Raw genomic sequence first — 57,671 nt, forward strand, 5'->3', positions numbered from 1 at the left:
GGGGGGGGGTGGGGGGGGGGGGGGGGGGGGGGGGGGGTGGGGGGGGGGGGGGGGGGGGGGGGGGGGGGGGGGGGGGCGCCCCCGCCCCCCCCCCCCACAAGCCCGCTCCCACAGAGGAAATGTGTTTGCGGACTATCGACCGAGATACACCTCGATCACCCGCTCATTCTCCTGCACCTGCGCCAACGACCCTTCGGCCAGCACGCTGCCCTGGTGCAGCACCGTCACGTGGTCGGCGATGCTGCCGACGAAGCCCATGTCATGTTCCACCACCATCAACGAATGCTTGCCCGCCAGGGACTTGAACAGCTCGGCGGTGAAGTCGGTCTCGGCGTCGGTCATGCCGGCCACGGGTTCGTCCAGCAGCAACAGTTGCGGGTCCTGGACCAGCAGCATGCCGATTTCCAGGAATTGCTTCTGCCCGTGGGACAGCAACCCGGCCGGACGATGCACCGACGGGGCGAGTCGAACGGTCTCCAGCACTTCGCCGATACGGTCGTGCTGCTCGCCGCTGAGCCTTGCCCGCAGGCTGGCCCACACCGACTTGTCGGTCTTGAGGGCCAGCTCCAGGTTCTCGAACACGCTCAGGGCTTCGAACACCGTGGGCTTCTGGAACTTGCGGCCGATGCCGGCCTGGGCGATCTGCACTTCGCTCATGCCGGTCAAGTCCAGGGTTTCGCCGAACCAGGCCTTGCCGTGGCTGGGCCGGGTCTTGCCGGTGATCACGTCCATCAGCGTGGTCTTGCCCGCGCCGTTGGGGCCGATGACACAGCGCAGCTCGCCGACGCCGATGTACAGGTTCAGGTCGTTCAAGGCCTTGAAACCATCGAAACTGACGCTGATGTCCTCCAGGGTCAGGATCGTCCCGTGGCGGGTGTCCAGGCCCTTGCCCGCGGCCTGGCCGAGGCCGAGGGCGTCGCGGCTGCTGCCTGGGTCCCGGCTGGCATCCAGGATCGGTTCGAGCATGAATTCGGCCGTGGGTGTGATTCTCATGATTCGCCCCTTTTCTTCAGCAGCCCGATCACGCCCTTGGGCAGATACAAGGTCACGAGGATGAACAGCGCGCCAAGGAAGAACAGCCAGTACTCGGGAAACGCCACGGTGAACCAGCTCTTCATGCCATTGACCACGCCAGCGCCCAGCAGCGGCCCGATCAGCGTGCCGCGCCCGCCGAGGGCGACCCAAACGGCGGCTTCGATGGAATTGGTCGGCGACATTTCGCTGGGGTTGATGATGCCCACCTGCGGCACGTACAGCGCCCCGGCCAGGCCGCACAGCACCGCGCTCAGCACCCAGACGAACAGCTTGAACCCCCGGGGATCGTAGCCACAGAACATCAGGCGGTTTTCCGCGTCCCGCAGGGCGGTCAGCACCCGGCCGAACTTGCTGCGGGCCAGGCGCCAGCCGATGAACAGGCTCGCGACCAACAGCATTACGGTGGCGAGGAACAGCACCGCGCGGGTGCCGGGCTCAGTGATGCCGAAACCCAGGATCGTGCGGAAGTTGGTGAAGCCGTTGTTGCCGCCAAAGCCGGTTTCGTTGCGGAAAAACAGCAGCATCCCGGCGAACGTCAGGGCCTGGGTCATGATGGAGAAGTACACACCCTTGATCCGCGAGCGAAAGGCGAAGAAGCCGAACACCAGCGCCAGCAACCCCGGCGCCAGCACCACCAGGCACAGGGCCCAGAGGAAGCGGTCGGTGCCGGCCCAGTACCAGGGCAGTTCGCTCCATGACAGGAACGTCATGAAGGCCGGCAAGCCGTCGCCGGCGGCCTGGCGCATCAGGTACATACCCATGGCGTAGCCGCCCAGGGCGAAGAACAGTCCGTGGCCCAGCGAGAGCAGCCCGGCATACCCCCAGACCAGGTCCAGCGCCAGGGCGACGATGGCGTAGCAGAGAATCTTGCCCACCAGCGTCAGGGTATAGGCCGAGACATGCAGCGGGTTGTCCGCCGCCAACAGCGACAGCAGCGGCAGGCTCAGCAGCACCGCCAGGATCAGCGCGCCGACGACGAGGGTGACTTTGGGGCCGGCCTTTTGCGTGGCCGTGAGCATCAGGGGCTGGTTCATCAGTCGATTACCCGTCCTTTGAGCGCGAAGAGGCCTTGCGGACGCTTCTGGATGAACAGAATGATCAACGCCAGGATGAGGATCTTGCCGAGCACGGCGCCGATCTGCGGTTCGAGGATCTTGTTGGCGATGCCCAGGCCGAACGCGGCGAACACGCTACCGGCCAACTGGCCGACACCGCCAAGCACCACCACCAGGAACGAGTCGATGATGTAGCCCTGGCCCAGGTCCGGGCCGACGTTGCCGATCTGGCTCAGGGCGACGCCACCGAGCCCGGCGATGCCCGAGCCGAGGCCGAAGGCGAGCATGTCCACGCGACCGGTGGGCACGCCGCAGCAGGCGGCCATGTTGCGGTTCTGGGTCACCGCGCGCACGTTCAGGCCCAGGCGCGTCTTGTTCAGCAGCAACCAGGTCAGCACCACCACGAACAGCGCGAAGGCGATGATCACGATGCGGTTGTACGGCAGCACCAGGTTCGGCAACACCTGGATCCCGCCCGAGAGCCAGGCCGGGTTGGCGACTTCGACGTTCTGCGCGCCGAACACCAGGCGCACCAGTTGAATCAGCATCAGGCTGATGCCCCAGGTGGCGAGCAGGGTTTCCAGTGGGCGCCCGTAGAGGTGGCGGATCACCGTGCGCTCCAGGGCCATGCCGATGGCGGCAGTGATGAAGAACGCCACCGGCAGGGCGACCAGCGGGTAGAACTCGATGGCGTTCGGGGCGAAGCGCTGGAGCAGCAACTGCACCATGTAGGTGGAATAGGCGCCCAACATGAGCATCTCGCCGTGGGCCATGTTGATCACCCCCAGCAGCCCGAAGGTGATCGCCAGGCCGAGGGCGGCGAGCAGCAGGATCGAGCCCAGCGACATGCCGCTGAACGCCTGGCCCAGCAACTCGCCCACCAGCAGCTTGCGCTTGACCTGGGCCAGGCTGGTTTCGGCGGCGGTGCGCACAGCGGCATCGGTCTCGACACCCGGTTCCAGCAACCCTTCGAGGCGCGTACGGGCCAGGGGGTCGCCGGTTTCCCCCAGCAACCGCACCGCGGCCAGGCGCACGCCCGGGTTGGCGTCCACCAGTTGCAGGTTCGCCAGGGCCAGGCTCAGGGCGGCGTGTACCGCTTCGTCCTGCTCGCCGGCCAATTGCCGGTCGAGGAACGCCAACTGCGCCGGGCGGGCACTTTTTTGCAGTTGCTGGGCGGCGCCCAGGCGTAGGCGGGCATCGGCGGCAAGCAACTGATGGCTGGCGAGGGCGGTTTCGATCAGCCCGCGCAAGCGATTGTTCAGGCGCAGGGTCTTGGGCTGGCCGTCGAGGGTCAACTGGCCTTGCTGCAAGGCGGCGATCAACTCGACACGCCCGGGCTCGGGCTGCGCGGCCCAATCCTCCAGGAGCCTGGCCTGCTGGGTCGGGTTGGCGGCGACGAAGTCTTCGGCGTCGCCGGCATGGGCGGCCATCGGCAGGAACAAGGCGATGGCGAGGATGAGGCGGTAAAGGGCAGTGGGCATAGAGAGTCGCCTTGCGCGGACAATGTGGGAGCGAGCTTGCTCGCGATGGCGGTGGGTCAGTCACATCAGTGTCGAATGTAAGGCCGCTATCGCGAGCAAGCTCGCTCCCACAGGGATTTGTGCCGGACCCGAGCGCCGTGCTCGGAACCGACACCCATGGCTCAGTTACCCTTCACCGCATAGTCGGGCTTCTTGTCGTTGCCGGCGATGAACGGGCTCCACGGTTGGGCGCGGATCGGGCCTTCGGTCTGCCAGACCACGTTGAACTGACCGTCGGCCTGGATCTCGCCGATCATCACTGGCTTGTGCAAGTGGTGGTTGGTCTTGTCCATGGTCAGGGTGTAGCCCGACGGTGCGGCGAAGGTCTGGCCGGCCAGGGCTTCGCGCACCTTGTCGACGTCGGTGGACTTGGCTTTTTCCACCGCTTGGGCCCACATGTGGATGCCGACGTAGGTGGCTTCCATCGGGTCGTTGGTCACCGCCTTGTCGGCACCCGGCAGGTTCTTGGCCTTGGCGTAGGCTTTCCAGGCGTCGACGAATTTTTTGTTCGCCGGGTTATCCACTGACTCGAAGTAGTTCCACGCCGCCAGGTTGCCCACCAGTGGCTTGGTGTCGATGCCGCGCAGTTCTTCCTCGCCTACCGAGAAGGCCACGACCGGGACGTCGGTGGCTTTCAGGCCCTGGTTAGCCAATTCCTTGTAGAAGGGGACGTTGGAGTCGCCGTTGACCGTGGAGATGACTGCGGTCTTGCCGCCCGCCGAGAACTTCTTGATGTTGGCGACGATGGTCTGGTAATCGCTGTGGCCGAACGGGGTGTAGACCTCTTCGATGTCCTTGTCGGCAACGCCTTTGGCGTGCAGGAATGCGCGCAGGATCTTGTTGGTGGTGCGCGGATAGACGTAGTCGGTGCCCAGCAGGAAGTAGCGCTTGGCGCTGCCGCCTTCCTCGCTCATCAGGTATTCCACCGCCGGGATCGCCTGTTGGTTCGGCGCGGCACCGGTGTAGAACACGTTCGGCGACATCTCTTCGCCTTCGTATTGCACCGGGTAGAACAGCAGGCCGTTGAGTTCTTCGAACACCGGCAACACCGATTTGCGCGACACCGACGTCCAGCAGCCGAACACCACGGCGACTTTGTCCTGGGTCAGCAACTGCCGGCCCTTTTCGGCGAACAGCGGCCAGTTCGACGCCGGGTCCACGACCACCGCTTCGAGCTTCTTGCCATTGACCCCACCCTTGGCATTGATCTCGTCGATGGTCATCAGCGCCATGTCCTTGAGAGATGTCTCGGAGATCGCCATGGTGCCGGACAGCGAATGCAGGATGCCGACCTTGATGGTCTCGGCGGCCTGGACGGTCCAGGCCATGCCCATCGCGGCAATGCTTGCCGAGAGTGTAAAAGCCTTGATCAAGCTACGACGCTTCATTGTGCGATCTCCGTGGACTTATGAGTTTTTTTCGAGGGCAGATGCAAACGCTGGAGGTGCTTTTGCAAGGGGTGTGCCCGGTCGGGGGAAGGCTTTGAAATGCGGGGTTGGTGTGGGGTGCGAGGAAGCGGACGCACCATGAGTGAACGCATTGCGGGGGCTGGTGCGAAGAGGTGCGCCACATTGGGGCGAGAGGGGCGCAATACTCCTGTGGGAGCGAGCTTGCTCGCGATAGCAGATCAGTCAGATTAGAAAGTGGCTGATCCACCGCCATCGCGAGCAAGCTCGCTCCCACAGGTTATTGTGCAAATCAGGCGTCATCGACGGCGCATCAGCCCGATGAAAAACAACCCGCCGATAGCGGCGGTGGCGACCCCGATCGGCAAGTCTTCCGGTGCGATCAACGTCCGCGCCGCCACATCCACCCACACCAGGAACAGGCTGCCCAGCAGCACGCAGGCGGGCAGCAGGCGGCGATGCTCGGCGCCCACCAGGCGCCGGGCGATGTGCGGGACCATCAGCCCGACAAAGCCAATCGAGCCGCTGATGGACACCAGCACGCCAGTCATCAGCGAGGCGATCAGGAAGATCCATAGCCGCACCCTCGCGGCGTTCAGGCCCAGGGTCACGGCGGTCTGTTCGCCGGCCATCAAGGCGTTCAGCGGGCGGGCCATGCCCAGCAGCAGGACCAGCCCGAGCAATACGCTGGCGGCCGGCACGGCGAGCAGTGCCCAACGCGCCAGGCCCAGGCCGCCGAGCATCCAGAACATCACCGCGGAACTGGCGCGGTGGTCACCCAGGAACAGCAACAGGTTGGCCGCCGCCATCATCACGAAGGACACCGCCACGCCGCACAGCAACAGGCGATCGCTTTCCAGGCGCCCCTGCCGGCTGGCGATCGCCAGCACCAGCAGCATGCTCAGCAGCGCGCCGAGGAACGCGGCAAGGGGCAAGGTCAGCAGGCCGATCAGTTCACCGACATGCAGCACCACGATGACCGCCCCCAGGGTCGCGCCGGAGGTGACCCCCAGCAAGTGCGGATCGGCCAGCGGGTTGCGCGTGACCGCTTGCAGCACCGCGCCGATCAGCGCCAGCCCCGCGCCCACCAGCGCCCCGAGCAGCAGGCGCGGCACGCGGATCAGCCAGACGATGTGCTCCTGGCCAGCCGTCCAGTGCACGCTGCCCACGCCGAAGGCCTTGTTCAAGAGGATGTCCCAGACCACCGCCACGGGCACCCGCGCCGGGCCGAAACCCAGGGACACCACGCACGACACCAGCAGCAGTGCGGCAAGGAGCGTCAGCAGCGCGCCATAGCGACCGGTGTTCATCGGGCTTGGAAGCCCTGGGCCAGGGTCTGCACCGCCAGCACGTTATCGATCCCCGGCGTGGCCTGGACGTAGGGGATCACGATGAAGCGCCGCTGCTTGATGGCCTCCACCGATTGCAACGCCGGATGGTTCAGCAGGAATTGTTCCTTTTGCTCGGCACTGACTTCGCCGTAGTCGACGATCACGATGACCTCGGGGTTGCGCTCGACCACGTTCTCCCAGTTCACCCGGGTCCAGCTGGTTTCCAGGTCATCGAGGATGTTGCGCCCGCCGGCCGCGTCGATCAGCGCCTGGGGCATGCCCAGGCGCCCGGAGGTCATGGCCCGGTCTTCGCCGCTGTCGTACAGGAACACCCGGGGTTGCCGGGCGGGCAGGTGCTGGCGCACTTGCGCCACTTGGGCCTGCATCGTGGCGATCAGGGCGTTGGCGCGGTCCTGCACGTCGAAAATCTTGCCGAGATTGCGCAGGTCGTTATAGGTGTCGTCCAGCGACGCGGCGGGGCGCTTCATCACGAACGCGCAGGATTCGGTCAGTTCGTACACGTTGATGCCCAGCGGTTGCAGGGTCTGCGGCGTCAGGTCGCCGCCCACGCGCATGCCATAGTCCCAGCCGGCGAAAAAGAAATCGACGTTGGCACCGAGCAGGGTTTCCACCGACGGGTACTTGGCCGCCAGTTCCGGCAGGCCGTCGAGGATCTTCGCCATCTCGGGCGTCACCGATTTCCAGCCGCTGATGCCACTGTAGCCGGCCATGCGCGGCTTGAGCCCCAGGGCGAGCATCATCTGGGTCATGTTGATGTCATGGCTGACCGCATGGCGAGGGGCTTGGTTGAACACCACCTGGCGGTTGCAGCTCTGGAGGGTCAGCGGGTATCGGGTGGCTTCGGCCAGGGCCTGGGTGGCGCCCAGCAACAACGGGAGCAATAGCAGAAGACGCAGGGTCATGATGGGGTTATCCAAGTGATTCGTGGGTAGCCGGACAAGGGATGTTCGTCCACCAGGGCGTCGATGCCGAACACCTCGCGCAACAGCTCGACCGTCAGGACCTGCGCTGGCGTGCCGCTGGCGACCACGCGCCCGTGGTCGATCACGTACAACCGGTCGCAGAACGCGGCGGCCAGGTTCAAGTCGTGGAGGCTGGCGAGGGTGCCGATGCCCAGGCCCTTGATCAGTTGCAGCAATTGCAATTGGTAACGCGGGTCCAGGTGGTTGGTCGGCTCATCGAGGATCAGCAATTGCGGTTGCTGGGCCAAGGCGCGGGCCAGGATCACCCGCTGCTTTTCACCGCCCGACAACGTGGCGAACCCGTGGTCTTCAAAGCCTTCGAGCCCGGCCGCCGCCAGCGCGGCGAGGACCAGGCGCCGATCTTCCTGGCTGTCGCCATCGAACAGGCCCTGGTGGGGCATGCGGCCCATGGCGACCACTTCTTCCACGGTCAGGCCGAAGGCGTCGGGAAACTCTTGCAGGACCACGGCGATGCGCTGGGCGCACCAGCGCGCGGACTGTTTCCAGACATTGTGATGGGCCAGCGCCACCTCACCGCTTTCCGGCCGGCTGAAGCGGTAGGCGCAGCGCAGCAGGCTGGTCTTGCCGCTGCCGTTGGGCCCGATCAACCCGACGAACTCCCCGGCGGCCACCTGCAACGTGACGTCACGCAGTTGGAACTGGTGATGACAATGGCCGTGGCCCAGGGGCGTCCAGGCGAGGTGGGAGAGGGTCAGCGAGGTCATGGAGCTACTCAAATCATGGGTGGCGCACGCGTCACCTGTGGGAGCGAGCTTGCTCGCGATAGCGGCGGTTCAGCTTGCATCATTGTTGAAGTGCTGCCGCCATCGCGAGCAAGCTCGCTCCCACAGGGAGAGGGTGTTCAGTGTTTGAAAGGCGGGCGCGATTGTAGAGGTTTCGCGCCGCCTTCCGTTAACGCGGCGTCTTCAACGTGAAGATGAAGCCACTTCAGCCCGGCGATTGATGCGCACGACGAACCGATCCAGCAGCCACACCACCACCAGGGAGGCGCCCACCAGCGGAAACACCACCGCCAGGGCCAGCATGATGAAGACCCCGGTCTTCCACGTCGGCAGGTCGTGGCGCAGCGGCGGTACACCGAACTTGCCCTGGGGCCGGCGCTTCCACCAGATCACCACGCCGCTCACGGCGCTGAGCAGGATCATCAGGCAGATCAGCAGCACGATGATCTGGTTCACCGGGCCGAACATCTTGCCCTCGTGCAGCATCACGCCGGTCTCGGTGGCGCGGGCGACCACGCTGTAGTCGGCCCAGCGCACATCGGCCAGGACCTTGCCGGTGTACTGGTCGACGTGCAGCGTCGCGTCGTTGCGCGGGTCATCGGCGAACACGGCGATGGTGAACACGCCGGTCGACGTGGTCGGCAAGGTGATGCTGTAGCCAGGCTCCACCTTGCGGTCGGTGGCGATGTCCTGCACCGCTTGCAGGCTGACGGCCGGTGCGGCAGGGCCCTCGTGGGCGCCGCCGTGGTTCATGTGTTCGGCGTGGTCGCCGGACATGGGCATCGGCGTGTTTTCCATGGCCCAGGGCACGGTCTGGCGGTGGGCGTTGTTGAGGCTGCCGGCCTCGACGTCGGACTTGGGCACGTCGTTCCACATCGCCGCCGGGAAGCGGTTCCACAGGTCGGCGTACTGCTTGCCCCAGAAACCGGTCCAGGTCATGCCGCTGAGCAGCATCACCAACAGCAGCGCCGCGCCCCAGAAGCCGGTGACCACGTGCAGGTCGCGCCAGAACAACCGGCCGCGAGCGCTCCAGCGGGGCCACAGCACCCCCGCCGACGACTGCCCCCGCGGCCACCACAGGAACAGCCCCGAGACCACCAGCACCACGCCCCAGCCGGCGGCCATCTCCACCAGGCGGTCGCCGACGGTGCCGATCAGCAGCTCGCCGTGGATGGCCCGTGCCATGGCTTGCAGGTTGTTCTTGGCATCCTGTTCGCCGAGGACATCGCCGTGGTACGGGTCGATGAACACGTTCAGTTCGCGACCCTTGTCGATCACCACGAATTGCGCGCTGCGCTCGGCGCCGGGCGGGGGCAGGTACTGCTTGACCTGGCCCTCGGGGTAGGCCTGGCGGACCTGCTTGAGCAAGTCATCCGCCGCCAGGGTGTGGTGCCCGGCGGGCACGTTCAGCAGGCTGCCGTACATCAGTGGATCGAGTTGCGGCTTGAACAGGTAGATGATCCCGGTCAGGGCGAGCATCACCATGAACGGCGCGACGAACAGCCCGGCATAGAAATGCCAGCGCCAGGCCAGGTTGTAGAAATTCGGTTTCGGTTGGCTCATTGCAAAGCGCTCCGCAGGGCAAATGGGTTGTTATGTTTTTCGGTTGCCGGGCAACCGATCGCGGGCAAGCCTTGCTCCCACAGTATTTGTCATTGCTGTGGGACAAGTTGTGCTCCCCAGCATTGAAATATCTGTGGGGCAGTTGTGCTCCCCAGCATTGAAATATCTGTGGGGCAAGCTGTGCTCCCCAGCATTGGAATATCTGTGGGGCAAGCTGTGCTCCCCAGCATCGGAATATCTGTGGGGCAAGCTGTGCTCCCTCAGCATTGGAATATCGGTGGGGCAAGCTGTGCTCCCCAGCATCGGAATATCTGTGGGGCAAGTTGTGCTCCCCAGCATCGGAATATCTGTGGGGCAAGCTGTGCTCCCCAGCATTGAAATATCTGTGGGGCAAGTTGTGCTCCCCAGCATTGAAATATCTGTGGGGCAAGCTGTGCTCCCCAGCATCGGAATATCTGTGGGACAAGTTGTGCTCCCCAGCATCGGAATGTCTGTGGGGCAAGCTGTGCTCCCCAGCATCGGAATATCTGTGGGGCAAGTTGTGCTCCCTCAGCAATGGAATACCTGTGGGAGCAAGGCTTGCCCGCGATGCTTTTAGAAACTCATATCCACCTTGGTCCAGAGTGTGCGCCCCGGTTCGTTGATGGCTTGCGGGTCGCTGGCCGGGTAGCCGAACCCGGCGTTGCCGGCCAGGTTCAGGTGCTCGGCATAGGCTTTGCCGAACAGGTTGTCGACGCCGCTGCTGACCTTCCAGTGTTGATTGATGCGATAGGCCCCGTTGAGGGAGAAGACCCCGAACCCCGAGCTGGTGCCGTAGTCCTTGCCCACCACGTTGCCCCTGTTCTCGTCGACCCGGTGCTGCGCCGCCACCACGCGCCACAGCGCACCGGCGCTCCAGCGGTCGGCGCTGTAGGTCAGGCCCAGGCGAGCGTCCAGCGGCGGCATCTGCGCCAGGGCGCTGCCATCGCTGCTGTTCTTGCCCCAGGCGTAGGCCAGGGTCGCATCGGCCTTCCAGCGCTCGGTCAGCTGATAGGCCGCACCCAGTTCGCCGCCCATGATCCGCGCGTCGATATTCTCGGCCCGGGAGGTGCTGCCCATCATGCCGGGCGTGTAGTCGAACAGGATGTAGTCACGCACCTGTCCGATGTAGCCCGAGGCCCAGGCTTCGAGGGTCTCGGTCTTGTACTGCAGGCCGAAATCGAACTGGGTGGTTTTCTCCGGCTTGATCGCGTCGAAGGCATTCAGCGAACCGCTGGGGCCGGTGTTCGCCGAGAACAGCTCCCAGTAGTCCGGGAAGCGTTGCGCGTGGCCCAGGCCTGCGTAGACCGTCGCGGGACTGTCGTCCAGGTCGTGTTCGTAGCGGACGAAACCGCTGGGCAGGGTGTCGGCGCGGGTGTCGTCGGCGGTGGGGTTGGGCCGGGTCATCATGCCGGAGCCGATGCTTTGCCGGTAATCCTTGGCCGACGCGCGGTCGAGGCGGGCGCCGGTGATCACTCGGTCGCGGTCGGCGGCGTACCAGGTCAGTTCGCTGAACACGCCGTAATTGTGGAAGTCGGCGTCCTTGGTGTAGGGCAGGTCCTTGTAGGTGTCGATTCCCATGCTGCTGCGTTGGCGGTGTTCGTTGGTCTGGGCGTCGAGGCCGCTGATCAGTTGCACGTCGGCCCAGCGCCAGGTGGCCTTGATGCGTGCCCCGAGGGTGCGCCGGTCGACATTCGATGCCATGGGCCCGGCCATCATCCCGGTGCCGGACGGTGTGCGCAGCGTGTAGTTGTCCATCACATGGTCGGCGTAGTTGTAGTAGACCTGGGCCTCGACCTTGTCCAGCACCTCGCCGATGTTCGACCGCTCGAAGCGCAACCCGAGGCTCTCGCGCTTGAACTGCGCGCCGTCCATGCCTCGCCCGGCGTAGCGGGCTTCACCGTCGCCCTTGCCGGCGGTCAGCTCCAGCAGGGTGTCGGCGTCGGGCGTCCAGCCCAGGGTGACGTCGCCGTTCCACTTGTCGTAGCGCGACGGCACCGTGTCGTTGTTGCCATCGCGGTAGTCATCGGAGTGAGCGGTGTTGCCGATCACCCGGACGTAGCCCAGCGCCCCGCCCGCCGCGGCGTCCACCACTTTGTCGAAGCGACCGTTGGAAGCGGCCAGCACGCTGGCATTGACCCGGCTGCCCAATTCGCCGAACTGTTCCGGCTCGCGGTCGAACAGGATGGTCCCGGCCGACGAGCCGGGGCCCCAGAGCACCGTCTGCGGGCCCTTGATCACGGTGAGCTTGTCGTAGGTTTCCGGCGAGATGTAGGACGTCGGCGCGTCCATCCGGCCTGGGCAAGCACCCAATAGCATGCTGCCGTTGGTGAGGATGTTCAGCCGTGAGCCGAACATGCCCCGCAACACCGGGTCGCCGTTGGTGCCGCCGTTGCGCACCAGGGCGAAGCCGGGAATGGTCTTGAGGTAGTCACCGCCGTCGCTGGCCGGCACCGGTTGGCGTGGGGCCTTGGGATCGGTGACGACGGTCAGGGGCGAGCTGGGCGCGATGGCGGTGATGACCGTCGGGCTCAGTTCCTCGACGTGGCCTTCATGATGATCGTGCTCATCGGCCAGCGCATGGGAGGTCAGTAGCAAGCCGCATACGGCGGCAACGGTGGAGCGAAAACGAACCCGTGGCTCATTCGGGGGGCAATTGGCCTGGGCAGCGCCCAAAGCGATGCCGGCAGAAAACCTGGACATGATGATTCCATCGAACAGACGTAGACGACACGGTCGGGTGGCCTGTGGCTCTTGTGCGACCGGGTTGGAGGTGTGTCGGGCTTACGCTGCGAGGGGTGGCGCACGGGTGCGGGCACCCGGGAAGAAAGACGGCCGGGCATGACCCAGGCGTGGGGAAGGGCTGGTAAAGGCAGGGGCGGGTGGTGCGTCGAACAGCGCCAGGCCGTGACCGCCAGGCAACGCCGGGCAGTTGGACAGCAGGTTGCAATAGCCGCACTTTTCCCACAGCGCGTGATGCTCGCTTTGCGGCGGGCAGTGTTCGGCGGCTGGCGCTCCATGCCCGGCGTGCGCTTGCGCGGGCATGTCCATGCCCATGTCCATCTTCACGGACATGCTCATGGGCATGCGTTGATCCATCGGCATCGACTGGGAAATCAGCGGACCGATAAAGATCATCAGCATGGCGAACAGGCTGATCCAGCTGCCGCGTGCCAGGCTCAAGGACTGGCGGCGGGGCAGGGGTGGCCTGGCGCGAAACGCTCTCACGGGCGGCTTGGCCTACTGGGCGTGCTGGTGGGGCTTGTCGCCGTCGGGGGCTTTTTTCTGCACCGCCACGTCGACGGTGACGTCACCGGCGTTTTCGAAATGCAGCGTCATGGGGAAGCGCTTGCCGTCGCTCAGCAGGCTGCGGTCCTTCAGCTCCAGCAGCATCACGTGGTACGCCATCGGCGCGAAGGTGACCGTCGCCCCGGGTGCGATATCGACCGTGGGCACAGGCTGCATCTTCATCAGGTCGTCCTGCTTCACATGCTCATGGAGCTCGGCCTTGCCGGCGATGGGCGAGTCGACGCTGAGTAGTTTGTCCGCCGTGCTGCCGCCGTTATGGAGCACAAAGTAAGCCGCCACGGTCGGCGCATTGGGCGGCAATTCCTGGGACCAGGGATGGGCGATCTCGATGTCACCCACTGTGTACTGGTGAGCTTGGGCGAAGCCAACGGGCAGCAACAGGGCAGCCAGCAGGATAAGTCTGTTCAACATGGCAATTCTCCGGACGATTCAGGGCGCGGTTGGAAGCGAAAGGAATCAGGCCAGAGGCGAGGCGCGGGGATTGAGGCTGGGCCATTGCTGGCGCGGCGTGGGGCTGTCGAGCTTGGACGGGGTGATGCCGAGGGTCGTGAGCCGCGCATCCAGATACACCTGCGGGACATGCCCGGCAAGGGCCACCAGCGACGCCGAGCCTGCGCAGCACCAGCAATGCTGCATGGTCGAGTGATTATCCTGTTTCGGCGTGCCCTGCTCGAACTTGCCCAGGGACACCGCGACCATTTTCGTGCCGCTGGATGAGCAGAAACTGCCCCACAGCATTTGCTCGGCCGGTGAATTGCCCGTCGCACCGGCGCTGTTGGAAAGCGGCATGGCGAGCATGTTGAACAGCACTGCGAAGCAGGCGATCCAGGCAAATGCAAGCCGTTGTCGGGACATGGGGCAATCCGCTCGGTTGGGCGATCAGGTGGCGGTATTTAGCCTGATCGGGGGTGAGAAGTAAAAAAGCCATGTGCGGTGTAGGGTCGCAGGGTGCGTGTTAACTGTAGCAATGATCGTCTTGCAGCGGCCCCCAGCGTGAATCAATGCGCCGGCACAGCATGTACCTGCATGTCCACTCCAAGCGTAGTGCGAATAACCGAAAAGATTGCCGCCAGGTTATCCATGCTTGGATTGCCCTTTGCCGAAAGCATCCGATGCAGGCTCTTACTAGGCTTGGATGTTTCCTTTGCCAGCTCTTCGAACCCCACGGTGGCATTGACGAGGTCACGAAGAATCATCCTCGCCATCTCCGGCTCTCCATTCAAAAATAGAGTAGCGGCCTCATCCAACAGAGCCTGGGCGAATTCAGGGTCCTGCTGGGCGCGTTCTGCAATCGTATGTTTATAGCTGCGTGTGAGAGCCATGCGCTACCTCATGTTCCTTTCTGCTTTCTTCCGGGCCTGAAATTCAGCCATCAGCATTTTTGCTTGTTTGATGTCTTTTTTCTGAGTGGACTTGTCACCGCCACCAAACAAGATGATCAATCGTTTGCCCTCTTGGGTCAGATACACCCGATAACCAGGACCCCAATTGATACGGTACTCCCCTAAGCCGTCGAACCATTTGATATTAGAGGTATTACCCATCTCCAGGCGCATCAGTGCATTGGAGACCTTCAGCGCCGCCTGGACGTCCAAACTGGAAAACCAGCGCTTGAAGGGGACTGTATCGTTGTCTTGGAGATATTCTTCGAGTGTGATCACGTGCGGCCCTGAAGGTAACAAATAGGTTACTGTTCATGCAAGGCAGCGAATCTTGTCTCAAGAGGTCGCGGATGCCAACGCCTCAAGTGTTTCTTCAAACGTCCAAAACTCCCGATCCACCTCCGGCAGCACCGGCCGCTTCAACACCAACACTGGCACCCCACGTTCCCGCGCCACTTCCAGCTTCGGCTCAGTAGCCGTACTGCCGCTGTTCTTGCTCACCAGCACATCGATCCGCCGCCGTTCGAACAGTTCGCGCTCGCCGTCGATGTGGAACGGGCCGCGGGCGCCGATGACTTCGCAGCGGTCGTTGCCGGGGTAAACGTCCAGGGCGCGCAGGGTCCAGAATTGTGTCGGGGGGATTTCGTGCAGGTGTTGCAGCGGTTCGCGGCCGAGGGTGAACAGGGGGCGGTGGAAGGGTTGCAGGGCCTGGGTCAGTTCGGCCCAGTCGGCCACTTCGCGCCAGTCGTCGCCGGGCCGGGGTTGCCAGGCCGGGCGGCGCAGGGCCCAGCAGGCAATGCCGCAGGCGCGTGCCGCGTGGACGGCGTTGTGGCTGATCTGCGCGGCGTAGGGGTGGGTGGCGTCCAGCAGCAGGTCGACACCCTGCTCGCGAATGAATTGCGCCAGGCCGTGTGCGCCGCCGTAGCCGCCGACGCGTACCTGGCACGCCAGGTCGGTGGGGACGCGGCCCACGCCCGCCAGGCTGTAGATGTGCTGGCGGTCGAGCGTGCGGGCAATGGCCAGGGCTTCGGTGACGCCGCCCAGCAGCAGGATGCGTTTCATGCGAAGGCTCCGGCGTGGCCAACGATGGCGCCTTGGCGGTCGATGGCGAAGACTTCCACTTGGACCTGGGCCGGCACCACGCTTCGGGCGAAGGCCAGGGCGTGTGCGCACACCGCGTCGCCCAGGGCGATGCCGGCAGCGCTGGCCATGGCCAAGGCCTGCTGGCTGGTGTTGGCGGCGCGGATACCTTGTTGCAGGGCTTCGTCGGCACCGATCGCCGCCGCCCAATCGGCCAGTTGCGGCAGGTCGATGCTCGAATGACGGCTGTGCAGGTCCATGTGGCCGGCAGCGAGCTTGCTGATTTTGCCAAAGCCGCCACAGAGGCTGAGCTTGTCCACCGGGACCTTGCGCAGATGCTTGAGCACCGCGCCGACGAAATCGCCCATTTCGATCAGGGCGATTTCCGGCAGGCCGTAGACCCGGCGCATGGTGTCTTCGCTGGCGTTGCCGGTGCACGCGGCGATGTGCAGGTAACCGTTGGTCTTCGCCACGTCGATGCCCTGGTGGATCGAGGCGATGTAGGCTGCGCAGGAAAACGGCCGGACGATGCCGCTGGTGCCGAGGATCGACAGGCCGCCGAGGATCCCCAGCCGAGGGTTCATGGTTTTCAGGGCCAGGGCTTCACCGCCCTCGACATTGACCGTCACGTCGAAGCCACCGCAGTAGCCGGTCTCTTCGGCCAGCCGCGCCAAGTGGTCGCCGATCATCTTGCGCGGCACCGGGTTGATCGCCGGCTCGCCGACCGCCAGCACCAGCCCCGGTCGCGTCACGGTGCCGACGCCTTCGCCGGCGATGAAGCGCACGCCGGGTTGCGCCGTCAACCGCACCTGGGAAAACAACAGGGCGCCATGGGTCACGTCCGGGTCGTCGCCGGCGTCCTTGATGGTCCCGGCCTCGGCGCCCTGTGGGGTCAGGCGGCAGAACGCCAGGCGCAAGGTCACCTGCTTGCCCTTGGGCAGCACGATCTCTACGGCGTCGGCCTGTACGCCGCACAACAGCAGCCGCGCCGCCGCCAGGCTGGTGGCGGTGGCGCAGCTGCCGGTGGTCAGGCCGCTGCGCAGGGGCGCGGGGTGTTCGGCGGTTTCGTCACGCATCGAGAGGTTTCGTCAGGTCCAGCAAGGTAATCGGCAACGCCTGGCGCCAGGTGTCGAACTCGCCCAGTGGCTGCGCCTGGGCGATGTGCAGCCGGGTCAATTCGCCGCCGTGACGGTCGCGCCAGGCCATGAGGGTCATCTCGCTTTGCAGGGTCACGGCATTCGCCACGAGCCGGCCGCCGGGCTTGAGGCGGGCCCAGCAGGTGTCGAGCACGCCTTCACGGGTGACGCCGCCACCGATGAACACCGCGTCCGGGGGTTCCAGTCCTTCGAGGGCCTGGGGGGCTCGGCCACGGATCAGTTGCAGGCCGGGCACGCCGAGGTTGTCGCGGTTGCGCTCGATCAGCCCTTGGCGGCCTTCGTCGGCTTCAATGGCCAGGGCCCGGCAACTGGGGTGGGCGCGCATCCATTCGATGCCGATGGAGCCGCTGCCGGCGCCGACATCCCAGAGCAACTCGCCCGGCGTGGGAGCCAGTCGCGCCAGCGTCACCGCACGCACGTCGCGCTTGGTCAACTGGCCGTCGTGTTCGAAAGCGCTGTCCGGCAACCCGGCCAGGCGCGACAGGCGCAACGCCGAAGGTTCGGCCCGGCATTCGATGGCGATCAGGTTGAGGTCGGCAACCTGCGGATCGGACCACTGCCCGGCGCTGGCGTCGAGGCGTCGTTCCGCTTCGCCGCCCAGGTGTTCCAGCACGCTCATGCGGCTGGCGCCGAACCCGCGCTCGCGCAGCAGGGCCGCCACGGCGCCCGGGCTGTGGCGATCATTGCTCAACAGCAGCAGCCTGACGCCGCTGGACAGGTGCGCATTGAGCGCCGCCAGGGGCCGCGCCACCAGTGACAGGGTGACCACCTCCTGCAACGGCCAGCCCATGCGTGCCGCCGCCAGCGAACAGGAGGAGGGCGCCGGGATGACCCGCATCTGCTCAATCGGTATCTGTTTAACCAGGCTGGCGCCGACGCCGTAGAACATCGGATCGCCGCTGGCGAGCACGCACACCGGCTCGCCCCGTCGCGCCAGCAGCGGGTCCAGGGAAAAAGGGCTGGACCACGACGTCCGTTCGCCGCGAATGCACACCGGCAGCAGCGCCAACTGGCGAGGGCTGCCCAGAATGTGCGAGGCCCGCAGCAGCGCATGGCGGGCGGTTCGGCCCAGGCCCTTGAAGCCGTCTTCACCGATGCCCACTACGGTCAGCCAGGGGGTCATCTCTGTTCCTCGAATGGTTGGGGGATTGGCGGGCCGCCATCATACCGCGCCCCGGCGGATCAGGCGCCTGGCGCAACTTCATTGTGGCCGCTAGATCGCCTTCGCGAGCAAGCCCGCTCCCACAACTTGGACTGGTTTGCCCACAGCGTGTGTATCCGCAGCAACCCCTGTGGGAGCGGGCTTGCTCGCGAAGGCGACGGTACAGACGGCATCATCGGATCAGGCCGCTCGTACTTTTTTAGCCCTCTGGCCTCAATCCGACCGGCAAGCTTTTCATGCCCCCCGGCAAAGCAGGCATAATGGCGCTCCTTCGCCCCCGTGGCGTGTCTTATCGACCGGTTTCGCCCTTGAACGAACAGCCATCCTCCAGCGTCATCCGCCCCTCGGGTTGCCCGGGGTTGCTGCGCGTCGTCCAGGCGCTGGACGGCGGGATCTGCCGGATCAAGCTCGACGGTGGCGCCATTCGGGCGGACCAGGCCGAGGCCGTCGCGTCGGCGGCCGAGCGTTTCGCCGGCGGGGTGATCGAGGCGACCAACCGGGCCAACCTGCAGATTCGCGGGATCGCTGCCGAACACCACGCCCTGGTCGAGTCACTGCTCGCCGCCGGCCTGGGCCCCCGAAAACCGGCCGGCGACGACGTGCGCAACCTGATGCTCAGCCCCACGGCGGGTATCGATCGACAAATGCTGCTCGATACCCGCCCGCTGGCCGCCGAGATTCTCGTCACCCTGCAAACCCATGAACGCTTCCCCGAATTGTCCGCCAAGTTCGCCGTGCAACTGGACGGCGGCGAGGCGCTGGCGATGCTCGATCACCACCACGACCTGTGGTTGTCGGCCTGGCTGCGCGACGGCGAGCCGTGGCTGGTTTTCGGGCTGGCGGGCTCGCCCCGGGAGGTACCGGCCGGTGCCGTGCCGCTGGCCGAGGGGCATGGGCTGGTGGTGGCGGTGCTGGAACTGTTCCTCGACCTGGCGCGTCCGGACCAGACCCGCATGCGCCACCTGCTGGCCGAACTCCCTCACGACGAGTTCATCCAGCGACTGGCCGACCGGGTCCCCTTGCAGCCGTGCGGCGCCTGGCAGCGAGGGGCGTCCCGCGATGGCGTGCACCTCGGCATTCATCCCCAACACGACGCGCGCTGCTATGTCGGCGCTGCGGCTCCCCTCGGCCGGCTCGACGCCGACCGGTTGCGGGGTGCGGCGCAATTGGCCCGGGAATGGGGGGACGGCACGCTGCGTTTCACGCCCTGGCAAAGCCTGCTGCTGCCTAACGTACGTCGCCAGGACGCCGACGAAGTGCTGGCGCGCCTCGACCGGCTGGGCCTGTTGTGTTCGGCCGACCAGCCCCTGGCGCACCTGATCGCCTGCACCGGTTCCAGTGGCTGCGGCAAGGCGCTGGCCGACACCAAGGCCGATGCCCGCGAGTTGGCCGGGCGGCTGCCTGGCCCTGGCCCGGGCTTGAAGGTTCATCTGTCCGGGTGCCCGCGTTCTTGCGCGGCGGCCCACATCGCGCCCGTCACCTTGCTGGCGGTCGCCCCCGGTCGCTACGACCTGTATCTTCGCGACGCCACGCTGCCGGGTTTCGGCGCGTTGCAGGCGCACCATCTGACTATTGAAGCGGTCGGCCACTGGCTCGCCGCTCGCCCCCGGAGCTCCCTTGATGCTTGATTACATCCGCGACGGTCAGGAGATCTATCGCAACTCCTTCGCGATCATCCGCGCCGAGGCCAACCTGGCGCGCATTCCGGCCGACCTGGAGAAACTCGCGGTGCGGGTGATCCACGCCTGCGGCATGGTCGAAGCCATCGACGGCCTGCAGTTTTCCAGCGGTGCCGGCACCGCCGGGCGCCAGGCGCTGGCTGCCGGCGCGCCGATCCTCTGCGATGCGCGGATGGTCAGCGAAGGCGTGACCCGGGCACGGCTGCCGGCCAACAATCCGGTGATCTGCACCCTGCGCGACGAGCGCGTGCCGGCGTTGGCCCTCGAGCTGGGCAACACCCGCTCGGCCGCCGCCCTGGAACTGTGGCGACCCCACCTGGAGGGCAGCGTGGTGGTCATCGGCAATGCGCCGACCGCGTTGTTCTACCTGCTGGAAATGCTCGACGCCGGTGCCCCGAAGCCGGCGCTGATCCTCGGCTTCCCGGTCGGCTTCGTCGGTGCTGCCGAGTCCAAGGCGATGCTGGCGGCCGACAGTCGCGGCGTCCCGTTCGTGATCATGCAGGGCCGGCTGGGCGGCAGCGCCATGGCCGCGGCCGCCGTCAATGCCCTCGCCACGGAGGTGGAATGATGCAGCAACCTGGACGTCTGATCGGCCTCGGCGTGGGGCCCGGTGACCCGGAACTGATTACCGTCAAGGCCCTGCGCCTGTTGCGCGAATCCCCGGTGGTGGCGTACTTCGTCGCCAAGGGCAAGAAAGGCAACGCCTTCGGCATCATCGAAGCCCATCTGCAAGACGCGCAAACCCTGCTGCCGCTGGTCTACCCGGTGACCACCGAGGCGCTGCCGGCACCGCTGTCCTACGAACAGGTCATCGCCGACTTCTACGACACCGCCGCCGAACAGTTGGCCGTGCACCTGGATGCCGGCCGCGACGTGGCGGTGATCTGCGAGGGCGATCCGTTTTTCTATGGCTCCTACATGTACCTGCACGATCGCCTGGCCGAGCGCTACGACGCCGAGGTCATCCCCGGCGTGTGCTCGATGCTGGGCGGTGCCTCGGTGCTGGGCGCGCCGCTGGTGTATCGCAACCAGAGCCTGTCGGTGCTCTCCGGCGTGCTGCCTTTGGAAGAACTCAAGCGTCGCCTGGCCGATGCCGACGCGGCAGTGATCATGAAGCTGGGGCGCAACTTCCCCAAGGTCCGCCAGGTGCTCCAGGAACTGGGGCTCGATGGACGGGCGCTCTACGTCGAGCGGGCGACCATGGCCAACCAGAAGATCGTGCCGCTGGATGAGGTCGAGCCGATGTCCTCGCCGTACTTTTCGTTGATCATCGTGCCGGGCGAACGGTGGCAGGGTTGATGACCTCCAGCGCACCGGCCATCGTCATCCTCGGTCCTGGCAGCCTCGCCACGGCCCGGCGTCTCCAGCAACGCTATCCGGACGCGCTGATCCACGGCCTGGCTGGACGGGTCGAGGGCGCGGATCGCCCCTACATCGAGTTCGGCGCGACCCTGCGCGAACTCTATCGCCAGGGCACGCCGATCATCGCCCTGTGCGCCGCCGGCATCGTCATTCGCACCCTCGCGCCGCTGCTGCTGGAAAAGGGTGAGGAACCGCCCGTGCTGGCGGTGGCCGAGGATGGCAGCGCCGTGGTGCCGCTGTTGGGCGGCCTGGGCGGCGTCAATGTCATGGCCCGGGAGATGGCCCAGGCGCTGGGCGTGGCAGCGGCGATCACCACCAGTGGCGAACTGCGTTTCGGCACCTGCCTGCTCAACCCGCCGACCGGCTACCGCCTCGGCGACCTGGAGCAGGGCAAGCGCTTCGTGTCCGACCTGCTGGCCGGCGAATCGGTACGTATCGACGGTGCGGCACCCTGGCTGGAACCGGCCCAGTTGCCCCAGGACCCACGGGCGCGGTTGGCGATTCGTGTCGACAGCGCGGCGGGTGTGCCGGCGGCGGACGAGCTGCGCATCTATCCGCGCACCGTCGTGGTCGCGCTGGCGGCGGGCGCTTCACCGGCCATTGACGAAACCCTGGCCGAAGCCGGCCTGGCCGTGCAGTCGCTGGCCTGCCTGCTGGCGGTGGACAGCGACATGGCGCGCAGCGAGTTGCATGACGCCGCGGCGGCCTTGAACGTGCCGCTGCGGTTCGCGCCGGCCGCAGGCGAAACCGGCCCCTGGCTGGAAGCGGCCCTCGGCCAGCCGGCAACGGTCCGGGTGTTGGGCCAGCGGGCCGTCGCGGTGGCCGATCAGCCCGTCGACCCGCAGCGCATCGGTCGCCCACGCGGGCGCCTGGCGGTGATTGGCCTGGGCCCGGGCGCTGCCGAGTTGATGGTGCCGGCCGTGCGCGCCGAGCTCGATCGCGCCACCGATGTGCTGGGCTATGAAACCTACGTGCGCATGGCCGGCCCCTTCCGGGCCGACCAGGTGCAGCATTGCACCGACAACCGCGAAGAAATGCAGCGGGCGCGTCATGCCTTCGAACTGGCGGCCCAAGGGCGCTCGGTGGTCGTGGTGTCCTCCGGCGACCCGGGCGTGTTCGCCATGGCCGCCGCCGTCCTCGAAGCCTTGCATGAGGCCACGGATGCCCACTGGCACGCGGTCGACCTGCAGATCCTCCCCGGCGTCTCGGCTTCGCTGGCGACGGCGGCCCAGGCGGGCGCACCGTTGGGCCATGACTTCTGCGTGATGTCGCTGTCGGACAACCTCAAGCCGTGGTCGATCATCGAGAAACGCCTGGACCTGGCTGCCGAGGCGGACCTGGCGCTGGCGTTCTACAACCCGATTTCCCGATCCCGGCCCTGGCAACTGGGGCGGGCGCTGGAGATCGTGGCCCGGCACCGCACCGCGCAGACGCCCGTGGTGCTGGGGCGGGATATCGGCCGGCCGGGCCAGACCCTGCGGGTCACCACACTGGGGCAGTTGACCCCGGATCAGGTGGACATGCGCACCATGGTGTTGGTCGGCTCCTCCACCACCTGCGTGTTCCCGCGCAGCGGAGGCGGCGAGTGGGTGTACACGCCACGCTGGTATGGCGACAAGCCCGGCGCGTGATCCCGCTCCGCGGCGGCTTCATGGGGCGGTTCTCTTCAACGTGAACCGCCGCATGCGGTGCTCTTCCAGTTTTTTCTTCATCAAGGCGCGCTTGGCCTCGAATTCGCGCCGGTCCAGTTGCATGAAGGCCCGTTGCTGGACGATCGTGGCCGAGCGTTTCTCCCATCGCCAGAACAGGAACCGGTTGCGCCTGGTTTCCACCTTCAGTTCGAGTTTGTAGAGGGCGATGTTCAGCCGGCCCTGCGCATCGTAGCGCGTCGGGATGATCTGGAAGGTTTCTCCCTGGCGGGTTTCGCCATCGAAGGACGACAGCGCCAGGGGGTCGGACTCCAGGTGGTCCAGGGTGTCGATCATTGCATTGGCCTGGCGCACGTCCTTCATCGCGCTCGCGCTTTGCACCAGGAAGTCCGCCACGGAACCCGCGACGACATGGGCCGTGCGGGTGTTGATGGCCTCGTCATACAGCGACCACCCGAGGAACCACAGGGTGCGCACATATTCTTCGAACCAGTTTTTCGAATCGAGATAGCGGTGGTGGACCAGGTCCGCCGATTTCGTCGCGATGTTGTGGCTATCGGCAAGGTCACTGTGTTCTTGCAGTTGCAAGGCGCCGATATAAGAAAACAAGTTAGGGCCGGTGACCAGGCCTGACGGTGTTTGATGATTCATGAACGCTGCTCCTGGGTGGGTGTAAGTTGCAGTTGGGGCAACTTGCTTATAACTCGATGAGTGAGTTGTCGGAGCGGTCTTGCTGTTTTTTATTTGCGAACAAATGTGAAGCGTAAAGAAGTGGTTGATATATACATACGCTGTAATCAGCCAGGGTTTGATGTTCTTTTAATGATTGAACTAGATTGGCGCTGGATCGCAGGAGCGGTCTTTCATTCAAATAAGGATAGTCTAATGAATACATTGGAAAGTGAACTCGACATTGCCCGCAGTATTGAACTGATCCGGGGCCGCTTGAACCGGCGCAAACCCCTGGCCGCTGTCGCCCGACGGATGCGCCGCAGCGTCGGCGTGCAGCAGGACGACAACCCGACCAAGGCGCTGGACGCGCTGATGCTTGGCGATGCGCTGCTGGGCTATGGCCAGAACATGTCCCTCAACAACATGGCGATCATGGAAAACCTGATGACCATGGCAATCATGGAAGCCAACTATGAAGTGCCCGCCGGCAAGAACACCCTGGCCTGGTATGACGCCTTTATCCAGTGTTTGCGCGACCTCGGCTGCTTCATCGCCGATGACGGCTACACCCGCTACTCCGAGCGCTCGACCCGGGTGGACATCGACTATGTGATCAGCGATATCGTCAAGGGCATCATCGATGGCGTGAAGGCCAGCGTGCCGGCCGTCTCGGTGCTGGGTGCCGTGGTGGACACCACCCTCGAGGGCCTGAAGAAGGAGAGCAACACCCTGGCCTTGTACAACGGCCAGGTGAAGACGGCCGGTGGCGCGCGCCTGTCGGTCATTCCTTGCGAACAATTGGCCAACGGTATCCTGATTGCCTCGTCGACATCGATCCGCCAGGAAGGTACTTCCAGTAATGGCGGTGTGCTTTTTGTCAATTGGCAATCCGCGGCGCGGGATATTTTCCGCGGCAAATCATTCGTGACATTCAATCCGGCGCGCTATGAAGAGTTCCGGGTCGAAATCGAAGAGTACTTGGGCGAACATCGCCGGCAAGTCTTGCGCCAGCGTTTCAGTCGACGCCGGTTGGCTTGATCATTCTCGCATTTCATAAATAACAGCATGGCGTCGGCCTGAATAAGCGCCTGCCTGAGTGCAGGCGCTTATTCAATGGTGTTCGATCATGGATGGACGATACAGGGAAATATTTGATTTATGAGTGGCGTCAACGATTCAGCGGCCGGGGACTCTGTCAGTTTCTTGAATCTCTTCAAGTTCAAAGACCTTGAACAGGCCTTGGCCGCCTATAAGGGCACCGACCCCTACGAAGCGGTGCTGCGTTATTACACCGGTTGCATCGCCGCGCCGGACAGCCCGCAAATGCTCGAGCCCCTGGGGCTGCTCAAGCAGGCGCTGGGGGCGCTGGGCGGCGGTGGTCGCCGGCGCCGGTCATCGGTGGAGCCCGCGCCGGCCGGTCCGGATGAAACCGCGGACGGCCTGACGCACATCTACCGGCGGGTGGAAGGGTTCGAGGCGCGCCTGCACAACAGTCTCGAACAGTTGAAGCAGCCGGCCACCGAGGTGCCCAAGGGCCTTCACTTTGCCTGGCTGGGCGGCGGCATCGGTGCCATCCAGCGTGACTACATCAACCTCTGGCGGCAGGTGATGGCCCCCGAAGGGCACCCGCTCAAGCTTTGGTACGACAGCGACGCGTTGCTGGCCCATGAAACCAACCGGATCATCGTCGAAGCGGCCAAGGCCGACGCCATGCTCAAGGGCGGGCACGCCAGCGTCGATGCCGTTGAGTTGGGTGATCGCTATGAGGAACGCGTCATCGTCCTGAAGCAGCAGATGTTCGCCCACATCACCCGGGCCGTGGAAAAGGGCGCACAGGCCGATGACGCGCGCATCGATCTGCTGGTCCGTGCCTATGGCCAGGATGAAGCCCGATTGCGGGCCTTGAGGCGCGACAATCAGTCGAGCATCACGGCCCTGGGCGAGGGCGGCGTGACCTTGCGTGACCTGGCCAACGGCGGCGCGCCGCTGCACCTGGAGGCGCTCTACCGACGCGAGATCAGCCTGCGCGGCAATTTCGCGGCGGCGTCCGATATCGTGCGGGTCGAGGCGTTGTTCGCCGAAGGTGGCCGCTACGCCGACGTCGATAGCCTGCCGCCGCTGCTGGACCGGCTCGGCGAGGTGGACATCCGGGCGTTCAAGACCGATGCGCGCCTGGGGGTGCTGCAACTGTTGCTGGATCGCAATCCTGACTGGATGCCGGGTCGCCAGGCCATGCGCGATCGATACGCCTCCTACGACAACGAGATCCCGGTGGAGCATCGCGAGGCGCTGGAACGATTCGCCGCCAGCCGACCGGCTATCCACCAGGTGTTCCGCGTTCCGTTGGAACGCCTGGCCCCCCCGCACGGGCTGCGGGCGGTCGGCCAGGGCCACACCCTGAGCAACGCTTTCCTGCTGGCCCATCCCGGCTCGGCCATGCTCCAGGCGTTGATCGAGCGATTCCGGCTCAACTATGGAATCGTCGAGGCCACGGCCCGCCTGGCCGATGAGCAGAACACCGGGCTGACCGATGCCGAGGGCCTGATCGCCCACGCGCTGAAGGCCGCGACCCAGGTATTCGGGCCGCTGCATGAACTGACGGCCGAGGATGAGTTGGGCGTGTCGCTGCTGGCCTCGGCGGCCGCCACTTACTACAGCGACGGCCTCCGCCCCCAGAGCGAGGTGACGATCTACCTTACCGGGCCCGCTGCCATGCGTGCGGGCATGGCCGACTACGAGCGGGCCCACTTCACGCCGCGAACCGCCCTGGCATGGCGCCAAAACATGACCATCGACGCCGTCGACACGGTCAACCTGGCCACCGAGGAGGAACTGGACCATTCCTGGAAAGAGAACCAAAGCGACACCCGGCAGTGGCTGGCCGATGAACAACGGCGCTGGCAGGAGGGACAATTCAAGGCCCGTTATCAGGGCGACATCCAACAGTTGTTGCGCTACCGGACCCTGGACTTCGACGGTGGCTGGCCACTGGTGGAGGGGCGTCATGTGCTGTCCACCGAGCTGCTGCAACACCTGGCCGACGAGCTGGGGGAGCCGTTCCTGAAGCGAATGAACGAAGGCCATGACGGTGCGGTGACCTTCGACAAGGTCATTGCCCTGGGCTACGACGAGCGCCAGTCGATCCGGGCCCAGGACGCGGGCGTGTTGCCCCCCGCCTCGTTGAGTGATGCACGGACCCGGTCACTGTCCATCGATGAACTCCTGGGGCGGCTCGCCAAGGGCACATTCGAGTTCGGCCAGTTGAGCCCGCTGCAACGCTTGCAGCTCGGCGCGCTGGTGGGGGCCAAGGCCCTGGATAATCGCAGTTTCGACGCGGTGCTGCCGGCACTGGAAAACCTGGCCAACAGCCTGGTCGAACGGGGTACCGCCGGTCGCTATGCGGCCATCGAGCGCCTGCTGTACCAGCATCGAGCGCCGGCATTCCTGGCCGGGCTGGCTCAACCGGTGGATCCGCCGGGGCATGGCGAAACGGCCCTGGGCTTGAAGAAAAACGCCCTGGAGCAACCCTTGACGTTGCGCCAATGGGGCCGTCTCGTCGCGCGGATCCAGCAGGTGGCGAAGCTGGAATATCGCGATCGGATTGCCGAGCGCCTGGGCAACGTCCTCGATGTTTTCGACAGCGCCGCCATCAAGCTTGTCCCCCAGGACCTGTTGCTCCAGGGCACCGGCGACCGCGTCGGTGGGCGTTGTTATCCACTGGCCCTGGCCATGGCCGCCGCCCTGGCGCAAGGCGAGTCGGCGGCGTACACCCTGCGCGGCCGGTTCTACCTCGGTGTGCTCGAACCCGAGGGCAGCGATTCGGTGGCCTTCTTCAACAGCCTGGAGTCCCTGCGCGACGTACAGCTTGGCGACGTCGGCAGCGCCTTGGCGCGTTCGAGCGTGGACGAGGTGGTGAGGCTCCTCAAGGCCCGCACCACCACCAGCACGCTGATGCTCAACTCCGATAACCACGCGATGCTGGTGGCCAGGACCTTTGACGGCGAGCAAAGCACGTATCACTTCTACGACCCCAATTTTGGCGTGTTCGAGTTCGAGCATCCGGCGCGGTTCGGGCAGGCGTTGAACCGGTTCTTCGTCCAGCAGGGCATGGCCGGCCAATACGCGGCCTACGGCGACGCGGCGCTGCCGACCTTCGACTTGATCGAGCTGGACGGCGCGCGGCTGTCGACGCTGGGATTGCCGGGGGCGGTCCGGGTCGCCGACCTGTTGCGCCCGGGCGGCTTGCCGGAACAATCGAAGCGCCCGCTCAGGCAACGGTTGGCGTCGGCCCGTGGCCAATCGCTGATGAGCAACCCGCGCCTGGGCAATTGCCTGCTGGCGCTGGACGGCCACGGCTGGGCGCAGCAGATGGCGCAAGCGACCTCCGAGCTCAGGCAGGCGAACCGATTGGCGCCCGCGCTGGTGCCGCTGTTCGACACCCTGGAGGCGACGCCGGGGGGCGCTTACCGGATGACTTTCATCGACCCGTCGAACACCGAGCGCGTGGTGTCGGTCAGCACCCACGACCCTCGCCTGCTGCGGATCAAGCGTTACCTCTCGGCGTGTTTTTCGAACCTGGCCAATCGGCCTGCCGTGCCGGGCGATCCCACCGAAGTGGGTGGCGTCCACACCTTGAATGCCGGCTTCGCCGTGCAGGCGCTGATGAACGCGCTGAGGACCCGGGAAGGGCCCGACCGGCCGCTGTCCCTCGCGGTGCGCCTGCATGCCTATGTCAACTATGCGCAGTTGGTGCACGGCAACGTGGTCGACATTGCCGGCCTGGTGGGCCTGGCCCGGCGAGCGCTGGCCGACGATCGATTGATCGCCGACACGGTGGCGCCGGTGGTCGAGGCCGCCGTGGGGGGCAGTCTCAGTGAGGCGACCGGCGGTTTGCTGCAATTGGCCAATGTCGGCTTCGACATCTACCAGTTGGCCACCGCCCGGGATGACGTGGCCCGTGCCCAGTTCGGCACGCAACTGGCGTTCGATTCCGCCGGGCTGGTGTTGTCGGTGGGCGCGTATGCCGCCGGTGCCACCGCCGGTGCGGTGCTCGGTGGGACCGCCGTGATCCTGGGTGGCCTGGCGGTGGGCGTGGCGGCGCTGGCCCAGGGTTTTGCCGGTATCGCCGAGCAAGCCCGGCAGGTCGGGCTGTTCTTCGATGACGTGGCCAAGGCCCATCTCCAGGCCTATCGGTACAACGCGGCCCATCGCGCCTGGCTGCCGCACCCGTCGCTGATCGTCCGGACACTGGACCTGGCGAGCGGCGAGCTGGTCATGGACAGCCCTAAGTTGTACCCGCTGCGGGATCATTTTGGGGTGCCGACGTTCGACGCCGATTACACCCGGGCGATCGACCTGCGCCGGGAGCTGGCCTTGCCGGACCGCGTCCCGTTCAGCGCGCCGGTCGGGCAAACCCTGGTGCTGCCCTGCACCCCGCCCACCTGCTACGGCTATGAATACAAGGCGTTGCCCTTCGCGACGCTGCGCCATGACCTCGGGTTCGACATTGCGCGGCGCCTGGAGAAAAAGAACGCGGCGGGCGAGTGGTTGTTCCTGTTTTCCTTCTACTCGTTTCCCAGCGAATACATCCTCCATCAGCTGACAGCGCCGGCCTACCAGTCAACAGTGATCGACGTGCTGCTGGACGCCGTCGAGCGTTCGCTGGTGGTGCCGATCATCCCGCCGGCCTGGCAGGGCACCATCACCTACCGGATCCGTGGCGCCGGCCAACGCTGCGCCGTGGTGCTCCATCGCGGTGTGAGCCTGAGCCTCGAGTCGCCAGGATCCCTCGCGTCGAGCTGGACACTCGATGCGTCCTGGGCCGGCGACAGCGATGTACGCGTCGAACCTGCGGGCAGGCTATGGGTGGGCGGTGTTTCGATCGCGTTCACCGGGGCAGGTCGTCACGAAGCGTTGCTGCGCCTGCGCGGTGACCAAGTGTTCAGGTTCGTGCCGGGTGAACGTGAACTTGCCCTGGTGGAACAGGAAGTGCCGGTGGGCATGGACCGGCTGGCGTTGCAGGAATACCTCAAGTCCATGGCCCGTGCCCATCGCCTGGCCATGCCTTATACGCCGGTGCGTCATTACCCGATTCCATTCGAGAAGCCGGGCGAGCCCCGCACCACCACCGCCTGGTACGACGCCAGCGCGGACCGCTTCCTCTACATCCGCAACGAGGACGTGCTGGAGGCCGAGGATGCGTTGCTGGGCGCCGTGGCAGACGGCTACGCCTGGTTCTATGAGCCGGATAACTTCCTGGTCTGGCAGGTGGATGCGGTGACCGGGTTGCTCAGCCATCGTTATCGCTTGCTGGTCAATACCGGCGAGGCCGCCGGGGTCATGCGCATCACGCGCATGGAGGCGGACGCCCAGGGGGTGATCCACGTGGTGCAGGAAATCGCTCGCCCCAATCAGGCCAGCGATGTGCTGGTCTATGTGATCCATGACGGGCAACTGCTGTTGAGTTCGATCACCCGTGACCGGGACGATGGCCTGGAGGCGCGACTCAGTGCCCGCGACACCCTGGCCGACTGGTCCCAGGTGCTTGGCCGCTATTACCCCTTCCAGCCGGACGGCGGGGACCAGCCGTTCATGAATGTCGACTGGCAGCCGGCGGCATTCGTGTCGGTGTGCTGGAGGATCCGTACCCGTTGGCGCGACATGGCCTGGGTGCGCCGCAGCGACGGGTTGATCATCCGGCCCTCGACGCCTCCCGGCAGTGCCTATCGCGGATGGAACGACTCGATCAAGAACATGACCGACATGACTTTGCTCACACTGGCGGACGAAGAGGTCTTCGTCATCTACTACAAGCTCGCCCAGACGCTGTGCCGCAAGCAGCGCTCGGCGAACGGGCAGTGGTCGCAGGCCTGGATACAACCGGAAAAGCTCGAACATGTCGTCGCGGTGGACGGTGGCTACGTGGCGCTGACCTCGGATGGCCTGTTCTTCAATCTGACGGACCAGGGCCATCTAGTGTTGGGCGGCGTCAGCGAAGCGTGGCTCAAGGACCGCTCGCATTGGTGGCAGGCGGTGGCACCGCTCGCCCGGCAGTACGCGGTCGAGCGCCTGGCCATTGTCGGCTTGGGCAACGTTGGCGGCGACGGAACCTTGTGTGCCTGGCAGGTCGGCGGCCGGCTGTTGCTGGCCGATCTCGGCGCGGGCAGGGAAGTGCGCCTGTTGGGGGTGACCCCGGACAACGAGGCGGCCTGGTTGCTTGACGTGACCCGTGGCGACCTCCATCGCCAGCGGTTCATCGATCCGCAAGTCCTGGAAGGCGCCTTCGGTCAAGGCGCGAGACTGTTACGGGCAGACGCGTTGCCGGTGGCCACCCGTGAATGGGCGCCGTTGCAGTTTGCCAGGCTCACCGTGGAGGGCGCGGGGTTGCGGGGCGTCACCGTCGACGGCGTGGTGATGCGGTTGCGCGACCGGCAGCCGGCCTTGATCTGTGGGGTCACCCAAGAGTGGGTCGCCCTCCAGGCCGGCGACGAATACGCAAACCTCAAGCGATTGACGGACGCCCAGCCCCATGCCGCGCTGCTGTCGATCGAGGCCGCCGACAGCCTGAGGTGGCTGGTGGTGGAAACCGGCCGGGTGATCCGGGTGCCCCGGGCCGCGATTCCCGAGTCCTTCGCCGTGCTGGGCACCCGCCAACGGCGCAACGTGCTGCTGCACGAGGCCAAGGACCGCAGGTTGTTGACCTATCCGGACCGGGCCAGCGCCGGGCCCCTCGACTATGTCCAGCGCGATGCCGAGGTGCTGGTCGTCGAGGGGCAGGTGAAGGCCGAAGAGGTCCTGGCGCTGTTGCCGGACGATGTCACCACCCTGGTCCTGCGCATGGGGCAGGGGGCGACGGGCTACCGGTTGACCAGGGCGCTCTGGGTGAAACTCGAATCGGTCATCCTCGACGGCTGGCATTTGCCGGATGGCCCGGCGTCGCGCCCCGCCAGCCTGGTCTGGGAGCTGGATGAGCCGGACCGACTGATGCTGAGCCTCGTCGAGGCGAACTTGGTGATCATCGACCCGGACAGCGGGCACAGCGTGATCCTGCGCGACGCGAACGCCCAAGAGGCCAAGGTGCGTGGCAATCTCCAGCTTGAGTTCGGTGGGGCGCGGACCTACGCCGTCGCGGCGCTGGTGCAGGTGTTGCTTGCCTGGCAGGACAGTCAGGGCGGTGCGACGCTCAAAGCCCTGGACAGTGCCTCCAGGGCCGTGGCGACCAACGAGCTGGATTGACTCCTGCGTCGGTCTTCCTGTCAGGGAACCAGGTAGCCCCTGACGCCGGTGAAGATGATCTGTGCGGCCAGTGCACAGACGAACAGGCCCATCAGGCGGCTGACGATTTGCAGGCCCTGGTCGCCGAGAATCCGCTCGATGCGGCTGGACAGGTACAGCACGACGCCGACGGTAAAACTGGCCAGGGCGATGCTGATGATGGCCATGAGTTTGTCGTCCCAGTGTGGCTGGCTCACGCCCATCACCAGCAGGGCACCGATGGTGCCGGGGCCGACGGTCAGCGGAATGGTCAGCGGGACGATGGTCACGTCCTGCTGGACGTTGTCGGTCTGCACCGCCGACTTGCCCTGGGCCATGCCCAGCGCCGAGATGAACAGCACGCTGCCGGCGCCGATCCGGAACGCGTCCACGGTGATGCCGAAGACGCTGAAGATCACGCGCCCGAACAGGTACAGCAACACGCTGGACACCAACGTGGCGATCGCGACCTTCCAGGCCAGGCGCCGCTGTTCCTTGCGCGAATAACCGCGCGTGAGGCCGATGAAACACGAGAGCACGAAGAAGGGGCTATAGAGCACCAGCATCTTCAGGTAAACGCTGAACAGCACGTGGAGCATGGTCGAGGCTCAGGCGAAGGGAGACGACGCGAGTCTAACAGGCGTTTTGCCGTCTGTCGGCTCAGGTCGTCTGGGCCGTCCGGTTCTGCTGGTCGCGCTGGGCCACCCAGTGTTCGATCAACTCGCGCAACTGCGACAGCTCCACCGGCTTGGCCATGTGCCCGTCCATCCCGGCCTGGCGGGCGCGTTCCTTGTGCTCGGCGAGGATGTGCGCGGTGAGCGCCACCACCGGGGTGCGGGTCCGCTGGTTGCCGACTTCCCAGGCACGCAATTGCTGGGTCGCGGAAAAACCGTCGAGGATCGGCATTTCGCAGTCCATCAGGACCAGGTCGTAGCGCTGCGCCTTCATGGCCTTGAGGGCTTCCTCGCCGTTGCTGGCGGTGTCGGGCTGCAGGTTGAGCTTGCCGAGCATGCCGCGGATGACCTTGGTGGAAATGCTGTTGTCCTCGGCCACCAGGATACGGAAGTCGCTGGGCACGATCACCGGCGCGGTGGGGCCGGTGTTGGCCGGCTGGTTCGGCCCCTGGCCGCGGTTGCGCTGGTTCAGTTCGTCCGCCAGGGTGGTCTTGAGGGTATAGCCGGCCACCGGCTTGGCGAGGATGCGCTTGACCCCGCTGTTGCGCGCCACGATCTTGCTCGGCGCATTGCTGATGCCAGTGAGCATGATCAGCAGGATGTCGTGGTTCAGGCTCGGGTCTTCCTTGATCTTGGCCGCCAGCTGCATGCCGGTCATGCCGGGCATGTTCTGGTCCAGCAGCACCACGTCGAAATAATCACGCAGGTGCGCCTTGGTGCGCAGCAGCGCCAGGGCTTCCTTGCCCGATGGCACGGCGCTGACGTTCAGGCCCCAGGCGCTGCATTGCTGCACCAGCACCTTGCGGCAGGTGTCGTTGTCGTCGACGATCAGCACCCTTGCCCCTTGCAACGGGCTGTCGAGGTCGGACGTCGGGTGTTCGAGGCGGTCGGGGTCCAGCGGCAAGGTCAGCCACAAGGTACTGCCCTGGTTGCTGCCGCTTTTGATGCCGAACTCGCCGTGCATCAGGATGATCAACTGGCGGGCGATCACCAGCCCCAGGTTGCCGCCCAGGCGCGTGGCCGAGAGGAAATTCTTGCTGTGCAGTTCGGCATGCATCAGGGTGTCGCGCTCTTGCGCGTCCATGGGCGAGCCGCTGTCCTGTACCGCGATGCGCAGGCGCGGTTGATCGCTACGCTCGTCGAGGGCCACGACGATCAGCACCTCGCCCTCGTCGGTCTTCTTCAAGGCGTTTTCCAGCAGGCTCAGTAGCGCCTGGCGCAACCGCGTCGGGTCGCCGCTGATCACCCGCGGCACCTGGGGCTGGATGAAGCTGATCAACTCGACATTCTGCTGCTCGGCCTTGGCGCGGAAGATGCTCAGGCAATCCTCGATCAGCGCATTGAGGTCGAACTGCACGTCATCCAGTTCGATCTGCCCGGATTCGAGGCGGGAGATGTCGAGGATCTCGTTGATCAGGGTCAGCAGTTCGTTGCCGGCGCTGTGGATGGTCTGCACGTAGTCGCGCTGCTTGACCGACAGCGGCGTGCCCAGCAGCAGTTCGGTCATGCCCAGCACGCCGTTCATCGGCGTGCGGATCTCGTGGCTGATCTTCGCCAGGAATTCGGCCTTGGCGTTGATCTCGGCGTTACTGGCCGCCAGGTCGCGGCTGATGCTGAAGCGGCTTTCGTTGATCGAGCGCTGGCGCTCGCCGAGGGCCACGCTCATCAGCAGGCCACTGATGCAGATGAAGACCAGCAGGGTGATGATCAAGCCCTGGGGCGGGACCTCGGTGAGCCCTTGCAACGCCGGGAGGATGATCAGCGTGCCCAGGTTGAAGACCACCATGGCCGCGACGAACAGCCGGGCCGGGCGGTAGCCTTTCTGCCAGTGCCAGGCGCTGACGAACAGCATGCTCAGGCCGGCCAGGGCCACCAGCCCATAGGTCATGATATTGAGCGGCAGCGTGTTGACGAACAGCAGCAACAGGCTGCACAGCACCGTGAACACGATGTCCCCCAGCAGCAGCCGGTTCAGCGGGTGCGGGCCCAGGGGCGCGAAGAAACGGTAGGCGAACATCAGCCCGCAGGGGGCGGTGAGCAGCAAGGCCAGGTAGGCCCCCGGGGTCTGGACCTCCGGCCAGTCCGGCAGCCAGGGCCCGGCCAGGTTCAGCAGCAGCAACAGGCTGAGCATCAGCAGCCCTTCGCAGGCGGCCAGCCACAGGCAACTGCGCGAGCGGGTGTAGGCGTACCGGGTGAGGTTATGCAGGATCAGCATGGCGATACAGCCGAACAGCAAGCCATAGATCAGTGTCTGGTTCTGGTCGGCGGCGGCCAGGACGGCCGGTTGCAAGGTGACGTAGGGGCGCAACTCGTGCCGGGAAGCCAGGCGCAGGTAGACGTCGAGGGGTTTGTCGCTGTGGGGCAGGGCCAGCATGAAATCGCTGCTGGGCACCGGGTGCTCGCTGCGCGGCAGTTCATTGCCGGTGGTTTGCTGGTCCACCAGGGTGTCGCCGTCCAGCACGTAGAGGTTCAGGCGCGACAGGTCGGGCGCGAAGACCCGCAGTATCTGTTCGTGCTTGTCGGGGGCCAGGCGGAAACGCAGCCACAAGGCCCCGCCGGCTTCGGCGGCCTTGAGGCGGTCGAGGTCGATGGGGCTGAATTGATTGGTGTAGCGGGCCGAGCGGATGTCGCTGAGCTTGAGGTCGCCCTGTTCGTCGAGCAATACCGCCCAGCCACTGCCTGGCGCGGCCTGGGCCGGGAGCATGCAGAGCAGTGTCAGCAGGGTGACGGTAAAGCCTATGGCAATCCTGAGCCAGCGCACGGCGAAATCCCTTCGTAGGTTGATGCCAGATTATAACTATGCGCGGCGCCGGAACAGTCAGGCAAGGGCCACACACCCTTGCCTGGCTGAATGGCCGGGTTATTCCAGATTTTCGCCACGCTCGCGGGCAATGGCACGGTAGCCAATGTCCTTGCGGTAGAAGCAACCTTCCCAGTCGATCTCGGCGGCCAGCCGGTAGGCCTGCTGCTGCGCCTCGTCGACACTGGCGCCCATGGCGGTGGCGCACAGCACGCGACCACCGGCAGTGACCACCTGGCCATCCTTGAGCGCCGTGCCGGCGTGGAAGACCTTGCCGTCCAGCCGGGCCGCGGCCTCCAGGCCCTGGATCGCGCTGCCCTTGGCGTAGTCGCCCGGGTAACCACCGGCCGCCAGCACGACGCCCACGCTCGGGCGCGGATCCCACTGGGCTTCGACCTTGTCCAGCGCCTGGGCCAGCGCGGCTTCGACCAGCAGCACCAGGCTCGATTGCAGGCGCAGCATCACCGGTTGGGTCTCAGGATCGCCGAAACGGCAGTTGAATTCGATGACTTTTGGGTTACCAGCCTTGTCGATCATCAGGCCGGCGTAGAGGAAACCGGTGTAGACATTGCCTTCCTCGGCCATGCCGCGCACGGTCGGCCAGATCACCTGGTCCATGACGCGCTGGTGCACCTGGGCGGTCACCACCGGGGCCGGGGAGTAGGCGCCCATGCCGCCGGTATTCGGGCCGCTGTCGCCATCGCCGACACGCTTGTGGTCCTGGCTGGTGGCCATCGGCAAGACGTTCTTGCCGTCCACCATGACGATGAAGCTGGCTTCCTCGCCGTCGAGGAACTCTTCGATCACCACGCGGGAACCGGCATCGCCGAAGGCATTGCCCGCCAGCATGTCGCGCACGGCGTCTTCGGCTTCGGCCAGGGTCATGGCGACGATCACGCCTTTACCGGCGGCCAGGCCGTCGGCCTTGATCACGATCGGCGCGCCTTTCTCGCGCAGATAGGCCAGGGCCGGCTCGATCTCGGTGAAGTTCTGGTAGTCGGCGGTCGGGATCTTGTGCCGCGCCAGGAAATCCTTGGTGAACGCCTTCGAACCTTCCAGCTGCGCGGCGCCAGCGGTCGGGCCGAAGCAATCCAGGCCACGGGAACGGAACAGGTCGACCACGCCGGCCACCAGCGGCACTTCCGGGCCGACGATGGTCAGCGCGACGTTCTTCTCGGCGAAATCGGCCAGTTGTTCCAGGGCCAGCACGTCGATGGCGACGTTCTCGCACTTGGCTTCGATGGCGGTGCCGGCGTTGCCCGGCGCCACGAACACCTTCTGCACACGGGGATCCTGGGCCACTTTCCAGGCCAGGGCGTGTTCACGGCCACCGCTGCCAATGATCAAAACATTCATTTCAAAAACCTCGGATGACGCTGATTCTGTTGAGCACCACAGGGATGCTTTTCTGTGGGAGCGAGCTTGTGTGGGAGCAAGGCTTGCCCGCGATAGCATCACCTCGGTTTGCCTGATGGACCGAGTTGCCTGCATCGCGGGCAAGCCTTGCTCCCACACACACATCCTGCTTCCACATTGATCGATGTTAGTGGCGGAAGTGGCGCATGCCGGTGAACACCATCGCAATGCCGGCTTCGTCGGCGGCGGCAATCACTTCGCTGTCACGCATCGAGCCGCCTGGCTGGATCACCGCGGTGATACCCACCTTGGCCGCGTTGTCGATGCCGTCGCGGAACGGGAAGAACGCATCGGAGGCCATGACCGCGCCCTGTACCTGCAGGCCGGCATGCTCGGCCTTGATCGCGGCGATGCGCGCCGAGTTCACGCGGCTCATCTGGCCGGCGCCGACGCCGATGGTCTGGCGGTTCTTGGCGTAGACGATGGCGTTGGACTTGACGTACTTGGCGACTTTCCAGGCGAAGATCAGGTCGTTGATTTCCTGCTCGCTCGGCGCGCGCTGGGTCACGACCTTCAGGTCGGCGCTGCCGATCATGCCGATGTCGCGGCTTTGTACCAGCAGGCCGCCGTTGACGCGCTTGTAGTCCCAGGCCGGGGCACGATCCGCCGACCATTGGCCGCAGGCCAGCAGGCGCACGTTGGCCTTCGCGGCAACGATGGCGCGGGCTTCTTCGCTGACCGACGGAGCGATGATCACTTCGACGAACTGGCGCTCGACGATGGCCTTGGCGGTCTCGGCGTCCAGTTCACGGTTGAAGGCGATGATGCCGCCGAATGCCGACTCGGTGTCGGTGGCGTAGGCCAGTTCGTAGGCCTGGCGGATGCCGCCCTCGGCGTCCGGGCTCACGGCCACGCCGCACGGGTTGGCGTGCTTGACGATCACGCAAGCAGGCTTGACGAAGCTCTTGACGCATTCCAGCGCGGCGTCGGTGTCGGCCACGTTGTTGAACGACAGTTCCTTGCCTTGCAACTGGGTCGCGGTGGCGATGCCGACTTCGGCCGGCTTGGCTTCCACGTAGAACGCCGCGCTCTGGTGCGGGTTCTCGCCGTAGCGCATTTCCTGGGCCTTGACGAACTGGGTGTTGAAGGTGCGCGGGAACTCGCTGCGACCCTCGGTCGACAGGGTGTCGGCGGCCTGGTTCACGGTGCCCATGTAGTTGGCGATCATGCCGTCGTAGGCGGCGGTGTGCTCGAACGCCTTGAGCATCAGGTCGAAACGCTGGGCGTAGGTCAGGCCACCGGCCTTGAGGTTTTCCAGGACGCTGGCGTAGTCGCTGGCGTTGACCACGATGGCCACGTCCTTGTGGTTCTTGGCCGCCGAGCGGACCATGGTCGGGCCGCCGATGTCGATGTTCTCGATGGCGGTCGGCAAGTCGCAGCCGGGCTTGTTGATGGTGGCTTCGAACGGGTACAGGTTGACCGCCACCAGGTCGATCGGCTGGATGCCGTGTTCGTTCATGATGGCGTCGTCGATACCGCGGCGACCGAGGATCCCGCCATGGATCTTCGGGTGCAGGGTCTTGACGCGACCGTCCATCATTTCCGCAAAACCGGTGTAGTCCGCGACTTCCACAGCGGCGACGCCATTGTCCTGCAGCAGCTTGAAGGTCCCGCCGGTGGAAAGAATCTCGACGCCCAGCTGTTGCAGCTCGCGGGCGAATTCGAGGATCCCGGTCTTGTCGGAGACGCTGATCAAGGCGCGGCGGATCGGCAGGCGGGTGGTCTGGTCGGTCATTTCAATTTCCATCACAAGCAAGGGAAGTCAGCAAAAAAGGCGACCGTTTTTTACGCGGGCGCCTTTCTGGTTTGATTGAATGCTTACAGCAGATCGTACTGCTTGAGTTTCTTGCGCAGGGTGCCGCGGTTCAGTCCGAGCAGCTCGCTGGCCTTGGTCTGGTTGCCCTTGACGTAGTTCATCACGCTTTCGAGCAGCGGTGCCTCGACTTCGGAAAGCACCAGGTTATACACATCCGTGACGGCAGCGCCCTCAAGGTGGGCGAAATAATTGTGCAGCGCCTTCTCGACACTCCCGCGAAGGGTCTGACCTTCTTCGCTGGGCGTGTTCAGGTGCTGTTTCAAATTCACGTTGTCGCTCACGGGTGTTGTTCCACTCACTAAAGTCTCGGTCATCATCGTCATGCGGCCACCCCTTCGTCCCCTGTCAGGCTCTTGTAACGCTCAGCGAAGAAAGCCTGAACGTCGGCGCATTGTGCTTGCGTACCATCCAAACGATTGAAGCGGGCGCGAAACTCCCTGGCGCCCGGCAGGGTTGCGAGATACCAGCCCACATGCTTGCGAGCGATGCGTACGCCCATGACTTCACCGTAGAAGGCATGCAGCGCGGCCAGATGCTCTAGCAGAATACGTTCCACCTCGGACAATTGCGGCGCAGCGAGCTTTTCGCCGGTGCGCAGGAAGTGTTCGATCTCACGAAAAATCCATGGCCGCCCCTGGGCGGCCCGGCCGATCAACAGGCCATCGGCACCGGTCGCGTCCAGCACGTACCGGGCCTTCTCTGGCGAAGTGATGTCGCCATTGGCAAATACCGGGATCGACACCGCCTGCTTGATCGCGGCGATGGTGTCGTACTCGGCGTCGCCGGTGTACAGGTCGGCGCGGGTGCGGCCATGCACTGCCAGCGCCGTGATGCCTGCCTGTTCGGCGATCTTCGCCACCGTCAGGCCGTTCTTGTTGTCCCGGTCCCACCCGGTGCGGATCTTCAGGGTCACCGGTACATCGACTGCGGCGACCACCGCCTGCAGGATCTCGGTCACCAGGGCTTCGTCCTTCAACAGGGCCGAACCGGCGGCCTTGTTGCAGACCTTCTTCGCCGGGCAGCCCATGTTGATGTCGATGATCTGCGCGCCCAGCGCCACGTTGGCTCGGGCCGCCTCCGCCAGCATCTGTGCGTCGCCACCGGCGATCTGTACCGAGCGTGGCTCGGGATCGCCTTCGTGGATCATGCGCAGACGCGATTTGCGGGTGTTCCACAAACTCATGTCGCTGGTGACCATTTCCGACACCACCAGGCCGGCGCCCAGTCGCTTGCACAGCTGACGAAAGGGCTGGTCGGTGACGCCCGCCATCGGGGCGAGGACCAGGCCGTTCTGCAATGTATATGGGCCGATGCGTACCGCCGACATAGGACTTCCCTGAAGTGGGGCCGGATCATGAGACTTCGAAAAAGGGTTGGCATGATACCCGCTCTCGATGACTGGATAAAGATCGAATTGGATAAAATCTGAACAGCTATTCTGTTATCGCCAGCGGTTTGGTCTGGGTCGGGTGAGTCAGAAAGATGCCGTCAATCGCTCGACCCTGGCGGGCTTCACTCGGGGGAATGGAAGCTCAGGCTGTAGTTCACCGCCTTGGAACCCGGGTCGAGGATATCCAGGGCGATGTGGATGGGCGTCTGCGGCGGCATTTCGCCGCGGCCTTCGAGATCGCCGCCCAGGTATTCCCCCGGCTTGAAGCGGCGGCTGGCGATCAGGTGTCCGTTGAGGTCGGCGAAACGCAGTTCCAGCAGCGGGAACGGCTGGGAGAAGGGCGCACGATTGTAGATGATCGCGTCCACCACCAGGGCGCCGCTGAAGTCCGGGTGGCTGCGCACCACCAGGTTGCTGCTCTTGATCTTGGCGATGTCGACCTTGGATGGGACGTCGCAGCCCAGGGTCGGGCAGATTTGCAGGAACCATGGCCGGTACTGGTCCTGGCGGGCCAGCTCCTCGAAGTGATAGGCGATGTACTGGCCGCCCAGGGCCGCCGCGGCCAGCAGGATCAGCAGGCCCCACAGCAAGCGCCGGCCCCAGGGCGAGCGGCGCTTGCGCCAGTCCAGTTGCAGCGGGTCGTCGTCCAGGTCCTGCAGGTCTTCGGCACGGATGCCGGGCTCCTGGCGTTCGCGGGACTTGCGCAGTGGCAGCGGTTGCAGCGGTTCTTCGGCGTGATCGTGGTCATCGGTGGCGGACAGGCGTTCGAGGTGTTCCTCGGGTTCGTCGTCCGCTGCAAGGCGCAGCGGGGCGCCGGGTTCGTCATCCGGCTCCAGCGGTTCGAGGGCCAGGGTCAGTGACGGTTCGGTGCGCGGCGGCCGGGCCGGTTCGTGGGGTTCGAAGGGCTCGGCGGGCGTCAGGAGCACGGCCTCGGCGCGCTCGCTGGGCGAATCGCTGTACAGGCTGTCGGACCAGTCGTCCTGTTCGTCGGCGAGGGGCTCGCGCTGCGCGCTCAGGTTGTCTTCGCGACGGCGCCCGGCGGAGCCTGGCGCCCGGTTGTCACGCCGCTCCAGGCGCGCCAGTTCCTTGTCCAGGTCATCGAGGTCGAGTTCGGCGGCGGTCCATTGCTTCTGGCTGATGGCCCGCGGCGGCGCTTCAGCGGCCGGCTTGGTCGGCGGCACCAGGGGCGGCGCGGCTTCCCGGGCGGCGCGTTGTTCGAGCAACTGGCGGGCGGCATTGAACACTTGCAGGCACGAGCCACAGCGAACCACTCCGCGGGCCACGCTCAGTTGGGCATGGTTGACGCGAAAGCTGGTGTGGCAATGCGGACACTGGGTGACGAAGCTGTCAGTCATGCGGCAATCCGGTCGATACAGGCGGCCATTCTAGCGCCGACGTCCGGTGATGCGCACCCAGCCATCGCGATTGGCGATCGGGTCGAGGTCGAAGTCCGCGGCATAGGCGGCGGCCACTTCTTCACCCTGTTCGGCGAGGATGCCCGACAGCGCCAGGCGTCCGCCCGGCTTGACCAGGCTCGACAGTTGCGGCGCCAGGGACACCAGCGGCCCGGCCAGGATGTTGGCCACCAGCACGTCGGCTTGCACCGCCGGCAGGTCCTGGGGCAGGTACAGCGGGAACCGCTCTTCGGCGATGTTGTTGCGCCCGGCGTTGTCGCGGGACGCTTCCAGGGCCTGGACGTCGATGTCGGTGCCGACCGCTTCCCGGGCGCCCAGCAGCAGCGCGGCAATGGCCAGGATCCCCGAGCCGCAGCCGAAATCCAGCACGTCGCAGCCCTTGAGGTCCTGGCCGTCGAGCCATTCCAGGCACAGCGCGGTGGTCGGGTGGGTGCCGGTGCCGAACGCCAGGCCCGGGTCCAGCAGCAGGTTGACCGCATCCGGCTCTGGCGCGGCGTGCCAGCTGGGCACGATCCACAGGCGCTGGCCGAAGCGCATCGGCTGGAAGTTGTCCATCCAACTGCGCTCCCAGTCCTGGTCCTCGATCACTTCGCTGTGATGCTCGGGCAGCGGGCCGCCGGTCAGCAACTCGAGATGGGCCAGCACGCTGGCCGCCTCGGTGCCGCCTTCGAACAGGGCCAGCAGGTGGGTGTGGGACCACAGCGGCGTGGTGTTGAGTTCCGGCTCGAAGATCGGCTGGTCTTCGGCGTCCATGAAGGTTACCGATACGGCGCCTACTTCAAGAAACGCGTCTTCGTAGGTTTCGGCTTGTTCCGGGCTGATGGCCAGGCGTACTTGCAGCCAAGGCATGGCGGGCACCTTTGGAAAAAATACAGGGGGCAGCGCAGGGCTGCAAAGGCGCGCAGTGTACGCCAGGTCGCCGTCAAAGTGGATAAGCGCGGCGCGGCCGGGCGCGTGGGTGTTTCGATATATATATGTACGACATGGCCCGGTTGGCGCGCGGATAAGGTGCGGTCCACACAACAGGGAGGCAGGTGATGGACAACACGACCCGGCAGCAACGCGACGGATCCGCCGCAGGAACGCCCACTTTTCCAGGGGAGGCCGCGCACGCCGTTGTCCTGGAGCGACTGGCTCGCTGGCAAGCGGCCGTCGATGCGCGGTTGCAGGCCCAGATGAGCTTGCTGCAGGTGCTGGAAGAATACCTGTTGGTCGAACTGCGTACCCGCTACTACGAAGGCAACATCGATCCGCATTTCATCGACACTTTGCTCGACACCGTGCTGCAACGGCTGGTCGACTCGCAACCCTTGGCCTATGACGCCAGCCTGGACGAGCCCTTCCGCTGGCCGGGCGCTGCCGACCGGAGCCTGGGGGCCGAACGCCGGGAGGCGCTCGTACAAGTGGTGGAAGGCACGGCCTCGGCTTTTATCGGCCACTACAAGAACTACCTGGCGCGCCATTGGCGTGCGCTGGGGCCGGATCCGGCGTTGCAGGGGTTGATCAAACAGAAGCTGGAGGAACACCTGGCTGCCATCGACAGGCTGTTCCAGCCTGAGCACCTGGCGGGCCTGGGTGTCGACGGCCTGCGGGAAAAGATCGAAGCACTCGAGGATGCCTGGCGGCAGATGAGCCGATTGACCGCCCTGGCGACCGCCCAGGAGCGGCGTCGACTGGGGGCGATTGCACGTGCGCAGTTGCCCGACTGGCTAGGGGCGTCCAGCGCCCAGGAGCGAACCGCGCTGCGGACGCTGGCGGCCTCTACCCGCCAGGCGCAGGAGCAGGTGGACGCGTTGCTCGACGGCCTGGGCTCGTTGCGTTCATTCGCACGGGCCTTGATCCGGGATTTTGTCAGGCATGAACGGGACATGGAGGTCGAGCCGGACAGCATCCGCATCCAGTTGCAATGGCGAACGGTAGCGGGCCAGCCGGTGCAGGCCCATTACCTGAGCGAGCTGATGGCGGCGGGGCCGATCAGGCCGGATGCGGTGGCGGTGCTCCTGGTGGAGAACGCCAGCCAACTGCGCAACCAGCCCCTTTCCCCGGCATTCATCAGCAGCCTGCTGGCCAGCGTGGATGCGCCGGCCGGGTATGGGGCGGCGTTGCTGCAGTGCTACAACCGCGCGGACTTCAAGGACGCCATGCTCGACTGGTTCATGGCGCGATTGCAGCAGAGTGCGTTCATCGCCCGGTGCGCCGGGCACATGACTGTCAGCCAGCACGAGTCGCTCAGGGCATTGTGGGAGCACGACGCCGCGTTCCATCGAGCGCCTGCCTTGCGGGTCGCCAGCCTGGTGCTGCCGCGGGGCTTGCAGTGTGCCGAGCTGCTGCTGTTCTATCGCGAAACCGCTTCGGGTGAGGTCAGCGACCCGCTGCTGTATGCCCCGGGCAAGCCCGACGGCCAGGAGTGGATCGGCCTGGCTTCGCTGCGGGCGGTGAACGCCTTGACCGGGGCCTGGACCCAGGACGAAGCCGGGCGCCAGTACCTGTTGCAGCAATTGGCCCCTTCCGCACGGGGCGAGGCGCAGGCGTTCTTCAGCCGCGTGACGGCCAAGCCGACGTCATGGGACTTGAACGGGGACCCCCGGGGAGTGCCGGGTGACTTGCACCGTTGTTTGCAAGCGGCAGTCCTGGCGAGCCTGGCGCATCACCTGGCCGAGGTGCGGTTGCAGCCATCGCCGCGCTGGTACGCCGCCCTGCCGCTGGAATCGCGTCGCGAGATCAGCAGCCTGAGCCAGGCACTGCGCATCCACCGGCAGGTGTTCGATGAGCGGATGGCGGGCTACGAGGTGTTCGTGGATTTCGCCCGGCGTACCGTCGCCCAGGCGATCGCTCCGTACCTGCGCAGCAAGGGGGTGCTGGAGCCGGTCGACCCGGCCACGGTGCTCATCGACTACCGGCCCGGGCTGGCAGGCGACAACCGTGTCGCCAACCTGCTCGACCTGGTCATTCATGGCTATGACGACAACTGGGGCATCGACGACCCGGCCAAGGGCGTGCGCTCGTCGGTCGGGCAGGACCTGGGACGGGTGCGCAGCGCCGACCTGGGCTCCTACATTCGCCGGGCCTACGTGGGCGAACGCTATGTGCGGGAGATCCGCGCCCGGTTCCTCGATGCCCGTTCCCCGGACTACGTGAAGCGCCGCGATGCCTTCCGCGACCTGCTGCTGGCCCGGCTGGACCATGACCTGCGTGTCGCCTATGGCCAGGCCCAAGTGAATGCCGACGAGCTGCGCTGGCTGACCCGCCAGGTCTCCCTGCTCAGCGATGGGCCGCCAGGCGCTGGCGCGGTGCACCCGGGCGCCGCAGTGACACGCGAAGGCATCATCCGGTTTACGCTGGCCGGGCATGTGGTATCGGGGCTCTACGTCTTTGTCTATTTTGATCCGGGAGCCCGTTACTGGCTGTACACGCCCGAGGCGCCGGACGGCATCCTGTTTCGCCCCTACCTGAACTTCGGACGCGTCGCCGCCCAGTTGCAGGACTATGTCATGGCGCGGGTCGCGCTCAGCGCCCGGGCGGCAGTGACCCGCACGCTGCAGGCATTGGCGGCGGCGCCCAGGGGCGTCGATACGTTGCGTGAGCTCAACCGGGTGAGCGACCCCAATCGCGAGTTCGATGCCGGCATCGAGCGCGCCATCGCCGATGTCGAGGACGTCACCACCGGGCGCGCCGAGGTGATCCGCGACCTGGTGTTCAAGGGCCTGGCCTGGGCGGCGGTGCCGGTGTGCATGGTGTATCCGCCGTTTGTGCTGTGGCTGGATATCGCTTTCGTCGGCCTGAGCGCCGGGCGAGCGGTCCAGGCGCATGTACGGGGCGACACCCATGATGCGCTGGGCCGCTGGTTGGCCGCTTCCTGGGGATTGCTGTTCGCCACGCTCGGCCCCTGGGCGGTCGCTGGCCTGACCGGCTGGATGGAACGCACGCGGCTGCTTGCCCGGGGATCGGGCTCATTGCTGTCCCTGCGCTTGAGGAGCGCCGCAGCGAGCGTCGCCAGGGAAACCGGCCCGATGATCCAGCCTGTGCGCTTCAAGCCGAGGCAGGCGGCCAGGACGCCTGCCGGGCAGTTGCAACAGGTGACGGAGGAGGGGCTTTACCACGGCACCTACCTCAGCCCGCCGAGCCTCGCGCAGCCGCGCAGCACCTATTACATCCACAATCGCGGCAGGTATTACCAGGTGGCGCAGGACCCCTATTTCGGCGGGTTGTGCCTGGTGGATGCCAGCCGTCCCGGGGCCTTGTACAGGCTGCCGATCCGCCGGCTGCCCAACGGCCGATGGGTGCGTAACCCGGTCGGCCTGAAAGGTGGCAATGACGACGTGCTCAACCTGGGGCGGGTGGCGGACCTGCGCGAGGCCTTCCCCGGGCATGCCAGGCCGAACATCGCCCGGGGCGCGTTGCAAGGCGAGGCCCTCGTGGCCAGGTCCGGCACATCGCCTGACGATTATCTGTTTTCCCTCAACGCCCAATCCTGCGTGATCGCTTCGCTGTACAACCCGAGCACCCGGGCGGGGGCGGTCATTCATTTCGATCACAACGTTCGTTCGCTCGTCGAGCGCAGTGTGCGAGACGTCTTGCAGCGCTTGGGCGGAACTGCCAAGGACATTCGCGCGACCCTGGTGGGCGGCGACTGGCTGACCGGTGCCGACATCGGCGGTCGGATCCGCGCAGTGATGCGGCGCGAAGGCCTGCAACCCACCTGGGATCACTGGTCGTATTCTTCCTGCCTGGGCAACACCTATGGGGTGGCCCTGGATCTGCGCAGCGGCGTCACGTCAGTGTTCAAGACCTCCGGCGCACAGGTGCAGGAGTATTACATCCCGTTGCTGGCGCGGGCGCCGAGGGGTACGGATCGGGTGGCGGAGCGGGCCCGTCGGTTCATGGCCCGGATGCAGGATGAGATCGTGGTGGAGAATGCCAGGGGTGTCGTCCTCACCCAGCAGGGCCAGCCGGCGCCCGACGCGTGGCTGGAGCGTTACGCGTTTTCCATGGTGGTCGTGGGCTGAGCCCAAAAAAAGACCCCGGCCAATGGACCGGGGTCTTTTCCTACATCACCTGGATCATCAGTGCTGGTTGCCCAGCTTGTGTTCCAGGTAATGGATGTTGACGCCGCCTTTGCAGAAGCCCTCGTCGCGGACCAGGTCGCGGTGCAGCGGGATGTTGGTCTTGATCCCGTCCACCACGATTTCGTCCAGGGCATTGCGCATGCGCGCCATGGCTTCGTCGCGAGTCGCGCCGTAGGTGATCAGCTTGCCGATCAACGAATCGTAGTTCGGCGGAACGGCATAGCCGCTGTACAGGTGCGAGTCGACGCGAACGCCATTGCCGCCCGGGGCATGGAAATGCTTGACCGTGCCTGGGCTTGGCATGAAGGTTTTCGGGTCTTCGGCGTTGATCCGGCATTCCAGCGCGTGACCGCGGATGACCACGTCATCCTGGGTGAACGACAGTTTGTTGCCGGCGGCGATGCTGAGCATCTCCTTGACGATGTCGATACCGGTGACCATCTCCGAAACCGGGTGCTCCACCTGAACACGGGTGTTCATTTCGATGAAGTAGAAGCGACCGTTCTCGTAGAGGAACTCGAAGGTGCCGGCGCCGCGGTAGCCGATGTCGATGCAGGCCTTGACGCAGCGGGCCAGGACTTCCTGGCGCGCCTGCTCGTCGATGCCCGGTGCCGGCGCTTCTTCGAGGACCTTCTGGTGACGACGTTGCAGCGAGCAATCGCGGTCGCCCAGATGGATAGCCTGGCCCTGGCCATCGGACAGGACCTGGACTTCGACGTGGCGTGGGTTGGTGAGGAATTTTTCCAGGTAGACCATCGGGTTGCCGAACGCCGCGCCCGCCTCGGAGCGGGTCAGCTTCGCCGAGGAAATCAGGTCTTCTTCCTTGTGCACCACGCGCATGCCGCGACCACCACCGCCGCCGGCGGCCTTGATGATCACCGGGTAACCCACTTCGCGACCGATGCGCAAGGCGGTTTCTTCGTCTTCAGGCAGCGGGCCGTCGGAACCCGGGACAGTCGGTACGCCGGCAGCGATCATGGCGTGCTTGGCCGATACCTTGTCGCCCATCAGGCGAATGGTTTCGGCTTTCGGGCCAATGAAGGCGAAACCGGAGTTCTCGACCTGTTCGGCGAAGTCGGCGTTTTCCGCCAGGAAGCCGTAGCCTGGGTGAATGGCGGTGGCGCCGGTCACTTCGGCAGCGGCGATGATCGCCGGGATGTGCAGGTAGGAATGCGCAGCCGACGCCGGGCCGATGCAGACGGACTCGTCGGCCAGGCCCAGGTGCATCAGTTCCTTGTCGGCCTTGGAGTAAACGGCGACGGTCTTGATGCCCATCTCCTTGCAGGCGCGCAGGATCCGCAGGGCGATCTCACCGCGGTTTGCGATCAGGACTTTTTCCAACTTCGCAGTCATCAAAGGCTCTCCGCGGTTCAAACGATGGTGAACAGCGGTTGGTCGTACTCAACCGGCTGGCCGTCTTCGACGAGGATGGACTCGATCACGCCGCTGGTTTCGGCTTCGATGTGGTTCATCATCTTCATGGCTTCGACGATGCACAGGGTGTCGCCTTTCTTCACGGTCTGGCCCACTTCGACGAAGGACGGCGAGGTTGGCGAAGACTTGCGGTAGAAGGTGCCTACCATTGGCGAGCGAGCGACGGTGCCGTTGAGCGCCGGGGCGGCGGCAGCGGCTGGAGCAGCGGCGGCGGTGGCTGCAGCCGGTGCGGCTGGCGCTGGCGCGGCGGCCGGAGCCTGCATCGGTGCCGGGGCGTAGAACTGCTGGGCTGGGGTCTTGCTGTGGCGGCTGATACGTACGGACTCTTCGCCTTCCTTGATCTCCAGCTCGTCGATGCCGGACTCTTCCAGCAATTCGATCAGTTTCTTAACTTTACGGATATCCATGAATCATCAACTCCCAAGGGTCGGTCAGGGGCGTGTAGCTTGTTGTTCAAGCTGCTCCAGGGCAGCCTCCAGGGCCAATCGGTAACCGCTGGCGCCAAGGCCGCAGATCACTCCCACCGCTACATCGGAGAAGTAGGAATGATGGCGGAAAGGTTCGCGTTTATGCACGTTGGACAAATGCACTTCGATGAATGGGATGCTCACCGCCAGCAGCGCGTCACGTAATGCGACACTTGTGTGTGTAAAAGCTGCTGGATTGATCAGGATGAAGTCCACGCCTTCGCCGCGCGCGGCATGGATGCGATCGATCAATTCGTATTCGGCGTTGCTTTGCAGGCAGAGCAGATGATGGCCGGCGGAACGGGCTCGCTGCTCCAGGTCCTGGTTGATCTGCGCCAGTGTCACGGCGCCGTAGACGCCCGGTTCGCGGGTGCCGAGCAGGTTCAGGTTGGGTCCGTGCAGGACCAATAGGGTCGCCATCTGCTGTTCCTTGTTATCCGTGAGCAGGTGTCAGAACCCGGCGACTATGCCGCAAAGCCTCAATGACTGTCCAGTTCTCGGCAATAGCCAGCACGATGACCGATGTTTGCGCGAAATTTATGACTATGGTCCCAGATCCGGTCATCCCGACGGAAATGAACTTGTGGCAGCGGGCTTGCTCGCGAAGACGGCGATACATCCAACATCGATGCAAGCTGATGCACCGCCATCGCGAGCAAGCTCGCTCCCACAGGGGATTTGTGGTGGGTACGAAATCGAAGAACACCCTCGATCAAAAAATGTGGGAGCGGGCTTGCTCGCGAAGACGGCGGCACATTCAGCATCTTTGCAAGCTGACCCACCGCCTTCGCGAGCAAGCCTGCTCCCACGTCCGTCAGACCCGAAACGCTTGCACCGCCGTGTGCAGGCGCCCACCCAGTACCAACAGGTGATCGCCCTGTTCCCGGCCTTGGCCGATGCGCAGCAGGTTGTCGCCGCCCAGTTGATGGATCCGTTCGCTGTGGTCGCGGATTTCGCTGACGGCGCCGCTCTGTTGGGCGGTGACGTCGGCGATGCGCACGGCGGTGTTGGCGATGGTCTGGATGGCACCGACGATTTCATCCAGCGCGCCGTCGGCGGCCTGGGCCTGGTTGGCGGTGGCTTCGGCGTGTTCGACCTGGGCGCGCATGCCGTCCACCGACTGGCGGGCGGCCTGTTGCAAGCGGGCGATCAGTGCCTGGATCTCGGCGGTGGCGCCGGCCGTGCGTTGGGCCAGGGAGCGGACTTCTTCGGCCACCACGGCGAAACCCCGGCCCATTTCCCCGGCGCGCGCGGCTTCGATGGCGGCGTTGAGGGCCAGCAGGTTGGTCTGGTCGGCGATCGAGCGAATCACCGTCAGCACGCCGCCAATGGTGGCCGACTCTTCGGCCAGTTGCTCGATCATTTGCGCGTTGTCCTGTACTTCCCCCACCAGCGCATGCAACCCGGTGAGGCTCAGGCCGATGACTTTCTGCCCTTGCTCCACCGCGTGTCCGGCGCTGCGGCTGGCGTCGGCGGCCTGGCTGGCATCGCCGGCGACTTGCTGGATCGTCGCTTCCAGTTCACTGAGGGAATCGCGGATCAGCGCCGTATCACCGGCCTGGTCCTCGGCGCCGCTGTGCAGCTCGCCGCTCAGTTCCGCCAGGGTCCGGCTGCTGCCGGCCACCTGTTCGGCGTTCACGCGAATGGTGCCCACCAGGTCCACCAGATAGGCTCGCAAGCGATTGAGCGACGCTTCGATGTCCTGCAACTCGCGGTTGCTGGCGCCAACGCGGATGTCGCGACTGAAATCGCCTTCCGCCCAGGTCGACAAGGCCGGCGCGAGGTGAGTCAAGGTCCGGGCGAGGCGGCGTTGCAAGGTGTCGATCAGCAGCGCGATCAGCAGGATCAGGCCGATCATGACCCCCTGGATCAAGCGCACTTCGCCCTGGATCCGCCCATGCTGGGCCCGTACCGCCGGCTCCATGGCATCGATGGCCTGTTGCACTTCAGCGGTCTTCAGGTGCGTGGCACTGCCCAGCTCGGTGCGTTTCTGGATCAATTCGCGGGTGCGCGCCAGCTCCGCCGGGTATCGGCCGAGCAAGCTGTTGAGTTCGCGCTTGAGGGCAATGCCGGCATCTTCGGCGGTGGCCTTTTCCTGGGTTTCCAGGCCCATCAGCGCGGCGAAATCGTCGCCGGCGGTTTCGCTGCTGGCTGTCACGCCGAGCAGCGGCAGGCCATCGAGTTGGGCGGCCTGGGTGCGGATGCTTTGCAGCTCCCGCTCGACATCGGCGGCCATTTCGCTACGGCCGCTACTGACCAGTTTGTCCCGGGTGAGCGAAAGCCGGCCCAGGTGTTGCGATGCGGCGAACAACGGCGGCAGATAAGCCGGTGCGCCCTGGGCGTATTGGGCGAGTTGGTCGAGGTTGGCGCTCAGCTCGCGTTCGGCCTGGAGCAACAACGCCTGGGGATCGCCGGCCAGCTTGCCGGCCCCCAACAGGTCGGCCTTGCTGAAGCTGTCGAGGTTGGACAGGCTCGGGCGCAGGGTCTTGGCCAGCTCCGGCGGGAATGCTTCGAGTTCCTTTTGCAGAGTCTCCAGGGCTTGGGTCGCTGCGCTCAGGCGCAAGGCGTCGCCGCTGTTCAGGTACTCCTCGATGTTGCGTGCCACTTCGCCTTGGAACTGCCGCGACAGGCCCAGGTAACGTTCCATCAACAGATAGGGGCGCTCCAGGGCGATCTGCGACCACCACAGCGTGGCCCCGAGGCCCAGGCACACGGCAACTAAAAGAAGGGTATTGAGATTGGTCAGCAACTTCAGGCGCATCTGGGGTCTACCCGGGGCAGAATCGTAAGTGCCTGAAGTTATTGCGTTTGGGTTACAGGTTCATGACCGAATCGGTGGATTCCGATGAAAAAGTGGCACTTTGCCTGGCTGCCTGGACGCGGTTGCGCCCGGCATGTTTGGCCCGATACAGCGCCTCGTCCGCCTGGCTCGCCATCATCAGACTGTCGGAGTCGTCGCTCATCTCCACCACGCCGGCGCTGAAGGTGCACCACAGGTCATGGGGCTGGGCCGGGTAGTGGATTTCAGCGAAGCGCTGGCGGATTTCATCGAGTACCTTGCAGGCGGCCTCGATGTCGGTGTCGGGCATGACAATGGCGAACTCTTCGCCACCGTAGCGGCCGATGAAGTCGGTCTTGCGCAGGCGCTGCTTGAGAAACAGCGCCAGGCTCTTGATCACCCGGTCGCCCATGGGGTGGCCGTGGCTGTCGTTGACCCGCTTGAAGTGGTCGATGTCGAGCATGGCGAAACTCAGCGGCTTGCCTTCGCGGCGTGCGCGGAAGCTGCAATCTTCGAGCAACTGCAGGATATGCGTGTGGTTGTACAGCCCGGTGAGGCTGTCGCGCACCATCCGCGCCTTGAGATTGCGCGCCCGCGCCGCGCGGTTGCGCACGGTGGTGATCAGGTGGCGGGGCTTGATCGGCTTGGTCAGGAAGTCGTCGCCGCCTTCGCTCATGGCGTCGAGCTGCTTGTCCAGGTCGTCTTCGGCCGACAGGTAGATGATCGGCACGCTGACGTAGCGGTCATTGTGGCGGATCACCTTGGCCAGTTCGGTGCCGGTGCAGGCGGGCATGTACATGTCGAGGATGATCAGGTCGGGCTGGAAGTCCGCCAACTCGGCCATGGCCTGGATCGGCTCGATCAACGTGCGGGTGACGATGCCGGCGCTGTTGAGCAGGCGCTCGGTGTGCAGGGCCTGGGCGCGGGAGTCGTCGATGATCAGCACTTTATAGGGTTCGTACTGGGCGACGCAGGTCAGCACTTCGATTTTTTCCAGCAGGCTCGACGCTTCGAGGGTGCCGGTGAGGAACTCCTGCCCGCCGGCGCGCACGGCCGCCAGGCGGGTCGGCGTGTCGGTTTCCAACAGGCTGAAGAACAGCAGGGGCAACGGCTGCTCCAGGCCTTCCTGGGCTTCGGCGGCCAGCTTCAGGCCGGCACCGGGGCCGCTGAAATCCACGTCCATGACAATCGCGGCGGGCAGGCGCTCGACCATCGTCGCGCGAAACGCCGCGACGCTGTCCAGGGCCTGGGCGCTGAGGCCGAAGAATTCCAATTGCTTGGCCAGGCGCTCGGCGCGGTCATGGTCTTGCAGCAGTACGTAGATGGGTTTGCGCAGCGGCGGCAGGAACGTCTGTTCGAGCTGGTCGCCGTGGCGTAGGCCGGTGCGCGACAGGCGCTGCATCAGGCGGTTGATCTCGGTGATCAATTGGCTGCTCAGGCGCCCGCGATTGGCGTCCACCGCCTGCAACGACTGGCTGATGCCTTGGGCGAGCAGGGTATGTTCGGGCTGTTCGAAGCGCTCGGCGAAACGCAGCAGCCGCAGGTTGGCTTCGCTGAGCTCGGACAGGTCGGTGCTTGACCATTCGCTGCGTTGCAGGCGCTGCCAGATCTCCAGGATCTGACGAGCCTGGTGAATTACCCGCTGGGCAAAGTGATGCTTGAGGCGCTCGCGGCTGGGGTCTTCTGGCTCGGTCATATCCTGACTACTAGTTAGGCTGCATGCTGAGGTCGACTGGTGGCTCTATGCTAGCACCTCTTTTCCATTGCATGAGTGTCATACGTCAATAATCTGTCCAACCGCGACATTCAGTTAATGACCGGTGGGTTTCGTAGGCCGACGGCGGCGCTTCCTTTATAGTGGCTGTTCGACGACCCCGCCAGCGCGGGCCTGATCGGGGCCACATTATCGCGTTTCAAATCAGGCACGATGGCGTAGGGTTGTGGTCGAACCGAGAACTCAAGTGATTGAAGGGATATCGCCATGCTGGACTGGAAGAACCGCGCGGGCAGCGCGCCTGAACGTGCCGCCGAACCGAAATCGGACACCCGCAGCTACCTGGGTGGGCTGTTTTTCAGTCGGGCACTGGCTACGCTGGTCGGCCTGTATTTGCTGGTGACCATTGCCCTCGGTTGGTACTGGAGCCAGGAGCCTGCGCTGTTCCCGGTGCAGCAGAACGCCCAGGCCGCCGCCGAGCGCGACGGCCGGCAAATGGTGGTGGGCTACACCACCGTCGAGACCCTCAAGACCGTGGCCGGCACCTTGCTGACCAAGCCGGGCGGCTACATTTCCAACGACCGTTTCCCACCGGGCCTGTGGATGGACAACATGCCGAGCTGGGAGTACGGCGTGCTGGTGCAGGTTCGCGACCTGAGCCGTGCCTTGCGCAAGGACTTTGCCCGTTCCCAGTCCCAGTCCGCCGAAGACGCCGACCTGGCCAAGGCCGAGCCGCGCTTCAACTTCGATAACCGCAGCTGGGTGCTGCCATCCAGCGAGTCGGAATACCAGGAAGGCATCAATTCCCTGAGCCGTTACCAGGCTCGGTTGTCCGATCCGGCCCAGAAGAGCGCCCTGTTCTACGCCCGCGCCGACAACCTGAACAACTGGCTCGGGGATGTCGGCACGCGCCTGGGTTCCCTGTCCCAGCGGCTGTCCGCCAGTGTCGGCCGGGTCAAGCTCAACACCGCGCTGAAAACCGAAATCCCGGCACCGGGCCAGGTGCCGCAGGTGGACGAAGAGGTGGTCGAGACCCCATGGCTGCAAATCGACAACGTGTTCTACGAAGCGCGGGGCCAGGCCTGGGCGCTGTCGCACCTGCTGCGTGCCATCGAGGTGGACTTCGCCGACGTGCTGGCGAAGAAGAACGCCACGGTCAGCGTCCGGCAGATCATTCGTGAACTGGAAGCGTCCCAGGAGCCGGTCTGGAGCCCGATGATCCTCAACGGCAGCGGTTTTGGCGTGTTGGCGAACCACTCACTGGTGATGGCCAACTACATTTCCCGGGCCAACGCGGCGGTCATCGACTTGCGGCAACTGCTGAACCAGGGCTGATCGATGAGCGAAAGTGCCCGGGAGGTCGCCCACCGAGTGGCCTCGGATGCCGAATTGATCGCCTGGGTCGATGAACACGATAACCTGCTGGGCAGCTTGGTGCGGTCGGATTTGCGTGAGCGCGGGTTGATCGGACGCGGCACCTACATCCTGCTGTTCAACTCGGCCGGTGAACTGTGTGTCCACCGGCGCACCCTCAGCAAGGCGATCTACCCGGGGTTCTGGGACGTGGCGGCGGGCGGCATGGTGCAGGCCGATGAGACCTACACCGAGTCGGCTGCCCGGGAACTGGCCGAGGAACTCGGCGTGAGCGGTGTCGAACTGACCGCCCACGACCACTTCTATTTCGAAGACACCGGCAGCCGGCTGTGGTGCTCGGCCTTCTCGGCGGTGTGGGACGGCCCCCTGGTGCTGCAGCCGGAAGAAGTGCTCGAAGCGCGCTTTCTGCCCATCGACCAGGTGCTGGAGGAAATCCGCCACATGCCTTATTGCCCGGACTCGCTGGCAGCCCTGGAGCGCTATCTGCGCGCCCACGGCGATGGCGTCGCAAAGAAGCTATAAATTGGCGCTGATTGGCCCTTAGCAAGTCGGCTTTTTGCCGTTACACTGCGCGACTTTTCAAGCTGAACCGACGTCTGCGGTCCAGTAGCGCTGCCCCTGCCTGAGTGGGGCTTCGCGGTCGAGGCACTGCTTCCTCGACCAGTCTTTGTCCTCCCGAGAGGATTGCCGGTGGCCAAAAAAGCCGCATCCTTCGCCGCCCTGGGCGGCCTGGTATTTTCTACCGACGCCGGTCGTCATTGCCCTGATTGCCGTCAACCGGTGGATGCCTGCATCTGCAAACAGACCGTCATCCCCGCCGGGGACGGCATTGCCCGTGTGCGCCGCGAAAGCAAGGGCCGTGGCGGCAAGACGGTGACCACCATCACCGGCGTGCCGCTGGCCGAAGACGCGCTCAAGGAACTGGCCACCACGTTGAAGAAACGCTGTGGCACCGGTGGCGCGTTGAAAGACGGCGTCATCGAGATCCAGGGCGATCACGTCGAGCTGTTGCTGGCGGAACTGGTCAAGCACGGTTTCAAGGCGAAGAAATCCGGCGGCTAGCAGCCTCTGTGAAAACCACCCTCGGCTTGATCCGAACCCAGGTTCGGGGTCGCCCGCATGGTTTTCACAGAGCCTGTTCTGAACGGGTTTCTAAACTCATCGTTGGCAGCAGGGTCTACCCTGCTGACAGACAATTCGTCATTTTCACTCTCTAGACTGCCCCAGCCTCCGACCGGATGGTGCATTTTGACTTCTTTATAGGGGACTTCGATGTCCGTACGACGCACACGCAAAGACGATGGCAGCCAATGGACAGTTGCGGACAGCCGCAGTGTTTATGGGATTCGCCATTGGGGGGCCGGGTATTTCGCGATCAATGACGCCGGTCGCGTCGAAGTCCGTCCGAACGGTCCCGGCAGCTCGCCCATCGACCTGTTCGAACAAGTCGAGCAACTGCGCCAGAGCGGCCTGTCGCTGCCTTTGCTGGTGCGTTTTCCCGACATCTTGCAAGACCGCGTGCGCCAGCTCACCGGTGCGTTCGACAGCAACATCGCGCGCCTGGAATACCAGAGCAAATACACCGCGCTCTACCCGATCAAGGTCAACCAGCAGGAGGCGGTGATCGAGAACATCATCGCCACCCAGAACGTCTCCATTGGCCTGGAAGCCGGTTCCAAGCCCGAGCTGCTGGCGGTGCTGGCGCTGGCGCCGAAGGGCGGGACCATTGTCTGCAACGGCTACAAGGACCGCGAGTTCATCCGCCTGGCGCTGATGGGCCAGAAGCTGGGCCACAACGTCTTTATCGTCATCGAGAAAGAGTCCGAAGTGGAGCTGGTGATCGAGGAAGCGGCGTCCCTCAAGGTCAAGCCGCAGGTCGGCCTGCGGGTGCGGCTGTCGTCCCTGGCGTCGAGCAAGTGGGCCGACACCGGTGGTGAGAAATCCAAGTTCGGCCTGTCGGCCGCGCAACTGCTGTCGGTGGTCGAGCGCTTCCGCGGGGCGGGCCTGGACCAGGGCATCCGCCTGCTGCACTTCCACATGGGTTCGCAGATCGCCAACCTGGCGGACTACCAGCATGGCTTCAAGGAAGCGATCCGTTACTACGGCGAGCTGCGCAACCTCGGCTTGCCGGTGGACCACATCGACGTCGGCGGTGGCCTGGGCGTGGACTACGATGGTACGCACTCGCGCAACGCCAGTTCGATCAACTACGACATGGACGACTACGCCGGTGTCGTGGTCGGCATGCTCAAGGAATTCTGCGATGCCCAGGGTCTGCCGCATCCGCACATCTTTTCCGAAAGCGGGCGTTCGCTGACGGCCCACCACGCGATGCTGGTGGTGCAGGTGACCGACGTCGAGAAGCATAACGACGACGTGCCGGTGATCGACAATAAGCTGGAACTGCCGGAGACCGTGCAATGGCTGGTCGACCTGCTGGGCCCGACCGACATCGAGATGGTCACCGAGACCTACTGGCGTGCCACCCACTACATGAGCGACGTGGCCGCGCAGTACGCCGACGGCAAGTTGACCCTGGCCGAAAAAGCCTTGGCCGAGCAGTGCTACTTCGCCGTCTGCCGGCGCCTGCACAACTCCTTGAAGGCGCGCCAGCGTTCCCACCGCCAGGTCCTGGACGAACTCAACGACAAGCTGGCCGACAAGTACATCTGCAACTTCTCGGTGTTCCAGAGCCTGCCGGACACCTGGGCCATCGGCCAGGTGCTGCCGATCCTGCCGTTGCATCGCCTCGACGAAGAGCCGATGCGCCGCGCCGTGCTGCAAGACCTGACCTGCGACTCCGACGGCAAGATCAAGCAGTACGTCGACGAGCAGAGCATCGAGACCAGCCTGCCGGTGCATGCCCTCAATCCGGGCGAGGACTACCTGCTGGGGATCTTCCTGGTGGGCGCCTACCAGGAAATCCTCGGCGACATGCACAACCTGTTCGGTGACACCGATTCGGTGAACATCTACCAGAACGCCGACGGCAGCGTGTACCACGCCGGTATCGAGACCCACGACACCATCGAAGACATGCTGCGCTACGTGCACCTGTCGCCGGAGGAGTTGATGACTCACTACCGCGACAAATGCGCCAGTGCCCGCATCAGCGCGACCGAACGCACCCAGTTCCTCGACGCCCTGCGCCTGGGCCTGACGCGTTCGTCTTACCTGTCCTCCTGATGAGCCCGCCGCCCCCTGCAACCAGGGGGCGCTTGAGGCTGGCCACGGCAGCTGTTCTGTTAAGCAATCAGCATTGCCCTCCAGTTCTGTCAGAAACGACTGCGCAAATCGCAGGTTTTTTCCGGCAGTCCTGAAGGGCATTTTTCTTTGTGTTGTTGTTATTTCCACACATTGAGTCGCATAACCGGCGCAGTCCTAATTTCGTGTAGTCCCTTTCCTAACTTGTACTTCGGCCCTCTACTCGGCCATGGCTCTCGGCGAGAATCCCCGGCCGCCCCTCCTGTAGAGAAACGCCGATGTCCGATCCAGCCAGCGAGCCAGCCTTTCGTCTGGAGATAGCCGGTCTGCCCGAACCCTTGGTCGTCGTGGCCTTCACGGGCAGCGAAGCCGTCAGCGAACCGTTCGCCTATGAGGCGCAGTTGTCGCTCCCCGATGCCCCCCTGGACCTGGCCGGCCTGCTCTATCGCAGCGTCTGGTTGAGCTTCGGTGCCCCGGGCCGGGGCATTCATGGGCAGTTGCACGAACTGGTCGAGCAGCCGCCAGGCGCCGGGTGCCGGGTGCGCATCGGCCCGAAGCTGGCCTGCCTGGCGCAGCGCTTCAGCCAGCGGGTGTTCAGCGCTCGCTCGGTGCCGCAGATCCTGCGCCAGGTGCTCCGGGAGCATGGCATCGACGGCCGGCACCTGTGCCTGGACTTGATCGGCGATTACCCCGCGCAGGATTTCTGCACCCAGTACCGGGAGTCGGACCTGCAGTTTCTCCAGCGGCTGTGCGCACAGGCCGG

43 protein-coding genes (1 of these 43 running past the window's edge) are annotated in these 57,671 nt (G+C 65.1%); 12 read left to right on the forward strand and 31 right to left on the reverse strand.

The annotated features are described in order from the left end of the window. Positions 1-132 precede the first annotated feature (132 nt). The 17 genes from urtD to cbiE all read right to left on the reverse strand — a co-directional run bounded on the left by urtD (position 133) and on the right by cbiE (position 17,705). Positions 133-993, reverse strand: a complete 861-nt coding sequence (gene urtD, locus Q6A48_RS15975; RefSeq protein ID WP_304555075.1) for an urea ABC transporter ATP-binding protein UrtD — start codon at positions 991-993, stop codon at positions 133-135. After that, positions 990-2,069 carry an urea ABC transporter permease subunit UrtC gene (urtC, locus tag Q6A48_RS15980; RefSeq protein ID WP_304555077.1) on the reverse strand — a complete coding sequence of 360 codons (1,080 nt, stop codon included), beginning with the start codon at positions 2,067-2,069 and terminating at the stop codon, positions 990-992. Before urtC ends, urtD begins: the two co-directional genes overlap by 4 nt. Further along, on the reverse strand, positions 2,069-3,571 hold the full coding sequence (urtB, locus tag Q6A48_RS15985) for an urea ABC transporter permease subunit UrtB (RefSeq protein WP_304555079.1): 1,503 nt from the start codon (positions 3,569-3,571) through the stop codon (positions 2,069-2,071). The genes urtC and urtB overlap by 1 nt, the downstream gene beginning before the upstream one ends. A gap of 161 nt (positions 3,572-3,732) precedes the next feature. After that, entirely contained in the window at positions 3,733-4,998 is a 1,266-nt protein-coding gene (gene urtA, locus Q6A48_RS15990) for an urea ABC transporter substrate-binding protein (protein ID WP_304555081.1), read from the reverse strand. A gap of 317 nt (positions 4,999-5,315) precedes the next feature. Then, positions 5,316-6,326, reverse strand: a complete 1,011-nt coding sequence (locus Q6A48_RS15995; protein ID WP_304555083.1) for a FecCD family ABC transporter permease — start codon at positions 6,324-6,326, stop codon at positions 5,316-5,318. Further along, the gene (locus Q6A48_RS16000) at positions 6,323-7,270 is read right to left on the reverse strand and encodes an ABC transporter substrate-binding protein (protein WP_304555085.1); all 948 of its coding nucleotides are present in this window, start codon (positions 7,268-7,270) and stop codon (positions 6,323-6,325) included. The genes Q6A48_RS15995 and Q6A48_RS16000 overlap by 4 nt, the downstream gene beginning before the upstream one ends. Next, a complete protein-coding gene (locus Q6A48_RS16005; protein ID WP_304555087.1) occupies positions 7,267-8,055 on the reverse strand; it encodes an ABC transporter ATP-binding protein in 789 nt (262 codons plus the stop codon). The genes Q6A48_RS16000 and Q6A48_RS16005 overlap by 4 nt, the downstream gene beginning before the upstream one ends. Positions 8,056-8,256: 201 nt before the next feature. Continuing rightward, the gene (locus tag Q6A48_RS16010; protein WP_304555089.1) at positions 8,257-9,636 is read right to left on the reverse strand and encodes a PepSY-associated TM helix domain-containing protein; all 1,380 of its coding nucleotides are present in this window, start codon (positions 9,634-9,636) and stop codon (positions 8,257-8,259) included. Between the two features lie 594 nt (positions 9,637-10,230). Further along, complete coding sequence (locus Q6A48_RS16015) at positions 10,231-12,357, reverse strand: TonB-dependent copper receptor (RefSeq protein WP_304555090.1); 2,127 nt, start codon at positions 12,355-12,357, stop codon at positions 10,231-10,233. Positions 12,358-12,438: 81 nt separating this feature from the next. Continuing rightward, on the reverse strand, positions 12,439-12,882 hold the full coding sequence (locus tag Q6A48_RS16020; RefSeq protein WP_304555091.1) for a DUF2946 domain-containing protein: 444 nt from the start codon (positions 12,880-12,882) through the stop codon (positions 12,439-12,441). A 12-nt stretch (positions 12,883-12,894) separates the two neighbouring features. Beyond that, positions 12,895-13,374: a copper chaperone PCu(A)C gene (locus Q6A48_RS16025; protein WP_304555092.1), complete on the reverse strand. Its 480-nt coding sequence runs from the start codon at positions 13,372-13,374 to the stop codon at positions 12,895-12,897. 45 nt (positions 13,375-13,419) lie between these two features. Further along, positions 13,420-13,818, reverse strand: a complete 399-nt coding sequence (locus Q6A48_RS16030) for a DUF2946 domain-containing protein (protein WP_304555093.1) — start codon at positions 13,816-13,818, stop codon at positions 13,420-13,422. A 143-nt stretch (positions 13,819-13,961) separates the two neighbouring features. Next, positions 13,962-14,285, reverse strand: coding sequence for a helix-turn-helix domain-containing transcriptional regulator (locus Q6A48_RS16035; protein ID WP_304555094.1), 324 nt, complete (start codon positions 14,283-14,285; stop codon positions 13,962-13,964). 3 nt (positions 14,286-14,288) lie between these two features. Continuing rightward, positions 14,289-14,624, reverse strand: a complete 336-nt coding sequence (locus tag Q6A48_RS16040) for a type II toxin-antitoxin system RelE/ParE family toxin (protein ID WP_304555095.1) — start codon at positions 14,622-14,624, stop codon at positions 14,289-14,291. Between the two features lie 57 nt (positions 14,625-14,681). Further along, positions 14,682-15,407 (reverse strand): cobalt-precorrin-6A reductase, encoded by a 726-nt coding sequence (locus Q6A48_RS16045; RefSeq protein ID WP_304555096.1) that lies wholly within the window; start codon positions 15,405-15,407, stop codon positions 14,682-14,684. Next, positions 15,404-16,501 (reverse strand): cobalt-precorrin-5B (C(1))-methyltransferase, encoded by a 1,098-nt coding sequence (locus tag Q6A48_RS16050; protein ID WP_304555097.1) that lies wholly within the window; start codon positions 16,499-16,501, stop codon positions 15,404-15,406. The genes Q6A48_RS16045 and Q6A48_RS16050 overlap by 4 nt, the downstream gene beginning before the upstream one ends. Continuing rightward, entirely contained in the window at positions 16,494-17,705 is a 1,212-nt protein-coding gene (gene cbiE, locus Q6A48_RS16055) for a precorrin-6y C5,15-methyltransferase (decarboxylating) subunit CbiE (RefSeq protein WP_304555098.1), read from the reverse strand. Before cbiE ends, Q6A48_RS16050 begins: the two co-directional genes overlap by 8 nt. 275 nt (positions 17,706-17,980) lie before the next feature. Between cbiE and cobG the strand changes: the two genes are divergently transcribed. Genes cobG through cobJ form a run of 4 tightly spaced genes read left to right on the forward strand, consistent with a single transcriptional unit; the run spans position 17,981 to position 22,416 of the window. Further along, positions 17,981-19,372 (forward strand): precorrin-3B synthase, encoded by a 1,392-nt coding sequence (gene cobG / locus Q6A48_RS16060; protein WP_369811707.1) that lies wholly within the window; start codon positions 17,981-17,983, stop codon positions 19,370-19,372. After that, entirely contained in the window at positions 19,365-19,991 is a 627-nt protein-coding gene (locus Q6A48_RS16065; RefSeq protein ID WP_304555100.1) for a precorrin-8X methylmutase, read from the forward strand. Before cobG ends, Q6A48_RS16065 begins: the two co-directional genes overlap by 8 nt. Next, positions 19,988-20,722 (forward strand): precorrin-2 C(20)-methyltransferase, encoded by a 735-nt coding sequence (locus Q6A48_RS16070; RefSeq protein WP_304555101.1) that lies wholly within the window; start codon positions 19,988-19,990, stop codon positions 20,720-20,722. Before Q6A48_RS16065 ends, Q6A48_RS16070 begins: the two co-directional genes overlap by 4 nt. Next, a complete protein-coding gene (gene cobJ, locus Q6A48_RS16075) occupies positions 20,722-22,416 on the forward strand; it encodes a precorrin-3B C(17)-methyltransferase (RefSeq protein ID WP_304555102.1) in 1,695 nt (564 codons plus the stop codon). Before Q6A48_RS16070 ends, cobJ begins: the two co-directional genes overlap by 1 nt. An 18-nt stretch (positions 22,417-22,434) precedes the next feature. Here cobJ and Q6A48_RS16080 read toward each other — a convergent pair whose 3' ends face one another. Further along, complete coding sequence (locus tag Q6A48_RS16080) at positions 22,435-23,085, reverse strand: hypothetical protein (protein ID WP_304555103.1); 651 nt, start codon at positions 23,083-23,085, stop codon at positions 22,435-22,437. Between the two features lie 234 nt (positions 23,086-23,319). Here Q6A48_RS16080 and Q6A48_RS16085 point away from each other — a divergent pair, with 234 nt between their 5' ends. After that, the gene (locus Q6A48_RS16085) at positions 23,320-24,144 is read left to right on the forward strand and encodes a hypothetical protein (RefSeq protein ID WP_304555104.1); all 825 of its coding nucleotides are present in this window, start codon (positions 23,320-23,322) and stop codon (positions 24,142-24,144) included. Positions 24,145-24,264: 120 nt separating this feature from the next. Further along, entirely contained in the window at positions 24,265-31,341 is a 7,077-nt protein-coding gene (locus Q6A48_RS16090) for a TcdA/TcdB pore-forming domain-containing protein (protein ID WP_304555105.1), read from the forward strand. Positions 31,342-31,361: 20 nt separating this feature from the next. On the opposite strand, the gene tspR is transcribed toward Q6A48_RS16090, so the two are convergent. The 8 genes from tspR to prmA form a co-directional block, all read right to left on the reverse strand. Continuing rightward, positions 31,362-31,958: a MarC family protein gene (tspR, locus tag Q6A48_RS16095; RefSeq protein ID WP_047227382.1), complete on the reverse strand. Its 597-nt coding sequence runs from the start codon at positions 31,956-31,958 to the stop codon at positions 31,362-31,364. A 61-nt stretch (positions 31,959-32,019) separates the two neighbouring features. Beyond that, a complete protein-coding gene (locus Q6A48_RS16100; RefSeq protein ID WP_304555106.1) occupies positions 32,020-34,794 on the reverse strand; it encodes a hybrid sensor histidine kinase/response regulator in 2,775 nt (924 codons plus the stop codon). Between the two features lie 99 nt (positions 34,795-34,893). Next, the gene (gene purD / locus Q6A48_RS16105) at positions 34,894-36,189 is read right to left on the reverse strand and encodes a phosphoribosylamine--glycine ligase (protein WP_304555107.1); all 1,296 of its coding nucleotides are present in this window, start codon (positions 36,187-36,189) and stop codon (positions 34,894-34,896) included. 187 nt (positions 36,190-36,376) lie between these two features. Further along, entirely contained in the window at positions 36,377-37,984 is a 1,608-nt protein-coding gene (purH, locus tag Q6A48_RS16110; protein WP_304555108.1) for a bifunctional phosphoribosylaminoimidazolecarboxamide formyltransferase/IMP cyclohydrolase, read from the reverse strand. An 83-nt stretch (positions 37,985-38,067) separates the two neighbouring features. Beyond that, positions 38,068-38,388 (reverse strand): DNA-binding transcriptional regulator Fis, encoded by a 321-nt coding sequence (fis, locus tag Q6A48_RS16115; RefSeq protein WP_003186237.1) that lies wholly within the window; start codon positions 38,386-38,388, stop codon positions 38,068-38,070. Continuing rightward, the gene (gene dusB, locus Q6A48_RS16120; RefSeq protein ID WP_304555109.1) at positions 38,385-39,392 is read right to left on the reverse strand and encodes a tRNA dihydrouridine synthase DusB; all 1,008 of its coding nucleotides are present in this window, start codon (positions 39,390-39,392) and stop codon (positions 38,385-38,387) included. The genes fis and dusB overlap by 4 nt, the downstream gene beginning before the upstream one ends. Positions 39,393-39,577: 185 nt before the next feature. Further along, positions 39,578-40,810, reverse strand: coding sequence for a DUF3426 domain-containing protein (locus Q6A48_RS16125; RefSeq protein WP_304555110.1), 1,233 nt, complete (start codon positions 40,808-40,810; stop codon positions 39,578-39,580). A gap of 30 nt (positions 40,811-40,840) precedes the next feature. Then, positions 40,841-41,719, reverse strand: coding sequence for a 50S ribosomal protein L11 methyltransferase (prmA, locus tag Q6A48_RS16130; protein ID WP_304555111.1), 879 nt, complete (start codon positions 41,717-41,719; stop codon positions 40,841-40,843). A gap of 188 nt (positions 41,720-41,907) precedes the next feature. On the opposite strand from prmA, the gene Q6A48_RS16135 reads away from it, so the two are divergent. Further along, on the forward strand, positions 41,908-45,876 hold the full coding sequence (locus Q6A48_RS16135; protein ID WP_304555112.1) for a DUF6543 domain-containing protein: 3,969 nt from the start codon (positions 41,908-41,910) through the stop codon (positions 45,874-45,876). A 57-nt stretch (positions 45,877-45,933) separates the two neighbouring features. On the opposite strand, the gene accC is transcribed toward Q6A48_RS16135, so the two are convergent. The 5 genes from accC to Q6A48_RS16160 form a co-directional block, all read right to left on the reverse strand. Then, positions 45,934-47,289 (reverse strand): acetyl-CoA carboxylase biotin carboxylase subunit, encoded by a 1,356-nt coding sequence (gene accC, locus Q6A48_RS16140; protein ID WP_304555113.1) that lies wholly within the window; start codon positions 47,287-47,289, stop codon positions 45,934-45,936. Positions 47,290-47,306: 17 nt separating this feature from the next. After that, the gene (gene accB, locus Q6A48_RS16145; RefSeq protein WP_304555114.1) at positions 47,307-47,777 is read right to left on the reverse strand and encodes an acetyl-CoA carboxylase biotin carboxyl carrier protein; all 471 of its coding nucleotides are present in this window, start codon (positions 47,775-47,777) and stop codon (positions 47,307-47,309) included. A 24-nt stretch (positions 47,778-47,801) separates the two neighbouring features. After that, positions 47,802-48,257 (reverse strand): type II 3-dehydroquinate dehydratase, encoded by a 456-nt coding sequence (gene aroQ / locus Q6A48_RS16150; protein ID WP_304555115.1) that lies wholly within the window; start codon positions 48,255-48,257, stop codon positions 47,802-47,804. A gap of 394 nt (positions 48,258-48,651) precedes the next feature. Then, positions 48,652-50,598 carry a methyl-accepting chemotaxis protein gene (locus tag Q6A48_RS26215; protein ID WP_304555117.1) on the reverse strand — a complete coding sequence of 649 codons (1,947 nt, stop codon included), beginning with the start codon at positions 50,596-50,598 and terminating at the stop codon, positions 48,652-48,654. Between the two features lie 52 nt (positions 50,599-50,650). Then, positions 50,651-52,312, reverse strand: a complete 1,662-nt coding sequence (locus tag Q6A48_RS16160; RefSeq protein ID WP_304555118.1) for a GGDEF domain-containing response regulator — start codon at positions 52,310-52,312, stop codon at positions 50,651-50,653. 285 nt (positions 52,313-52,597) lie between these two features. Between Q6A48_RS16160 and Q6A48_RS16165 the strand changes: the two genes are divergently transcribed. From Q6A48_RS16165 to Q6A48_RS16185, 5 genes are all read left to right on the forward strand, one after another. Continuing rightward, positions 52,598-53,665, forward strand: a complete 1,068-nt coding sequence (locus tag Q6A48_RS16165) for a DUF2333 family protein (RefSeq protein WP_304555119.1) — start codon at positions 52,598-52,600, stop codon at positions 53,663-53,665. A 3-nt stretch (positions 53,666-53,668) separates the two neighbouring features. After that, entirely contained in the window at positions 53,669-54,226 is a 558-nt protein-coding gene (locus tag Q6A48_RS16170; protein WP_304555120.1) for an NUDIX hydrolase, read from the forward strand. A gap of 168 nt (positions 54,227-54,394) precedes the next feature. Beyond that, entirely contained in the window at positions 54,395-54,766 is a 372-nt protein-coding gene (locus Q6A48_RS16175; protein ID WP_024781395.1) for a translation initiation factor Sui1, read from the forward strand. A 210-nt stretch (positions 54,767-54,976) separates the two neighbouring features. Then, positions 54,977-56,890, forward strand: coding sequence for an arginine decarboxylase (speA, locus tag Q6A48_RS16180; RefSeq protein ID WP_304555121.1), 1,914 nt, complete (start codon positions 54,977-54,979; stop codon positions 56,888-56,890). 296 nt (positions 56,891-57,186) lie between these two features. Continuing rightward, positions 57,187-57,671, forward strand: the start of a protein-coding gene (locus tag Q6A48_RS16185; protein WP_304555122.1) for a type VI secretion system Vgr family protein. Its footprint extends 832 nt past the window's final position; the window shows 485 of its 1,317 coding nt (coding positions 1-485); it begins with the start codon at positions 57,187-57,189; its stop codon lies beyond the right edge, outside the window.

The sequence above is a fragment of the Pseudomonas citrullilanati genome (assembly GCF_030580855.1).
In the GTDB taxonomy this organism is placed as follows: domain Bacteria; phylum Pseudomonadota; class Gammaproteobacteria; order Pseudomonadales; family Pseudomonadaceae; genus Aquipseudomonas; species Aquipseudomonas citrulli.

What these genes read in the sequence shown, in the direction of transcription:
- urtD (WP_304555075.1), bottom strand. Translation starts at nt 993, where the DNA reads ATGAGAATCACACCCACGGCCGAATTCATGCTCGAACCGATCCTGGAT.
- urtC (WP_304555077.1), bottom strand. Translation starts at nt 2,069, where the DNA reads ATGAACCAGCCCCTGATGCTCACGGCCACGCAAAAGGCCGGCCCCAAA.
- urtB (WP_304555079.1), bottom strand. Translation starts at nt 3,571, where the DNA reads ATGCCCACTGCCCTTTACCGCCTCATCCTCGCCATCGCCTTGTTCCTG.
- urtA (WP_304555081.1), bottom strand. Translation starts at nt 4,998, where the DNA reads ATGAAGCGTCGTAGCTTGATCAAGGCTTTTACACTCTCGGCAAGCATT.
- Q6A48_RS15995 (WP_304555083.1), bottom strand. Translation starts at nt 6,326, where the DNA reads ATGAACACCGGTCGCTATGGCGCGCTGCTGACGCTCCTTGCCGCACTG.
- Q6A48_RS16000 (WP_304555085.1), bottom strand. Translation starts at nt 7,270, where the DNA reads ATGACCCTGCGTCTTCTGCTATTGCTCCCGTTGTTGCTGGGCGCCACC.
- Q6A48_RS16005 (WP_304555087.1), bottom strand. Translation starts at nt 8,055, where the DNA reads ATGACCTCGCTGACCCTCTCCCACCTCGCCTGGACGCCCCTGGGCCAC.
- Q6A48_RS16010 (WP_304555089.1), bottom strand. Translation starts at nt 9,636, where the DNA reads ATGAGCCAACCGAAACCGAATTTCTACAACCTGGCCTGGCGCTGGCAT.
- Q6A48_RS16015 (WP_304555090.1), bottom strand. Translation starts at nt 12,357, where the DNA reads ATGTCCAGGTTTTCTGCCGGCATCGCTTTGGGCGCTGCCCAGGCCAAT.
- Q6A48_RS16025 (WP_304555092.1), bottom strand. Translation starts at nt 13,374, where the DNA reads ATGTTGAACAGACTTATCCTGCTGGCTGCCCTGTTGCTGCCCGTTGGC.
- Q6A48_RS16030 (WP_304555093.1), bottom strand. Translation starts at nt 13,818, where the DNA reads ATGTCCCGACAACGGCTTGCATTTGCCTGGATCGCCTGCTTCGCAGTG.
- Q6A48_RS16035 (WP_304555094.1), bottom strand. Translation starts at nt 14,285, where the DNA reads ATGGCTCTCACACGCAGCTATAAACATACGATTGCAGAACGCGCCCAG.
- Q6A48_RS16045 (WP_304555096.1), bottom strand. Translation starts at nt 15,407, where the DNA reads ATGAAACGCATCCTGCTGCTGGGCGGCGTCACCGAAGCCCTGGCCATT.
- Q6A48_RS16050 (WP_304555097.1), bottom strand. Translation starts at nt 16,501, where the DNA reads ATGCGTGACGAAACCGCCGAACACCCCGCGCCCCTGCGCAGCGGCCTG.
- cbiE (WP_304555098.1), bottom strand. Translation starts at nt 17,705, where the DNA reads ATGACCCCCTGGCTGACCGTAGTGGGCATCGGTGAAGACGGCTTCAAG.
- cobG (WP_369811707.1), top strand. Translation starts at nt 17,981, where the DNA reads ATGCCCCCCGGCAAAGCAGGCATAATGGCGCTCCTTCGCCCCCGTGGC.
- Q6A48_RS16065 (WP_304555100.1), top strand. Translation starts at nt 19,365, where the DNA reads ATGCTTGATTACATCCGCGACGGTCAGGAGATCTATCGCAACTCCTTC.
- Q6A48_RS16070 (WP_304555101.1), top strand. Translation starts at nt 19,988, where the DNA reads ATGATGCAGCAACCTGGACGTCTGATCGGCCTCGGCGTGGGGCCCGGT.
- cobJ (WP_304555102.1), top strand. Translation starts at nt 20,722, where the DNA reads ATGACCTCCAGCGCACCGGCCATCGTCATCCTCGGTCCTGGCAGCCTC.
- Q6A48_RS16080 (WP_304555103.1), bottom strand. Translation starts at nt 23,085, where the DNA reads ATGAATCATCAAACACCGTCAGGCCTGGTCACCGGCCCTAACTTGTTT.
- Q6A48_RS16085 (WP_304555104.1), top strand. Translation starts at nt 23,320, where the DNA reads ATGAATACATTGGAAAGTGAACTCGACATTGCCCGCAGTATTGAACTG.
- Q6A48_RS16090 (WP_304555105.1), top strand. Translation starts at nt 24,265, where the DNA reads ATGAGTGGCGTCAACGATTCAGCGGCCGGGGACTCTGTCAGTTTCTTG.
- tspR (WP_047227382.1), bottom strand. Translation starts at nt 31,958, where the DNA reads ATGCTCCACGTGCTGTTCAGCGTTTACCTGAAGATGCTGGTGCTCTAT.
- purD (WP_304555107.1), bottom strand. Translation starts at nt 36,189, where the DNA reads ATGAATGTTTTGATCATTGGCAGCGGTGGCCGTGAACACGCCCTGGCC.
- purH (WP_304555108.1), bottom strand. Translation starts at nt 37,984, where the DNA reads ATGACCGACCAGACCACCCGCCTGCCGATCCGCCGCGCCTTGATCAGC.
- fis (WP_003186237.1), bottom strand. Translation starts at nt 38,388, where the DNA reads ATGACGATGATGACCGAGACTTTAGTGAGTGGAACAACACCCGTGAGC.
- dusB (WP_304555109.1), bottom strand. Translation starts at nt 39,392, where the DNA reads ATGTCGGCGGTACGCATCGGCCCATATACATTGCAGAACGGCCTGGTC.
- Q6A48_RS16125 (WP_304555110.1), bottom strand. Translation starts at nt 40,810, where the DNA reads ATGACTGACAGCTTCGTCACCCAGTGTCCGCATTGCCACACCAGCTTT.
- prmA (WP_304555111.1), bottom strand. Translation starts at nt 41,719, where the DNA reads ATGCCTTGGCTGCAAGTACGCCTGGCCATCAGCCCGGAACAAGCCGAA.
- Q6A48_RS16135 (WP_304555112.1), top strand. Translation starts at nt 41,908, where the DNA reads ATGGACAACACGACCCGGCAGCAACGCGACGGATCCGCCGCAGGAACG.
- accC (WP_304555113.1), bottom strand. Translation starts at nt 47,289, where the DNA reads ATGACTGCGAAGTTGGAAAAAGTCCTGATCGCAAACCGCGGTGAGATC.
- accB (WP_304555114.1), bottom strand. Translation starts at nt 47,777, where the DNA reads ATGGATATCCGTAAAGTTAAGAAACTGATCGAATTGCTGGAAGAGTCC.
- aroQ (WP_304555115.1), bottom strand. Translation starts at nt 48,257, where the DNA reads ATGGCGACCCTATTGGTCCTGCACGGACCCAACCTGAACCTGCTCGGC.
- Q6A48_RS26215 (WP_304555117.1), bottom strand. Translation starts at nt 50,598, where the DNA reads ATGCGCCTGAAGTTGCTGACCAATCTCAATACCCTTCTTTTAGTTGCC.
- Q6A48_RS16160 (WP_304555118.1), bottom strand. Translation starts at nt 52,312, where the DNA reads ATGACCGAGCCAGAAGACCCCAGCCGCGAGCGCCTCAAGCATCACTTT.
- Q6A48_RS16165 (WP_304555119.1), top strand. Translation starts at nt 52,598, where the DNA reads ATGCTGGACTGGAAGAACCGCGCGGGCAGCGCGCCTGAACGTGCCGCC.
- Q6A48_RS16170 (WP_304555120.1), top strand. Translation starts at nt 53,669, where the DNA reads ATGAGCGAAAGTGCCCGGGAGGTCGCCCACCGAGTGGCCTCGGATGCC.
- speA (WP_304555121.1), top strand. Translation starts at nt 54,977, where the DNA reads ATGTCCGTACGACGCACACGCAAAGACGATGGCAGCCAATGGACAGTT.